This is a genomic window from Rhizobium sp. 05N430 (genome assembly GCF_056396985.1).
On sequence record NZ_JBFTMO010000010.1, the window covers coordinates 54677 to 110205 of the forward strand.

A 55529-nucleotide genomic window follows, 5' to 3' on the forward strand; every position below is an offset into this window, starting at 1 on the left:
CCAGTCCGATGCGGCGACCATCGCCTCCGCGGACATCGGCCAATATCTGAGGAGGGCCGGTCCAGCTTCACCCAAGGTTCGCTCGTGCGAGCTGGTGGACGAACATTTCGACTACCTCCCAACGGTCATCCGTGAGACGCTTGCGAAGGCGACCGGCCGGTGGAAGACGGAATGAGCCAGAGCCATTCGATCGATGATCTTGATCAGCCCCAGAGCCTGCCGGGCAGCCGGTAACAGCAGCGTCAACGAGCTCGGGCCTCTGTAACGCCGGACGCGCGCTACCTCGTGGTGTGCGGCCGATTTTGCGGAACTGACCTGCCCTGAAGGTCAAACGTCATTGTTGGGCTCTCCTCGTTTCGCCTTCATGCGCCTCGCTACTAGAGATGGGGATTGCTTGCTTTGTCTTTCTCGTCGAGAATCTGCGGGCGCAAACTGGTGTGCTCTGCTCAAACCCCGACGGAGATCGTGTCGAAGTCGGCGGTCGGAAGACGCCCGGCCGCCATCTCCTAAGTGGCGTTCGCGCCTCTTCCAACGCGGCCCTGTTCCGTTTCGAACACGTAGCTCGCCCCCCGGACCGGACGCATTGGTGGTCGGGTGTTAGGAAATGATAGGTCGGCTGGTTCGTGTCGTCTGTGCGTATGCAGGATCGGCGGCGAAGGACTGGTTTAGCACCACCAGGTCAACGATGAGATAAAGTTTGTTAGGCGCGATGGAACTTAGGGACGACGCCGGACTTCCTTCCCCACAAAGGAGAACGGAAATGCCAGACCCTAAAAATTCCCCCGCGGTACGATCGATGGAAATCGAGCAGGAAGCCCAGCGCAAACGAGCTTCGAAGGGCGATCTCGAGACTGGGCTTGAAGACACCTTCCCCGCGTCGGATCCGGTTTCCGCCACGCACACCACAGTGCCCTCCGGTCGAACAGACACTGACGCTGCCGACCGCGTGAGGCAGAAGCCGGAAGGTGAGGATGACTATGCGCTGGTCGACCAGGCGCTCCGATCGACGGGCGAAGGTCGTCCTGCGTTCGACGGTGTCCGCGCCGGGAGAGATGGCGTTCGCGCTCTTGGACGGGACGTTGATCGCCTGGGCGACACCGCAAGCGAAATCGCCTCGGGAGCCAAGTCGCTCGCCAAGTCCGAAGTCCGCGGTTACGTGCAGGACATCGAGGCGCGGATCCGCGAGCGTCCCATCGCGGCGGTCGCAATCGTCGCTGCGCTCGCCTTCGTATTCGGAGCGACGCGCTGACGAAGCCGACCCACTCGATGAGACTATAGTCGGCACTGGTCGACGATCTGCCGATGTTCACCGGACAGGCTCAAACGCTCTATCGGGGGAATTTTTTTGAAAATTGCCACGTACAATGTGAACGGCGTCTTGGGCCGATTGCMTGTCCTCCTAAAATGGCTGAAGGAGGACAGGCCCGACGTTGTCTGCCTTCAGGAACTGAAGACCGCCGATGATAAATTCCCACGAGAGGAGCTTGAGAAAGCCGGGTACGGCGCGGTTTGGAACGGGCAGAAGAGCTGGAATGGCGTCGCGATCCTGACGCGAGGTCAGAAGCCCCATCTTACCAGAAAGGGGCTGCCCGGCGATCCGAGCGACGCGCACAGCCGCTATATCGAAGCCGCCGTCGACGGCATCCTCATCGGGGCGCTCTATCTGCCGAACGGGAATCCCGCCCCCGGCCCAAAGTGGGACTACAAACTCGCGTGGTTTCGACGACTTCAGGAATACGCCGCGGAGCTGCTCGAACTGGAGGTGCCAGTCGTGCTGGCCGGTGACTACAACGTCATGCCGGCGGATATCGACGTCTACAAGCCGGAGCGGTGGCTGGACGACGCGCTGTTCCGGCCGGAAGTCCGCCGGGCCTATGCGGATCTCGTAGCACAGGGGTGGACCGATGCCGTCCGGCATCTGCATCCGCACGAGCGCATCTACACCTTCTGGAAATACTGGAGGAACTCGTTCGAGCGCGACGCCGGCTTGCGGATCGACCACTTCCTGCTCAGCCCGGCCATCGCCTCGTCACTCCAATCGGCAGAAGTGCGCAGGAAGCCTCGGGGCTGGGAACACACGAGCGATCATGCGCCCGTCATGATCGAGCTTGATTTGGCAGCCCTGGTGCACGGCTGATGGCAGCGCAGAACACACCTCTACAGACACCCGACGGCCGATACATCATTGTGCGCGGCCGGCTCTGGCGAAAGACGAACCCAAGCCTTCCCGAAGAAACGCGCACTCGCTTGGTGGCGGAGCTGATGGCTGCTCGAAGGGCGGTAAAGGAAGCCGGCGACGACGATATGCGGCTGCGTGCGGTGCGCAAGGCGATCGATGCTGCGAAGATTGCGCTCGGCGAGCGGGGGCCGGTGTGGTGGGATGACGGCACGCCTGATCTCAATCGTCACATGGCAAAGACGACGTCTTATGCGGCTTGGCATCGACGAATGACAGGCGGCCGTCAATAACGGTCGAAAAAATCGGATCGACCTTGTCGGCAACGGCCCCCTTCATACGTCTAGTTATCATGTCACGTGAATAAGCGGAGCAAGGGAGAGACATGATATGAGCGAGTTAAGGTCCGCAACGGAACTGGCAGCGAAGCGCGTCAGCAGATTTCCGAACGAAACCGCCGAATACGCCGCGGCGAGAACGGCTCTCCTTGCGGAAGAGATCGAAGCCCGGCGATATCTTACCAAACTGGCAGAACAGCGCATGCGGCTTCCTCCTGGCCCTGTCGTCGAGAAAGACTATCGTTTCAAGGACGAAAATGGCCGCGAGCTGGCTTTGGCCGACCTGTTCGGAAAGCATCACACCTTGGTGACCTATTTTTGGATGTTCGGTCCGCAGCGCGAGAGGCCTTGCCCCATGTGCACGAACTTCCTAGGCGGCGCGAATGGGAACGGCGCCGACGTGAAGCAACGGGTTGCGTTCAAGATCCTTGGGCGCAGCCCGGTCGAGAGGCAGCGGGCGTTTGCGATGGAGCGCGGCTGGCACGACCTCGATTTCATAGAGACCGTCGGCGACGATTATGCCAGAGACCTCGGACTGCTCGACGACAAGGGCTATGAGTACCCGGCATTCACCGTTTACCAGAAGGACGGAAACACGGTTCGCGTTTTTTACAACGGCGAGATGCCTGCCGATGCCGCTGATCCCGGGCAGGATCCGCGAGGCGCTGTCGATATCGCACCCCTGTGGAATATACTGGACATGACGCCGGCCGGACGCGGCACGGACTGGTACCCGAAGCTCAACTATTGATCTGGCGGCTTCGACAGTCGGCGTAGGTGGCGCCGCCACGCCGGCGCGCCGGTGGACTAGCTGCCAGAGCGTCCGTCGTTGAAAGAGCAGGTCTTCTTTCGATATGCGCGCTTCCCTCAAAAGAGATCTTCAAGCTCCTCCAATCAGGCAAAGTCGGAAGCTGTCAAATTGCGATGGGGGCCGGTCAGTTGGCTGCGAGGCGCGAAAGGCCGCCGGGACCGCAGTCGGCCATTGTGGACCTCTTCCTCGCAAATGTCAGAGATGGACCGTCTCTCCGTTGGCAATCACTCGATGCGTTTGACTTTGACGACCTGGCGGCACTGTGCGACTGTCGTTGGCCAGGACCGGCGTCGACGCAAAAATGCTCGTCGAGAGATTTGAGTCCTCGCGCGGCGAAAGATATCCCCATGCGGATTGTCATTTTCGTGCCCACGGACGTGCATTCACTGGAACTTGCCGGGCTCATGGACGTGTTCGCCGAAGCAAACGCCCGTGTTGGCAAGAACTTCTATGACGTTGCCGTCACAGCAGAAGAAGCTGGCTCGATCCGTTGCGCATCAGGGCTCAGGGTTCTCCCCGATTGCACTTTCGATGCGTATCCAGATGACCCAGACACGTTGCTCGTAGCCGGGAGCGCCGGCGTTCCCCGTTCCCCGGGCAGACAGGTTATCGACTGGTTGACCAATACCGTCCCCGAGACCCGGCGCTACGGCTCCGTATGCACAGGGGCATTCCTGCTCGGCGAAGCCGGTTTACTCGCAGGCCGACGTGTCACCACTCACTGGCAGTTCGCGTCCTTGCTTGGCGAGCGCTTCCCTGAGGCGCAGGTGGAAAGCGATCGTGTTTTTGTCCGAGACGGTGCGATGATCACGTCGGCCGGGTCCAGCGCCGCAATCGATCTCGGGCTTTCTCTCGTTGAAGAGGACCTCGGCCGCGAGGTGGCGCTTTACGTTGCCCGGCGGCTTGTCGTGTTCCTGAAGCGACCAGGTGACCAATCGCAGTTCAGCGTGCATTTGGCGGCGCAGGCAAGCGACCGCAGCCGTCTACACAAAGTCCAGGAATACATTCTGAACCATGCTACAGCGGACCTTTCGGTCACCGCCTTGGCGAAAATCGCGGCGATGAGCGCACGGAACTTCACGCGCGTCTTTTCGCAGGAGGTTGGGATAACGCCATCCGACTATGTCGACCTGACGCGTATCGATGTCGCACGCTTCCTCTTAGAAGGGAGCCGGCTGTCGATCACGTTGATCGCAGAAAGATGCGGTTTTGGATCGGCAAGTGCGATGCGCCGCGCCTTCCTATCGCATGTCGGAGTGACGCCGTCTGATTACCGCGATCGCTTCCGAACGTCTGGCGAAGGAGCAAGATCGAGTTTGTCCGAAAACGGCTGATGGTTGTCCTGGAACCGCCTCGGCTGCGGGTTGCCCCAGCTGGGGTCGGAGTCAATGTTTATGTCATGGCAGACATTGAGAAGCTCCAACAGGTGGACTTTATAAAGCGCGCGCCGGGCCTTGCGTCCATTTCCTCAAGTGCGTGGTGTCCGTGAGCGGCGGCAGGCAAATGTTCGGCACTAAAAAGAGGCCCGCCGGGCTGCACCCGCTCGTGCTAGTTGCTCCGCAACTTCGCCATCCCAGCAACCTTCGCGTCCACGCTACACAATTCGGATCACAAACAATCCTCTTTTGTCGTCACCGCTTGGGGCTTCGCCGAAAGGGTATTGGAGGTGACGTCACTTTGATACACGTGACGAAGCTTCTCAACGCTCTCAAGGGTCTGCCAACCCTGATCGCGCGAGTGGCATCCCACCCAGCCGACGCGAACGGAAGTGCTTTGAGTGGTGCGCAGGGGCAAGACCCCCACTGGACGAAGCTGTCGGCGCACAGTCGATAGCTATGTTCGGACGGCCATAAGAAGCTTGGAGCGTTACAACGCATGCAGGCTGTGGCGAGGACGTTTTGCTTCGACGTCACCTGATGTTTCGTCCCGCCAATCGGCGCGATCTCCGATCGGCGTTACTGTTCTAGTCCCGGCGACCCCGTGGTTCGCGCGTTGGCGATCTACCACCGGAAAACCCTGCCGATGAATATGTCTGCGAATGAGCCGCGGTGCGACTGAAAGCCTTCATGCCGCGCCGTTCGGACCCGTCGTGGTGCCACGGCATCTCGAGTGGGAGCTCGAGCCTGGGATTTTACCAGTAAATCTCGGTAAACAGCCGCCGTGGGAGGTTTTGGCGCAACGCCGCAATTTCGATTGCGATGGTGTCGCGCTGTGGGACGTCGCGGGCTCTCTTTTTGAAGAGCCGGCTGTCAATCATATCGATCGCATAAGAAGTGGTTTTGGATTGCAACAAGCGATGCGCTCGCCTTCGTTTTGAGTGTCGGATTGACACCGTCTGACCACAGGGATCGCCTCCGGACATCTGGCGAAGGTGCAAGACCGAGTTTGTCCGAAAGCGGTCGATGGTTGTCCTGAGACGGCCCCGGCTGCACGTTGCCCCGCCTCGGGTCACAGTCCATGTTTCTGTCATGGAAGAAGTTGAGAAACTCAAACAGCCGGACTTCATGAGGCGTGCGCGGGGCACGGCCGACAATGGGCCTCTGAGCGCTGACGCCGTCAGGTCCATTCTTCCGACACTTGTCGAGGAAATGACGGACGGGATCGCCATCGCAAAGCGTTTAGGTGCCAATTCGCCGTTGCTCTACGTAAACAGGGCCTTCGAACATCTGACTGGATACTCTCGAACCGAGGTTATCGGCAAAGACTGCCGCTACCTGCAAGGCAATGAGCGTGAGCAACCCGAGATCGCTCGCATTCGCGCTGCGATCGGGGCGGCCGAGCCAGTGGACGAAACGTTGCAAAACTATCGAAAGGACGGTTCGGCCTTCTGGAATAGTCTTAGTCTTAGGCCCGCCTGGGTTGGGGACGAACTGTTCTACGTCGGAATACTGCGTGATGTATCAGCGCTTCGCCAAGCGCATATAGCGCTGGATCGTGTCGCAAACCTCGACGGGACCACGGGCTGCTTGAACCGTCAATCATTTATCCAAGCTGCTGAGGGACGCTACGCAACCAATGCCGAGACGATCCTTCTGGTTGTGAAGCTGGATGTTGTCAGCTTTCATGATCTCAACACCGGATACGGTTTCGACGTCGGGGATGCTCTGCTCTGTGAAACCGGGCGGCGGCTGCGTGACATGGGCGCTGCACTAGTGGGTCGGATGGGCGCGAACGAGTTCGCCCTCGCCTTCGAGCTCCAGGATGAACCAAGTGCAGACCCGACGGTAAAGCTGGTTTCCGCGTCGCTCGCAGCGGACTTCGTGGTGGCAGGTGCCAGTGTCTCACTGCGCTTCTCCATCGGATATGCCGTAGGCAGGCCAGTGGGCAGTGCCATTTCATTGATCCGGAACGCCGGTACTGCTCTTCGGGCAGCCAAATCTGATCCGTTGGGTGGTCCGCGGCGGTTTCGCGAGTCCGACCACGAGCAAGCCAGCCGACGCGTCAGGATGACACGCGAGTTGAAGGTCGCGGTCGCGAACGACGAATTCGTGTATCACCTCCAGCCCCAGGTAGACCTAATCACCGGTGAGTGGCTCGGCGCGGAAGCCTTGATTCGCTGGAACCATCCCCTGTTCGGCAGCCAACTCCCCGGCGGCTTCATTGAGACCGCTGAGCGATCAGGTCTGTTACTTGATCTGACCGAACGCAGCCTGACCACCGTTGCGACGTTCGCCCGGCGGATCAACGCGCACCGCGACAAGGCACTTCGCTTTTCCGTGAACGTGTCGGCCGGGGAATTTCTCCAGCATGACATGGCTGAAATGCTGAACCGCGTCCTGCATCTGACCAGTGCTGAACCGGAGTGGCTGACCCTCGAGATTACCGAAAGCATGTTCCTTAGCGATACGCCCGGCGTCATGGACGCATTCCAGCAGCTGCGACAGATTGGAGTCGGTCTCTCAGTTGACGACTTTGGCACTGGCTATTCGAACCTGCGCTCCCTTGAGACGTTCCCAGTTACCGAAATCAAGATAGACCGAACGTTTGTCAGCGAACTCGCAACCAGACCCGCCAGGCGGGTGATCGTCCGCGCTGTTATCGAGCTGGGACGCGCCCTTGGCCTGACGGTGGTCGCGGAGGGCGTGGAGACGGAAGTACAGCGTGCAACGCTTGGCGAAATGGGCTGTCGGGTCGGCCAAGGCTACCTATTCGGAATCCCAACCGACGCAGAAAGCTTCGCAATTAACCTGGCACGGATGGGGAGCGAAGCAATGGACGCACCTGCACGTGCGTTACCAGTATCTGTCCATAAATGAATTGGATTCTGGACATGAACAGGCATTACTTAACAAAGATTGCTCCAGTAGATGCCAGAAAACACAAGCGCTTCAAATGCAAAGCCGCTGTGCGGCTTGCTTACAAAAAAACGCTCAAGCAGCCGATTTCATCGTGTCGTGCCGTTATGTTGGAGGTCTCGCAGGGAGGAGCGCTAATCAGCGTCTCTGCAGAAATACCTGAACACTTTTACATCGTGATTGGCAACTTCGAGTACTCCATCGGTTGTGCCGTAAAACGAAGAGAAGAGAGTCTTCTCGCAGTCGAGTTCATAAAGGAACAACCTCGACACATTGTTGAAGCCTTCGCTCTCCTGAGATTTCCGCTGGCACCGTTATTCAGTTTGAAGGGCCTTTTGCGAAATGAGCTGGTACAACCAGTTGGTAGCGCTCTGCAGTGGGAGTCGCCGGCTGAATAATCTTGATGTTCTCGGATCGGGGTATAGTCGACACTGCGATCATTGCCCAATGAAAAGGAAAGTCTGAGAGCTTTCCGACAGCGGCGGCTACGGCGCTCGGGCGACGATCTCCATCGAAGTCCGTTGGCCGGAAAGAGGACCAGGTGACCTGCCAAGGACGCTGCAACCTCACGGCGGTGGCAATCATTGCGGCGTATGTCTTGCTCCGGTTTGCCGCGTTCGCTTTCAATCTGGACCTATCGCCCATAGCCTGCCTCCTGCTCGGCATGGCTCTGTAAGCCAGAGGACGACCGCAATGCTGATGATCCGCTCAACACGCCGATCGAAATGATTGCCATCAATATGCGTAAGGCAATCGGACAAGTAAATTGTGTTCTTGGCCGGTCACAGCCTATTCAACCCCGAAACACATTAACGACCGGAAAACGCGTCTTGATAGAGGAAGTACTGGAACCAGACGGGTGCGATGCGGGTTTATCGCCACCAACAGAATGGAAGACCCACATGAGCGATAAAGAGCAGGCGCCGATGGTGACGTTTAACAGGATCGATAAGAGTGCCTACTTCTCGTTCAACGGGCGACGGTATGAACTGCAGGGGAAGTACAACAGCCTCGATGACGCTCGACAAGTAGCGGAGAAGCAGTGCCGCGCCATGGGCTGGAACGGTTAATTCAAAATTAACCAAAGCCGAGCATGCTTTGTGCTCTTTCCCCCAGGAAGTAGCTGGTATCTATCGGCCGCGCTCCCCAATGAGTGCGGCCTTCTTTTTGTGCGCTAACCGAGTAAATGAACGTGATACGCAATATCCGAGAGAACACGACCATTCTCGAAGTCGTCTTCACCCACGAGGGCGTCGAGCGATATGTCCATAAACTTGCGGTATTGTCTGCAAGATCTGTTGGAGCCGGCATCGCAAAGGCAGTCCAACAGTTCCAAAAAGAATGTCCCGGTGTCGCGCTTACTGATGGCGTCACCATCGCGCTTCGAAATGCGGACTTATCGTGAACTTCTTAAGCTGGTAAAAGACGGCCGATCCGGAACTTCGAGCGGTTTGCGAAGTTAGTGTTTCCTTAGGCGCAAAGGAAACCTCACATGAAAATCATAACTGCAATTGCCGCTGCAACGCTGTTGACTGTGGCGCTCTCTAGCTGCGGCAACACAATCCGCGGCATGGGCAAAGACACCGCCAATACGGTGGACGCTACACAGAACGCTGGCCACCGAGTGAACCGCGCAGCCTCGAACTAAGTGAGGCACAGATAGGGGGTGGGATTTATTCTGCACTCGCTACGCCTTTTGGCTGAATTGCATTAACCGCGGATCTATTTATTCATTACTTGGTCGGGGTAGTAGAATAAGATGATCGAAACCCCTATATGCCAAAAGCCCGTCGCACCGGAATGCGACGGGCTTTTTTTGTCTAGGCCAGTTTGATGGCCGTATGTCTTTGCTTCCGCCATTTCCTCAACGAAGTGATCGCCAAGGCATCGGGAACGGGGCGAGTGAAGCGCCGGCCAGCCGATCTTTACGCACGTGGCCGTAGCTGCGTGCGGGTTCAGTCAGGTGGCCTGAAACGATCCAGCGCGAAAACGCCGACGCAACGCCGCGCATCATCGAGGACTTGATCAAAGGCGTCGGGTCGATAGGCGGGGGTGCCGTCCTTATCTGCGCAACAAGCGCCCTCGGAAGGTTCACGCGATTTTGCACCTCGCCAAGCGATGGAATTGCGTGGTGACAGGTGGAGCTTTTTGCACTCGTTGAAGAATCTCGAACCAATCGAACTCGTCGTGAACATCATAAGGTTCACGCCGGCTACAGCCGTTGCCTTCAACAGGTCGCTTGGAAGCGCTGGGCGGCCGAGCGTCGGCTGACTTGACGAGGAGCCGACGCCTGTCAACGTCTGGCAGCCGGCTAAAACGAAGACTACCGACCAAAACCTCTCGCATAATCAGGGCCGACTGATAGAGTTGGCTTTTCTCAACCAATGGGAGCCGCGACATCGCTAACGTTAGTAATCCAGACCATAACCCACGCCGCGTGACCGACATGGATGCCCTCATCGGAATGCGCCTGCGGGTCGCGCGCCTTTCTGCTGGGTTAAGTCAGACAGTCGTAGCCGACCATCTTGGGATCACATTTCAACAGGTTCAAAAATATGAACGGGGTGCAAACCGCATTGCAGCCACGACGCTCAACAACGTCGCCGCCCTCTTCGGGGTTTCGATCCTTTATTTCTTGGAAGAAGGATCGGGGGAAGTTGCGTCCGCTGAGGTGCCGCTGCGGCCAAAGTCGACAGACTTGGCCATGACCAAACGGGGCCAACGGCTACTGAGATATTTCGCGGCGTCGCCGGACAAGGTTCAAAACGCGGTCTTCAGATTGCTTCAATCCACTGGAGGCGACGAAGGAGAACGCGACGACTGATTGGCGGATGGTTTGATTTATTACCGGCGAGGCCGGCGTTGGCCTCGCCGGGCGCAGTCGTCCAGATTGACGAAATCGACCATCCCGTCTGCCTCTCGGTCTCCAGCGTGTCCAGTAGGATGCCATGAAAATCGACTGCCAGCCTTTGAATATGTCTACGTACTTATCGTCGGCTTTCTCGGAGACCGAGTACCGACGATGGGCATACCCTGATGCTAGCGCCTGATGGGCGTAGACATGCCCGAGTGCCGCACACCCATTCGATTCCGTCAGTGCAGACTCTGACGGACCGCAGCGTCTCTCATGGCGAGGTGTTCGGTAGACAGCGGGGCTTCTTCGCTTGCCCACACCAACATCGCAAGCGCGGCGATAGCCAGGTATCCCAGTTTGCTCGTTAACGCGCTACGCGCAGCTTGAGCACGGGTGCAGCCGGTCCTAGTTATCGAGTTCATTTTGTCGCGCTCGCTCCAGGTTCCTGCCAGGGAACTACCCCTTTATGCAAGTCGGTCCAATCCCCAGATATGGGCTGGACCGGCAGAGCGCCCCGGCTGTGGGCTCAGTCTTCCTAGATTCAAGAATTTCGAACAGCTGGAAAGGTCTGCATTCTGCAACACAGACCGAGATGCAGAGACGCCACTTCACCAATTTTGAGACGTTGCTTCCTAAAAATTGGACACGGATTGGTTCGAAATTCGAATTATTGACTATGCGGACAACTGAATAGCTGTCGACCACGACAATAAGAAATAGGAGTTTCAGTGGGTCTCAATGCTTGCTGTCGTCTGCGGGTCAACAAGATCGTGGCCAAAGGGGTTTGCAGCCACCAGAAGGGCTAAAATCAAGATCGCGGCTGACAAAGAGATCGCGGGAGATGTCATGCTGAACCCTAAGGGAGAGAAACGCGAACGCACTATCTATCGCGCTCACGGACGATAGCTTCCAAGTGTCAAGCATTCGTAAAAGCCAAAGGGTTGCCGACCCATCGAAATCCTTAGACGTGCTAACGATCGCAACTTTCAAACCGACCAGATCTGGCGACGTTCGGTCCGAAAACAGCCTCGGAGTGGGAGTCTCAGGCATCCGACCAACTAGATTAGCCGTGACCATGCGACGACAGCGGGACCGCTGGTCCCTTGCACGGGGTCAGTCTCAGGCAGATGTAGGCGGGCTATCCGGGCGCAAACTGCCTTTGAAGGCCGTGAAGTTTGGATGTCCGCTTCTTGTCCACTGGGATAAGCGCCGACTACCTCAAAATCGTCACTAGCATCAATCCGCATGTGGCCTGTGCCGGCTGGGAGAAGAACACAATCTCCAGCGCTCAAGTTGATTTCGTTCCCATCAGGCCCGCCGATCAGCAGCTTGGCGTGGCCTTTGCCGACGCCTAGCACCTCATGCGCGCCCGAATGATAATGCTGGTAGTCAAACACACCGTTCCGCCACAGTCCCGTCCAGCCATGCGAAGCAAACAGTCTCGCAAACTCCTCCGATCCATCCTTGGTGATGAAGACGCCACGGTAAAGCAAAACGGGAAGGGAAGGGTTGTTAGGAACCCACGCGCTCGCGTCGAAGATCAGTTTTTCGATGCCCACTTGCTGCCTCCGGCCTCCGTGGCTGACAACCTTGCAATGGCTGTCGCCGCTTTGCCCCGTGGTGACGTTCAAAAAAGGTTCCACGCTGCAACGGCGGCCGCGATCCAGAATAATCCACTGACCTCAGCTGCGATCAGATATCCGGCTGTCCGATCGTTCATGCTCTCCTCCATCACTCCCATATTGTGACAATGCAACATGTCGCGTGAAGGTTCCCCCGTCTAGGTCCTTAGCGAGGCCGCTCGCTGTCGATGCACCAGGCTACCGCCTCAAGTCACTAGCGTTTTAGTAGAATTTTGAAACTGAAACGCACCCATATCGCAAGGGGGACAAGTGCAAACCGTAATCCCTGCGTCACCGCCGTGGATCCAATCACTTGAGTGCACCGGCCTAGCTCGACTTGGCCGGCATGACCGAGACGGCCATCGGTCGTCACGCTTCAGCAATTCAAAAGAAAGCCCCGCTTGTGGCGGGGCGAGTCGCGAGAGTGACATAGCCGGCAGAGGAACAAGCCAGCGCCCCATAAACGCGGGTTGACCTGTATTGGTTCCTTGCAGGACCGTTCGACGAACATTCGGCAAAAAGAGTTGCTTCGAAAGTTTTGATAGGATCGCGCAAAAATTTGGCTCAGACCGCAGCCCAAACATCGTCAATGTGATAACGATTACGAGGACGCCCAAACCTCCAAAGGCGTTCCGTATGCACACACTGCTGACCGAGATTTCCATGTGGTCGCTGGAGTGTCATTGCGGCTTTGCAAGGAGAGCCGGGGACATCCTTTGTCTTTCCAACCGGGCCAGCGGATCACTACGCCCGCCCCCCTATCGCCTTTTGCAAAGGAGTTGCCCATGCCTCCGCGTTCATGGGTGGAACGCGTCTCCACCGTTGTGCGATGGGGAGACCATGCCGAGGGAGGTCATTTTCCCGAGATGAAGCGCCCCGTAGAACTGGCAGAGGACACCGAACCCCATTTCGCGGACTGGGTCGAAGTGCGTAAAGACCTGCCTCGGGAGGTAGATTAAACACTATCTCGGTGTCCGGAATTGCGCCGATGCCCCGAGCGACAGCCGGAAAGTTCCCCGGGACAACACCGCGAGTTTGGTCCAGATCAGGTCAAATTCCCCTAAATCTCGAAGGGGGCTAGGTCTTTCCCGCTCAACGCAACTGGAAAATATAAACCCAGAAATCATAGTTGCGTTGACTCTAATACATGGTCAGAGCCTCCATGCGCCGTCTCTAATGGAGGAGCGCAAGATGTCAGTAACGTTGAACACGTCTATATCCTGGAAGAATGCAGCGCCCGACGATGCAACTATGCTGGATAGTCTACAACCCAACATCATAAAAGCTCACGTTCGGGAGTTCTTGACCCTACTCTTTCTCCAATTCGACGATCAAGCGGGTTCGAAGAGCTTTCTCAAGACTTTATCGAATTCGATGATGAAATCGGCCAAGCAACACCTGGACGARATCGAGGCGTTCAAGTCAACGCCGCCTGTGGCTGGAACACCCTATGTCGGCGTTGGTCTCACAAAGAAGGGCTACGACAAACTCGGAATAACCCAGACACCGGGCGACAGTCTCTTTGGTAGCGGGATGCAGATGTCCGAGCTAAACGATCCCGATGCCAGTACCTGGGACCCGTACTTTGGCGATGACATTCACGCCGTTGTCCTTATCGGAGATATGCTCAACGAGACAAAGGTTGCTGCGCACGACCAAGTCGTCAACCTGATCAACAGCTCCTACGGCGTCAAAATTGTCGGCTCGCAGGATGGGTTGGGCCTGCACAACAACAACGGCCAAGGGATCGAGCATTTCGGCTATGTCGATGGACGCAGCCAGCCGCTCTTCCTCACAGAAGATATCGAGGGCGAGGAGAACGGGACCGATGGGACCGCAAACTGGAACCCCGACTTCCCGCTTGGCCAGGTCATCGTCGCTGATCCGGCGGCCCCCGATCCAACCGTGCATTTTGGAAGCTATTTCGTTTATCGCAAACTCGAGCAAAATGTTCGGCTCTTCAAGGAGGAAGAGGAGAAGCTGGCCGATCGGCTCTTCGGTGCAGAAAACGAAATAGCGGGAGCCATGGTTGTCGGCCGCTTTGAGGACGGCACCCCCGTCACTATGCAGTTCGAAGACGGAGTTGAATCTCCGGTGCCCAACAACTTCAACTATTTCAGCGACAAGAACGGCGCGAAGTGTCCGTTCTCCGGACATATCAGGAAAACCAATCCACGTGGGTCGGGCGGGTTCGAAGATCAGGATGGTGAACGCAAGCACCTAATGGCGCGACGAGGACAGACCTATGGCGTCAGGACTGACAATCCGAATGACGGCCGGATTGACAACAAGCCGGACAAAAACGTCGGCCTTCTGTTTATGGCCTTTAACAGCGATATCGGCAACCAGTTCGAGTTCACGCAAAAGAACTGGGCGAATAACCCAGGTTTCCCACGGGTGCCGGCCGGCTTTCCTTCGCCCGGTGTCGACCCCGTTATCGGCCAGATGCCGAGTGACGGCCAACGCCCAGACATGGAGGGAACGACTGAGTGGGGAAATCCCGCTGCCCTGATGACGACACCCGCTGTGCAGCGAGCCGTCACCATGAAGGGTGGAGAATACTTCTTTATGCCGTCACTGGCCTTCCTTAGGGCCCTCTGAGGTAAGGAGGTCAGCAATCATCGCCGACCTCCTTTTTTCACCACGGCTGCTGCGGTCTATCAAGGCACTCAACACAGCTCAATGCTGACAATAGGGCGATTTAAGCTAGGTGACCCAGGCCGCGGCATAAGCGTCGCCAACATTCTACTGGTCAAACTCGACAATGACCCCAGGTTTGACCATGCTGCTCAGCTCTTCGACGTCCCAATTCGTAAGCCGGACACATCCGTGAGAGCCGGCCTTGTCGATCAGTGACGGTTCTGGCGTACCGTGGATGCCGTAGGTCGGTTCCGAAAGATCGATCCAGACGGTGCCCACCGGGTTGTTAGGACCGCTCGGAAGTGTGAGTTTCGTCTTGTTCTTGCCTTGCTGAAAGTTGATTTTGGGATTGTAGACATATGGCGGATTGCGAGCCACGCCGTTGACCTTGTGCTTGCCTGAAGGGGAGGGATTATCCTCGCTGCCAATTGTCGCGGGATATATGGCCAGGACTTTGTCGTTCGCATCGTAGGCAACAAGCTCGCCTGCCTTGCGATGCGCCTCAATCCGCTTAACGTTTCCTGTTCGGGGAGCGCCGATTACGGCCACGGACAACGTTTCGCCAGGGACAAATTGCGCTGTCGGGTTCAGCGCATACATAAGGTCGACGTCCATATGGAAACGCTCAGCCAATTTTTCGGCGATGCTGGTGTACCCTAGATGGGTCATTTTTGCCTGTTCGGCGTAGTCTTTCGGAATCTCTGCAACGATGTCGTCGCCGTCATCAGGGGAAATGATGTAGGGCCCGACGACGCCCTTATCATCGGAAAGACGCGCTACAACGTCAGCGTCCAACTTCCCGTCGACCGGAAGTCCCTGCAGCATTTCGAATCCCGAGATGGCTTTCCGAACATTTGCGCCATCCAGTCCGTCAATGACCCCCGGAGATGCGCCAGCACGATCTAGCAACACCTGAAGGTGAATGGTCACGGGATCGGGCTGGTCGTTCGGCGCGCTTTCCTTGCTAATCTCAGACGAGAAGGATGAGAGATCAGCGTTATTAATCACCTCGCGCGATAAATCTTGAGCGTGAACTGCTCCCACCGACGCGAGGGAGATGACGGAGTTGAGAAGGAATGTTTTCATCATTGCGCCTAATGCTGCCAACCCCTCTGATGTTCCATCGTCGCTCACGATCACTGTCGTACGAACGCATGCATTCCATGCAGGTTGCTGCATCTGTTAGATTTTGAGGAGTAATGAAGTCTTGAAGCGATAAGACGTCATCTCGATCGATCCTCGCATGTTGCCCATCGTGCAATCGAGCTTTTGTGCTCACTGCGACTTCTGACCTGTAATAATCTCAGCAAGGCTTACAAATTTCCCGGTCGGATAGCGTCGAAGATAAGCTTCAATCATTTCCGGATTGCCGCTGTCGCGAACGCTTTCCCAAAACGACACCTCCACTGCGGGATCCTCGCTGGTCGTCGGGCCACGATCAAGGCGTGTCCGGGCGAGGTCGGCAAAGGTTCCGTTTGGATAGCGCTCAAGATAGATTCGAAGCTCTGCACCATCATCGTCGTCGCGGATCGACTCCCAGAACGCCACCTCGGCGGCGTCGCCCTCAACGACCATTGTCGCGTCCTTCGACGGCGAGTCGATGGATTTCGGCACTGACAGCATGGGGTCGTATTCCGGGTCAAACAACACCTTAAATACGCGAACCGGCCGGGGAATGTTCTTGACGCTATGCTCCCCCATGTCCTCGAATTTGGCCGCGACCCGATCGCGGAGGTGATCGCGAACACCCCTCGTCACACAGATTCCGCCAATCTCGGCTAAGCCCTCAAGGCGCGCCGCGATGTTGACACCATCGCCAAAAATGTCTCCATCCTTGACCATCACGTCTCCGATGTTGATGCCAATGCGGAAATTCATCTGATGATCTGGCGCCTCATCGGCGTTCGCGCGGCCGATGGCAAGCTGAATTGCTATCGCGCAGTTGAACGCCTGGACGACGCTTGGAAATTCGGCAAGGACACTGTCGCCGGCCGTTCCGAATATCTGGCCGTTCGCACTTTCAATCAGCCCATCGACCACTGTCCGATGGCTTGTGAGTATTGCAAGGGTTCGCTCTTCGTTGACATGCATCAGCCGCGAGTAACCCTCGACGTCCGCGGCCAAAATCGCGGCGAGTTTTCGTTGCAGGGGTGGTGCTTCCAAGATCGATCCGATCCGACGGTTCGTGTTTTCAATAGAATGTGTAATCTCGCAAGGTTGTTCCGCGACATGGTCTAACGGCGATCTTTGCCCTAAAACGAATGCCCTTTAGCTGACAAGACCGGTTCCCCACGCTTGCACCAAACTCTGGCGCCTCTAGTTTCGAGATGAACAAGAACGCTGGAGAGATGCCGTGACGAAGATCGCAGTGATTGGAATGGGTGCGATGGGCAGTGCTGTGGCCAGGACACTGCTCTGCTCGGGCGCAGAGATCGTCACTCACCTTGAAGGTCGCTCGGCTCAAACACGAGAACGGGCGACGGCTTCGGGGATCAAGGACACTGATCTAAAAGCACTGCTGGCGTCGGACATCATTCTGTCCATCGTTCCGCCATCACAGGCATTGGCTGTAGCCGAACAGATAGGCAGGCTAGCGCGTGCAGAGAAGTCTGTCGGCGTCTTTATTGACTGCAACGCCGTGTCGCCAGAGACGGTGGCCAAGGTTGCTGATGCTTTCGATCAAAGCGGCACGATCGTGCTGGATGGCTGTATCATCGGTGGACCGCCGGAGCCGGGCAAGTACGGCCCACGCCTCTATGTCAGCGGGGGAGCCGGGCAGGTTGTCCCGGTCCTCGTGGAATACGGTCTCGATGCTCGTTTGATAGATAGCGGCTTGGGTGCAGCCTCTGGCCTGAAGATGAGCTATGCGGGCATCAACAAAGGCTTGATTGGATTGGCGACCACGATGCTCTTGGCTGCGGCAAAGAGCGGAGCTGACAGGGCGCTCATGTCCGAACTGGCTGAAAGCCAGCCCCAGCTTTTGGCGAAGCTTTCGACAAGCATTCCTGATATGTATCCGAAGGCTTATCGCTGGGTGGCCGAGATGGAAGAGATCGCCGCCTTCCTCGGCGCGAATGCGCCTGGTGCAAGAGTATTTGATGGGATGGCGGCCGTTTTTCAGAAGATGGCGGTCGACAATTCGGGTGAGCAGGGACTGGCGGCATCTTTATCCGAAATGCTGGCGATGGGATCACCCGAGGGCAGTATCAATCGCTACGATGCACTCAGCAATGGGAACTTTGATGCCGGCAGCAACGGCCTCGGGGCCGTTCCGAGCGCTCGCCAACGGCAGGATGAGGCGGAACTGGAAGACGAATTAGAGGAGGGGCTCGAAGGCAGTTTCCCGGCCAGTGACCCTGTCTCGGCGACCGTCAGCAGCATCCCGAGCCGAGCCAGGGCTTCTGAGAACTGATAGATGCGGCCGATCCAAAGCAGTTGTCGTAGATCGCATCATCGATCTCGAGGCCGGTAGCAATGGCCCCGCAGACTGTTTGCGAGGTCGGCTGGCAGGACACCGCTCGCGATGGAGACGGACGATAGGCCCTCGATTGCGGCCCATCCATCGCCCGTTCAAAGAAGATTTCTCCCCCGATCAGGACTTGATCAATTCCTGTACCCGCTTCGTGTGTGTGCATATGTCGAAAGACTTGGTGGTGACCTGCATGCCGGGTTCGAGATGACCATGCCCGAGAACCCCGGTTTCGGCATAGCCAGTCCATGAACATGACTTTGAGTTCGGGACGAAGCTCACACGCCGCGTCGGCGACCCGCCGGCCGTTCATTCCGTTCGGTAGCCCGACGTCTGTGATCAGGAGTTCAATCCTCACGTCCGGACGCAGCATCTTTAATCCTTCCGGACCGTCACCGGCATCCAACGTGCAATAGCCGGCGTCCTCGAGTACATCGACGACCAGCATTCGGACCAATGCCTCGTCGCCAATCACTAGTACGGTCTCTCCACTCTCGGACTGGAAGTCGCTAGGTTCCGCCTTTGCGGTGGCCGGACTGGCTTCCGCAGCCGCGTGACGAGGCAGGAAGATCGTAACGGTGGTCCCTTCCCCGACTGCGGAGTACTGGCTGACGATGGTTGGGAATACGCGATGGCCTGATGGTTATTCGGCGGCCCTGCTTCTATGTCGCTCGATCACCTCTCGCCATCGCATCACGTAACCATTGACGATGGCTCTATTCACTCCGGAAGCCAGCAATCGTTTTTCGAGATCGTTCGGGTTGAATTGGCCGAGGGCGGTTCGCTCTGGGTAGTGTTTGAGAGTGTACCGAAACAAATCCTCCCAGCTGCGGCGAACTCCTATGGACTCGTCAGCCAAGTCTTCACGGCACAGATTAATGACCTCGATCAGCGTCACGATGTTCTCCAGTCCGCGGGTTCTTTCACCAGTCTTGCTGGTGCCCGGTGACGCTGCAATCTCAGTCCATAGAGATGTTTGCTTCCTTCGCGGCGGCGATAAATGCAAGCCGCGCGTCTTCGTGTGGCACCCTGCGATCCATCGCTGCGAGGCAGATTTCCTGGGCGGCCCAGAAAGCCTTTCCGGAAGTGACTGGCCATCGCGAAATCAGAAGGTCAAATGCGGTCCGCGTGTTCGAAACAGGTATAAAACCCGATCGTGGTCTGATTTGCACTACAACTGTCTTGGACCAGCCCGCCAAAGTCATGAGAGTCCAATGTCTCCGATGTCGATATCAGTCCGTAACACGTTCGGCGAACATACGTTCCGGATCCGGAGGGAACATTAGGGACGGCCAGCCCTTAGACAGAGATTGAATGGAGATCGTTATGTCGGACAAGAGCACGAAGACCGTTACCGCAACTTTTCAGACACGCGAGGGTGCCGACCTCGCTATCGAACATATGGTCCAGCACGCGGGGCTAAACCGCGCCGATATTTTTGTGGAAGCCGGCGGCCACTCGAACAGCTCGGGAATAATACCAAACGGTGGCGATGCTCCCTCGGTAGACCACGGCACTAGAATGGATGCTGCGCTCGACGGCGAAATCATCGTCTCGGTAATGGTCAAAGCCGACCAGATTCCGACCCTCCATCGCATCTTTGGCGACGCCGGCGCAATCCACGTTTCCAGTCGCTAGGGCTTCGCTCAAAGAAGGAGCGATCAGCGCGCTGCCGTTCTCATGGGAGAGTACGACGGCAGCGGCGGCAAATCTTCTGCCATGGTTGATCCACGCAACAAGGTGACTTGATGACTTTTTAATCAGGCTATGCGCTTTCTGCATGGCTGGGATCGCGCCTTAGCGCTGCAAAATTAGCCGGACCTCCATTACATAATAGCCATCGAGACAAACGAAGCGCCAAGGACTGGCAGCTGTGTTTCGAAAGCCCACGAAAGGGGATAGTCATGAACGTAGCACGCACTCTGAAGAACTGGCGCAAGTATCGTCAGACGGTCTCCGAACTGGGCCGCATGTCCAATCGCGAACTCCACGATCTCGGTATTGATCGCAGCGACATCCGCAACATCGCACGTGCTGCCTCTCTCTAACCGATAGCGGACAGCCAATTCTGGAGCGCCTGCCGATATTCGGCGGGCGCTTTTTCATTATTCACTGATGTTTCAAATCGGCTTCTCGTCGTACCGGAATTTCTGGCGATATGCCCTGCGCGACCCAACCTTTTCTTGCAACGCAAAGACATATCTTTATTTTTATTGACAACTTGAACCCGAACAGCTTGAGGACAGTTATGTTCGCAACCGTACAATCGGTCGAGTTTGCCTACGACGTATTCTCACAGAGAAGAAATGGCAGTGAACATTCAACCTATCGCCGTGGTTGTCGTAGAGGACGAGCCACTCCTGCGGATGTCGATCGTCGGTGAGCTTGAGGACGAGGGCTTCCTTATTTTCGAGGCGTCTAACGCGGACGAAGCTATTGCCATCATTCAGGCGAATCCTACGATCCACGCTTTGTTCACCGACATCGATATGCCAGGCAGCATGGATGGGATTAAGCTCGCCGCCTTCGTTCGCGACAGATGGCCGCCGATCAAGATCATTTTGACGTCTGGGCATCATGACCTGGCGGGCAGTGCGTTTGACATAGATGGAAAATTTCTTCCCAAGCCATACAAGGCCACTGAGGTGGCAAATCATATTCGGCAAATGACGGCGATCTGCTGAGGGGGAGGTGGACCGTCGACCGCCTCGGATCAATCGGTCGCCGATGCGGTGTTCGTCCGCTAATGGACGATGTCAAAGTTAATTGGCAGTGCTGACCGATGGGCCTATGTTGGATCGTCGGTCGGAATGCAATGGCAGCGACCGCTTGGGAGTTGGTACCAGCTCTCGCCCCTCTAACAGGGCGGGCGATCTATGTCGGAGCTATTCCGCGCGATTTCGTTCAATGATGACGTGACCCCGGTATTCGAGGCCATGGCTGAGTACTGTGCAACGCACCGCGTCACTCCGGACAGCATGGAGGGATGCTCCTTGGCATCGCGCCTATTCGACCTTTTGCAGGCCGGATATACGACCAAAACCGAGTTGTTGGCGGCTTTGGGCGAGGCACGGCCATGTTAGTGGTTCGCACGATCCCCAACGCACCTCATCAATCTCTTCCCCCTATCACGGGGCAACCCATGAAACAGCAGCTGTTGATCTCATTCTTCGGGGAGGGAGTTTCGTCGGCAGGGTACCGAGCTCCGGACGACGGATTTTGAGGCTTTCATTTTGCACCGTCCTGGGCGTCCGGTTTAGCAGATACCAACCCTAGCTCCCAGAAGCTGTCAGGTTTCAGAAACGTCGTCCCACAGTGAGGTTTCGACCTCCCGTTTAGGGAAAAGTCCTCGCATCCTCGAAATCCATCGTATTGGCTAGCCCGCCAATGCTCGCCCAGAAGAGACGTCCACTCTGTACGGCGTCGGGCTAACGTGACACTTTGCGATCGACGCAACGAGGCGACGGGGGATTTCATGTTTGGGCTCCGAGGTATTTCTCTGGCAATTGTCAGTGCCTCACTCAGTATTTTTGCTTCACCCGCGCTGGCGCAGGTCAGCGACGACATCGTCGAGGCGACTACGGGGACCTGGCTCATCGCTTCCGCCGATGGTTCGCTCGGTTGCAGAGTGCAACTGTCAAAGGACAAGACGATCGGTGGATACGCGCTAACTGAAGAAAGTCCGTGCGGGCCGCCATATCATGACATGCTTGCTGCATGGGACTTTGCCGAACCTGGCATTGTCTTCCGCGATGCCACTCGGAAATCCGTACTCGGTTTCGAAGAACAGGAGGGCGGACCGTGGCGCACGCCGCTGGAGGTCGAGCCGGCGGTCTACTTGGTGCCCGAACCAGGCACAATGGAAAGAGTACCCACCAACAAGGCTGTTTCCGGAACGTGGGCTCTGTTGGATCGAAAAGGGAAGACACTATGCCATGTCACCCTACTTGATACTCCAGCGGCGGGCTACGACGATGCAAACGCCCTTGAACTCTCCAAAGACTGCAATGCCACTGTCCGAAAGACCAAAATTACCTTTTGGCAGATTTCCGAGATTTATCTGTCCTTCTCCGCAGGAGAGGAATCGTCTTACGGCTGGATGCCAGCTGCCGACGGCTTCGTGACCGATGATGGAAAGTACCGGCTTCAACGGGAGAAGAGGTAACACAACGACCGGACGGCGCGGTGACGATTGCCTCGCCCAGGATGGCTAATCCACCCGCTTTGAACTCGCAAAAAGCGTTCTTAGAGGGTTTTAAGAAGCCGAAGAAGAGCAAGAATCTCTAAGGGCGTCCGCCGTTTGAAGGCGATGTACATCGGTTCCTCGTCGCCGTGGAACCTTCGTTTAAAGGCGGCTTGACCTTGGAGATTGAAAATATGGGTATTCACAGCACGGGAGTCGAAAGCACGCTTGAACAGGCTTCTCCAAAATCCACTTTCCAAAAATCCGCTTCGCCCGATGGCCGCAAGAGGCGAGAGGCCTAATGTCACAACAGCGCGTCCTTCCTCCCGAAAGCGGTCCGCCGCGAACTTAGTCAGCCCGATTTCGGCGTGGGATGTCGTCCCCGTGAACTTCCGCTTGAAGGCGGCGGTATATCCAGTCACGGCGCCATTACTGAAGAGCGGATCGAAATCGAGGATTGCGACAGGACGGTTGTCCGGATCAAGGATGAGGAAGCGGCGCATGTCTGGTGACAGGGCACTTAGAAAAGGCCTGTTGAGGAAGCACATTTCCCGCCGGTTGACGATTCGACCCGATCTCCAGTCTTCTGAAACGGCTTCGATCTGCTCTTGCGTGGTCTTCGTCCCATCGCATTCGACTATCGAGAAGCCTTTTTTGATAAGCCAGCGCTCAGAATAACGTACCGTCTCGTTTCGCTTGCCAGCGAAGTCATGGGTATCAAGTGTGAGACGGGTGTCCACGCCCATGCGATTGACGCGATAACCGAGCCCAGCCAGCACGGAAGCCGTCTGCGCTCCGATCTGAACAAAACAGGGGCGACCTGCGGCTTTCACAAAACCTTCAATGTATCTACGTCTTTCGATCGGGGCGGCCACCGGATCACCAAGGACAAAGGCGTGGCCCATCTTGGTGGCGTAGGCCAAGTATCCGCTATCATCGCCGTAATGGCGCAGGTTTCCCTGAACCGCTGTCGAATAAGCTAAGGAGAAATCTCCATGTTTTCGACAGAGATCGAGCTTTTCTTCGTTGGGATATGGCGTGTTCGGAAGGTTAGCCACGCGGCGATCGAACACTGAATCGATGAAACTGCGAACACCCGGCATCTCGAATCCCCCGCTGGAAGCCAGCATCCTAGCAGTGCCAGAGGCAACATGAGTTACCTAACGCGAATACTGTTTTAGGGGATTCTAAATGCGCTTTTGGCCGAACACTGTTGCTATTCGGCACGGGCGTGCGATGTTGTGTGATGGAATCTGATGACACAATCGAGAAGGCCGTGATCGTCGGGGGAGGACTCGCGGGACTGACCGCCGCGTACGAGCTCAAACGCGCAGGTATAGCTGCGCGTATCTTCGATAAAGATGATGAGATTGGTCAAACTTGGCTCGATCGCCATCCCCAGCTGTCTCTGAATACACACAGGAGCGTGTCCCACCTGCCGCGCTTGGAGTACCCCCGTGGAACGCCGGCCTTTCCACGAAGGACAGACGTAGCGGTTCATCTCCAGGAGTTCGCGCGACGGCACGATCTGTCGGTTGAGCACGGTGTGACGGTTTCAGACATTAGGCGAACTGACGACTGTTTCACAATGCAAATCAACGCCGCGTCGGTCCGGGCTCGGAACGTCGTCATCGCGACGGGCAGGGATCGCTACCCCGTCATGCCCATTTTGCAAGGGGGTGACGGCTACCGCGGCTTGCTGATCCACTCATCCCAATTCGGTGATGCCAAGCAGTACGAGGGAAAGCGGGTTCTGGTCATAGGCGGAGGCAATTCCGGTTTCGACGTCCTCAACCACCTTTCTAGGGTTCGTCCGACCCAGACGTGGGTCTCAGTTCGTAGCGGCTCGACTATCCTACCGAAACGTTTGCATGGAATTGCAGTCCATCGATTGTCACCGTTGGTCGCCGCGCTGCCCTCGAAGGTCGCGGACGTTTCGATCGCCTTGACGCAGTTTTTGGCGTTCGGAAGCCTGGCGGACACAGGACTTCCAGCGGCCCACAAGGGTGCAGCGACGCGTCTCTCGAATGAACAAATCGCCATTCCTGTCGATGACGGGGCAATCCGCTCGATCAGGGACGGGCGGACGAAAGTCGTGTCGGAGGTCTTGGGATTTTCGGGAGACATGGTTTCCCTTGCGGACGGCACATCCATCGATCCAGAGATCATAATTGCCGCCACGGGATACGGCGCGGGCCTCGGAAGCCTAATTCCCGCCTTGGACGGAACGGAAGGGGTGAGTATTCGGCAGAGCAACGCCCACGAGGGCCTATGGTTTGTTGGTATGACACCGGGCCTAATCAGCTATTTTCACAATGTGCGGCGTGAGTCCCGTCAGATAGCCATTGCTATTCGCGCACGAAGATATCGTCAGTTCACCTAGACTTCGTCCGACGTGTTGTTGCCTTCAAAACGGGATCGCCCGAGCGAATGCCGTGGCCTGGCAGCGCCTGCTGCTCCTTTAGCCTCTTGTGGTTGTCCGGTGGCGGACGAAACTCGCGTATTAAGCCTCGGTTAAGGTTCGTTAGCAAACATGAATATATATTTGCAAATGGAGGTTTGAATGTCGCAGGCTCATCTGATCGATCATCTTGAAGCAGCCAAGAAACTTGCCGAACTCAGCGATCAACCGTTCGTCGCCTACTTGATAAAGATGGCAAAGGACGCCGCGATTAAGGCGGAGTCCGAGCGAAGACGGGTCGCGTAGATGGCTCTATTGCAAGGCGCTTGTCTGCCAGGCAGCTCTGCCTCAGAACCTAGCGCAGCTTGGCCTCACGACGGCTACTGGCGATTGAGTGGCAGGACCAGCCGTTTCGAAATTGCCCCACTGTCAACAAGCTGACCTAGTCGCGGCGTTGGAAGGAACTATCCATGGTGGTCCCAGTTAGGGAGTCCCAAGTGCCGGTCAGTTTTTAGTGACCGCTTGGTGGCGCAGGAGTGGATCGTTGTCTGTGAGGTGTTCGCTTAACATGCTCACTCATCTCGATGTCCCTACGTCGAACGCCCCAACGACGATCAAAGGGAACGCGAAAATGGCAGGATCAAAACACCTTAGTGACCTCCTCTACGAAACGATAAAGGACATTTATTTCGCGGAGAAGCAAATCCTCAATGCTCTTCCGAAGATGGCCGATGCTGCACAGTCGGTGGAGCTGAAGGAAGCTCTCGAGACCCATCGTGCACAAACCGAAGTGCACGTCCAGCGATTGGAAGAAACCTTTGAACTCCTCGGCAAGCCGGCCGATCAAAAGACCTGTAAAGCCATTCTCGGTATCATCGATGAAGGCAAAGAGGTCATCGAAGAACTTCAGGGGACCGACGCTCTCGACCCAGGACTGCTTGCCGGCGCGCAGGCAGTGGAACACTACGAGATCAGCCGCTACGGTACGATGGTGACCTGGGCTAAAACGCTCGGTCTGGATGAGGTTGCACACCTCCTTGCTCTCACTCTCAATGAGGAAGAGGAGACCGACGAGTTGCTGTCGGAAATCGCTGAAACGACCGTCAATGCGGCTGCGGCCTGACGGTTACGGCCGCGTGAAAACCGCAGCCGTCCATCTACGATGAGCGATGAGACATATTGCTCCACCTCGACGCGACGTTTCGTGCTTTGACCCCTGGAGGTAGAGCGCTTTTGGACCACATCCGCCATTCGACCCAAAATCTGCTGCTACAAAGCATGCCGGACACCACATACGAGAGGTTGGCATCGCATTTCGAACGCATCGACTTGCCAGCCAATCACCGATTGGAAGAGGTCCACCAGCCGATAGACTTCGTCTACTTTATCGAGAGCGGGCTCGCTTCCGTTGTCGCCCAAACACGCGATGGTCTGCAAATCGAGGTTGGCCTCATTGGTCGTGAGGGTTTCACAGGCGCGTCGCTTCTCTACGATGACGACCAAACTCCATTCGAGTGCTATATGCAGGTGCCTGGCGAAGGGGTTAGAATAGCGACGCCGATTTTTGCAGCCGCCGTTTTCCAGTCTCATCAACTGAGACGGTCGCTCTTGCGCTATGCGCGGTCCGCCACCATTCAGCTTGCCTACACAACGCTTTGCAATGGCAAGACCCATATCGACCAGAGGTTGGCGCGTTGGCTGCTCATGGTCCACGACCGCATGCTGTCAAGCGCATTACCTCTGACGCATGAGTTCCTGTCTGTCATGCTGGGGGTGAGGCGTCCGAGCGTGACCGACGCGCTTCACGTCCTCGAAAAGCACGGTCTCATCGGCACAAGCCGCTCTATGATCACAATTAAAAATCGCGAGGCTCTCATTCTCTTTGCAGGGAGCACATATGGTCCAGCCGAACGAGAATATCTGAGACTGACTGGGCAGACCCTGGGGCAACGAAGCTGGTAAGGTTCCTTTGACGCTTGCTTGTCACGAAGCTGCAGTCGCCTCCCCCACACTGGCATCTCCCAAAAGGTCGGCCAAGTGGTGGCGAGCCCGAGAAACCCGGCTTTTTATCGTCCCGATTTCGCAACCGCCGGAGTGTGCAGCTTCAATATAAGACACACCGGCGGAGACAAGCATCAGTGCCTCACGCTCGTTGCTGGAAAGACGAAGCAGCGCTGTATTCACGTCAATTGCACGCATTTTCCAGTCCTGACTGGCTGCCACCGGCACATCTTGCAATGCCACGTCGGAAATCAGACCGCAGCTTTCGCGTTTAGCAGCCTTGTATCGGGTGGCGTAAAGGTTGCGCATAATGGTGAACATCCAGGATTTCATGCTCGTTCCGGCAGAGTACTGATCCAGATGTTCAATGGCACGCTTTAGCACTTCTTGAACGAGGTCGTCGGCGTCGTTTTCGTTGGATGTAAAGCGGTAAGCAAATTTCCGTAGAGCCGGCATCAGTTCGACGATTTCGCGGCTATGCGCTGCGCTTGCTGGTAAGTGTAGCATTGACGATCTCCCAAAGAGCCACAACGCAGTGCCAACGTGGACGTTCCCAGAGAATTGCGTACGATAGCGGACGCATATATTTGGTCTCCCGCAATTTTTACATAAATAAATTTGTCAATTACGCTTTAATTATAATAGCTTAGGTAGGGACATAGTAGGCTCCTCGCGGCCCTGCGGCGCTTTCTCGAAGCGACCAACATGTCCGGAAGCGGACAATTCATGCCAAATAACTGGTAATTCGGTGTATCCTGAACATCGGCCGCTGCTACAGGCCGGCCGATTGGGAGAGAACACGCGCGCTCGGCAACAGAAAGCGACACCATGTTAATCGATGACCTCACAGATGCAGAACAACTTCAGCTTTTTCAAGATGTTTTCACCGAGTGGGCCGAGGCTACGGGTAACTCGCTCGAAACACAGCTGGCTAAACAGGCGGCTTCAATTGCCCTCAATCTGATCGCCTTCGGAGCCGCCACTCGCGAGGCGCTCAGCGCCGACCTGCATCGGTCGGTGGAAGTCATCTCCTCTGCATCAAACGACAACATCCAGTTATAGTCTTGAGAGGATTGTTGATGACCTTTAGCGACCTAATAGGAAAACACGTCCTTGTCGTCGACGACGACTATCACCGGGCCAGCGAAACAGTGCTTTCCCTTGAAGATCAAGGAAGCGAAATCGTAGGTCCTTATCCGAATGTGCCGGAAGCAATTGAGGTTATCAATCACGCGGTCGTCGATGCCGCCGTTGTCAGTGTTCGGGTCCAACTCGCAGGCGTGGTCTCCCTAGCTGATCGACTGCTCGCCCATCGGATCCCCTTCGTCTTCATAACAGAAAACGACGAACCGCAGCTGCTACAGCGTTTTGGCAAGGTGCCGGTTTTGAAAGAGCCTCTCAAGCAGGAGCAGATGGTGATCGCATTGGCCATCGCGGTGGCCCAGTCAGCGACCCGCCATTGACGCTCGTTCATAATGAACTTGGAAATGCAGAACATTCGCCGTACTACCTCACGGCGTCACCCCCAGCATCCACCGATGGGCGTATGTTGGATCGTCGGTCGGAATGCAGTGGCAGCGACCGCTTGGGAGTTGATACGAGCTCTCGCCCCTCTAACAGGGAGGGCGATCTATGTTGGAGCTATTCCGCGATTTCGTTCAAGGATGACGTGACCCCGGCATTCGGGGCCATGGCAGAGTACTGCGCAACACACCGCGTCACTCCGGACAGCCTGGATGGATGCTCCCTGGCGTCGCGCCTCTTCGACCTTTTGCAGGCCGGATATACGAGCAAAACCGAGTTGCTCACTGTATTGGGCAAAGCGCGCAAATCTTAGTGTCTCCTACGGTTCCGACGCACCCAACGAATTTCCACCGATTATGGGACGAAGAATGAAACAGTCGGCTGTTGATCTTATTCTTCGAGGAGAGCGATTCGTCGTTCGGGTGACCGAGCAGGATTTTACAGGCATTCACTTTGCACTTTCCTGGGTGTCAGGACAAAGCGTGCGCCTCGGCCTGCGGCTGCCCGGCCAGCCCGCTTTAACCTTAGAATCGTAGTCGTAGCGTGCCGTATTCCGCCAGTAATAATTTTCTCAAGTGCAAGGCTGACTCGTTCCCCCTGGCCGAATGGTGAATGCAAATCGCCCGCACCACCGGTGGGGAACCTTGATTAAGGTTGGGACATTTCGACTGTTCATCAACACGGAAAAGACGCCATGGCTGACAATCTTTCCAAGTACCGCGCCAAGCGAGATTTCAAGAAGACCGCTGAGCCCAGAGGGGAGACTACCATTAAGTCGTCAAACCGCCTGCGTTTCGTCATTCAAAAGCATGATGCGACCCGTCTCCACTATGACCTACGCCTCGAACTCGACGGCGTTTTCAAATCTTGGGCTATCACCAAAGGACCGTCGCTCAATCCCCAGGACAAACGATTGGCCGTCGAGGTCGAGGATCATCCCCTCGACTACGGTGATTTTGAAGGCACCATTCCAAAGGGACAATATGGTGGCGGCACTGTCATGCTATGGGACCGTGGATACTGGGAACCAGAAGGAAACAAGAGCCCAGAACAAGCCTTGGCGAAAGGCGATTTCAAGTTCACCCTCGATGGCGACCGCCTTCACGGTAGCTTTGTTCTCGTTCGAATGCGTGGCAAGGAAGGTGAAAAACGTACCAACTGGCTGCTGATCAAGCACCATGACGATTATTCGGTCGAGGAAGATGGCGCAGCAGTGCTCGACGATAATGATACGTCGGTAGCGTCGGGGAGGACGATGGAAGCGATTGCTTTGGGAAAGGGCCGAAAGCCGAAAACGTTCATGACAACAGGAAGTGCCGTTGGGGCAGACGCCGTCTGGGATAGCAGCGAAGGACTTGCCAATGAAGGTCGGAAAGCCGGAACGAACACCAAGGCTAAAGCAGATCGCAAAGCTGCTGTCTCTGACATGCCTGAGTTTGTGGAGCCGCAGCTGTGTGAAACATTGGAGCGGCCGCCAACGTCCTCCGGCTGGATTCACGAGATCAAGTTCGACGGATACCGCATACAGATGCGCATTCAGGACGGCGAGGTGGCTCTGAAGACTCGGAAGGGATTGGACTGGACATCCAAGTATCCTGCTATCGCTCATTCGGGATCAAATCTACCCGACGCGATCATTGACGGCGAGATTTGCGCCCTTGATGAGCATGGCGCTCCGGATTTTGCGGCGCTGCAGGCCGCCCTTTCGGAAGGCAAGACCGATGACCTTGTCTACTTCGCTTTCGATCTGATGTTTGAAGGTGCCGAAGACCTCCGCGAGCTTCCGTTGTCAGGGCGCAAGGAGAGGTTGGCGACATTGTTGTCCGACGCTGGTGATGATCCGCGCCTGAGGTTCGTCGAACACTTCGAGACCGGCGGAGACGCTGTTTTGCGGTCAGCATGCAAGCTTTCTCTTGAAGGGATCGTCTCGAAGAAGGCCGACGCCGCCTATGAATCAGGGAGGACGAAAACCTGGGCTAAGTCCAAATGCCGGGCAGGGCACGAGGTCGTCATCGGCGCATACGCAACCACGAACGGTAAGTTCCGGTCGCTGCTCGTCGGTGTCAATCGCGGTAGTCATTTCGTCTACGTGGGTCGGGTGGGAACGGGCTACAAGGCCAGCGTCGTCGCCGAGCTGCTGTCGCGCCTCAAGAAAATGGAAGCATCAAGGTCCCCGTTCACCGGGATTGGCGCACCGAAGAAGACCCCGGATATTGTGTGGCTTAAGCCAGAACTGGTGGCGGAAATCGAGTTTGCCGGCTGGACCGCTGATGGACAGGTCAGGCAAGCAGCGTTCAAAGGGCTGCGTGAGGACAAGCCAGCACGCGAGGTGGAGGCTGAGAAGCCAGCAAAACCGGCGGCGACCGATGTCCCGGACCCGACAACCGACAAGCCGACGACACCGAAGCCATCAAAATATCGGAAGGGTGCGAAAGTCGACGTCATGGGCGTTTTGATCTCTAGCCCAGACAAAGCCCTGTGGCCTGACGCTCTCGATGACGACCCGGTTACGAAGGTCGATCTGGCGAAGTATTACGAAGCCGTTGGCCCATGGCTCATCGAACACATCAAGGGACGGCCATGCTCGATCATCCGGACGCCGGATGGGATTGGCGGAGAGCAATTCTTCCAGCGCCATGCCATGCAGGGGACCTCCAACCTCATCGAACAAGTGAAGGTCAAGGGCGACAAGGCACCCTACCTGCAGATCGACCGCGTTGAAGGGTTGGCGGCAATCGCGCAGATTGGTGGCACCGAGCTTCATCCATGGAATTGTGAGCCAGACCAGCCGGAAGTACCGGGTCGCCTGGTGTTCGACCTCGATCCCGGTCCTGACGTCGATTTCTCGACCGTCGTTGAAGGGGCACGGGAAATTCGGGACCGGTTGGAGGAACTGGGCCTCGTCAGTTTTTGCAAGACGACTGGAGGAAAGGGCCTCCATGTGGTGACGCCGCTATTGGTGCCGAAGGGCAAGAAGCTGTCATGGGATGAAGGTAAGGCGTTTGCACATGATGTCTGCCAGGAGATGGCAAGGGATAGTCCGGACCTTTACCTCATTAAGATGTCCAAGGCTCAGAGGAATGGCCGCATCTTCCTGGACTACCTGCGCAATGATCGAACTTCGACCGCAGTCGCACCGCTTTCGCCGCGCGCTCGTCCTGGTGCGACCGTGTCGATGCCGCTGAACTGGACACAGGTGAAGGCAGGTCTCGACCCAAAGCGATATACCATCCGTACCGTGCCGGGGCATTTATCGAACAGCAGCGCGTGGGAGGGTTACTGTGATAGTCAGCGCTCCCTCGAACAGGCGATGAAGCGACTAAGTAGAGGAAAGACGAGAGCCGTATAGCATATCGAACGTCAGGTCATTCGAGTGTCCATCGCTGGAAGGAGGACCGTTGGCAGCAACGCAGGCAACCACTATGCCGACAGTCTCGCACGCGGACGGTAACAAAAAAGGCCCACCGGGTAGCACCTCTGGTGGGCCTTCTTCACGCCAACAGAAGCTTACGCTTTGTCGACAACCTTCTTGACTGCATCCTTAGCTTCGCCTTTGGCCTGCTGCGCGTCGCCCTTGGCTTCCTGCGCAATACCGTTGGCTTGCATCTCGCGGTCGCCAGTGGCTTTGCCGACACCCTGACGGGCTTTGCCTGCGAGTTCGTTCGCCTTACCGGAAACCTTGTCAGCTGTGCTGCCCATCGAATTTCTCCTTTTCAGAACCTGAATTGTATCAGTGGGATGTCAACGGCAGTCTCAAGAGATTGTTCCATCAGGCACTCCTTTGATGCTCCGGCTGATGGATCTGACCACACTGCATGCACAGCCGATTTGATCTTCAACAAAACTCGTCAGGAAGGGGGCTGAAGTGTGACGTTAAGCTTCGACGATTCCGGCACCGTCGCCGCGACCGGCTACGGTGTAGAGGTTTCGCTCAGAAACGGCACTCTGCAGAGTACGATCAGGTCGTCAACGTCGAGGGCATCGGCCGACCACCCGTGAGCTCTTCGTCTCTGGTGAGGAGTAGCCTCGATGACTCAATGTGACAGTGGGCGATTCATAGGTCGGGGTGACGGGGACGACAGTCTCTGCCGGAAGTATCGCTAGTCAAAGTTCGGGGCGTGCTAACCGGCGACGCGGCATGGTGCGCCACGCGCTTTGCAGGGATCGGGCCCACACTTTCGACTGTCGGCGAAATAAAACCGGTAGCCTACGTCGAGAAGGGCAGGGTGCGCCGAAGTTCGCTCAAAAATCTGCAGAGACCCATGTCGCATGTCGCCCTGCGGCGAGCCACCGCTGCGAGCCGTCCACGCCCGGCCTTGGGCAACTCTGCTCGGAACGCTGTTGACGTCAAGCGCGACGGTTTCGAACTGCTTGAAAGCGCGTCCATCTCGCATAGTGTTCAAGAAACGAGTTGCAACAGCCTCGCGAACAAATAAATCATTGGAACTTCTAGGTTTTCAACGTGTTTCCGTTCCACCCAACAGGAGGTAACACCAATGAAGAAAATCACCCTTCTCACCGCGAGCCTTGTGCTTGTAGCATCTGCGGCTTTCGCACAGAGCCAGACGCCAACCACCTCGCAGACGACGCCTGCGGTCAACACCGAGCAGAACCCTGGCGCCCCAGTCGCTGGCAAAAACAGCTTCACCGAAGATCAGGCAAAATCGCGGATCGAGGAAGCCGGTTACAAGGATGTATCCGGCCTGAAGCTGGACGACCAGGGCGTCTGGCGCGCGACCGCTTCCAAGGATGGCAAGTCAGCAATGGTCTCTTTGGACTTCCAGGGCAACGTCACGCTCGCCAAATAAAACATAACGGAGAAATTCCCATGAAAACCACGATCACAGGACTTTACGACCATTACGACGACGCCAAGGCAGCCGTGAAGGCGCTCGAAGATGCCGGCGTCCCCTCGGACGATATCAGCATTGTCACCAATAAGGCCAATGGCGACCCCGATATCCAGGGGCAGGGCAACCGAGCGGGCGAAGGTGCAGGCACCGGCGCCGGTATCGGCGCAGTCGCGGGGGGCGCAGGTGGCCTCCTGACAGGCCTCGGCATGCTTGCGATTCCCGGCGTCGGCCCCGTCGTTGCTGCTGGCTGGCTTGCTGCGGCTGCAGCCGGTGCGGTTGCTGGTGCGGTTGCGGGCGGCGCAGTTGGCGGTATTGTCGGCGCAATGATTGATTCCGGCGTGCCGGAGGAGGACGCGAACTTCTACGCAGAGAGTGTTCGTCGTGGCGGCTCCGTCGTGACAGCCCGTGTCGAAGATGACCAACGTGCACCTGCCGAGGCGATCCTCAACTCGTCGCGCGTCGATGTCGCCGCTCGCCGTGCGAGCTACACCGAGCAGGGTTGGACACGCTTCGACGAAGCTGCGGATCCCTACACGCCGGCGCAGATCGCCGCTGAACGCGACCGGTATCGTGACAATCGTCTGTAACCACATCAACACAAAAAGGGGAAGCCTCGCAGCCTATGCGGGGCTTTTCTTACAGGAACGCCGTAGCGCCCTCGTTTCCTCAGCTGCTCCCGTGTCGACTGGTCAATCAGAACGAGTTCCCGATCGCCGCATGCCTTCGCTCGTGAAGTGGACGCACGAACCTGTCCGCCACCGAGCGACCTGACCAGACCCCACCATTGTTGTCCTATAGCGTCGAGGACCACCGAACGACTCCAACCACTGGCGTCAGGTTCGCCGATCGAATGGCTTGGGACGCGACAGAGGTCACGGCAGCTCCTCTCAATTGAGGCGCAGAACTTCCGACCAAGCGGCCGCGTCTATCAAGCTTCCATCGTGGGATGGTTTTGCCGTTGGTCGAGTGGCGTCACTCCGACGGCTCGGGATCGATCGTTGAGCAACTTCTGGGGAAGTTTCCGCGCTGGCTAACCGCCGGAAGCAATCAGTCCAAGCAGTTCAAATCCCGATGCCGGCTTTGCGAGAAACGAAATGCCAAGTTCGTCATCGTGATGGGCAAGCGTGATCAATCCGGACGTGACGATGATTCTGATTTGAGGCCAGCGAGTGCGAACCGTCGCAGCCAGACCTAGGCCGTCCACACTTCCGGGCATATCGACGTCCGTGAAGAGAATATCGATCTTGTTATTTCTGAGGTGAATAAGGGCTTCGTCGGCGTTCGCTGCTTCAAACGTACTATGTCCTGCCTCATCAAGGAAATCGACAAAGTTGTACCGGAGCTGGGGCTCGTCCTCAACGATAAGGACGCTGTGGCTCATTGCGAAACGGTCCGGCGTGTTTGGGCGTGCGCGTGAGATTACCTCTGCACCATCCTTCGAGGCGCGTGTCAGCTCAAGCAGATCACGTTCGAGCACGGCCTGTGCCCAGTGTTTATCGTCCTGCCCAAAGGGACGTCCAGCTTGCTCCCAAAGAGCATAGGCACGTGCGGCGGTCCAATCGTTTCTATTTTGATCCATAGCTAGGTCTCGCAAGCGTGAAGTGGGCATGTGTGCCGGAAATCCAAAAGCGGTCAGCGAGGACTGCTGCTGCCCCCGTTTGCACAGGCGGAGAAAAATGCGGAAGCCTTGATTTGGTTCCGCGAATTTCCGAGTACTTGACGCGATTCCGGGGGTCTGTGAGAGAACGTGTTCACAGTCGGATCAGGAGACATCGGAACCATGTGGATCAGCCCACGTTCCTTACTCCCCAACTTCCTCCGCCCATTCTGGCGCGATTATCGAAAGACTTTATGACACGGATAGCTATTATCGGATCGGGTCCAACTGGCATTTATGCGTTGAAGGGCCTCATCGCGTCGGAGAGGCCGCTTTCCATTACGATCTTCGAGGAGACGCCAGATGCCGGGAAGGGGACGCCGTACCATCCGGCCGTAAACGACCGCGCGATGCTGGCCAACATCGCTAGTATCGAGATCCCGCCGATCTGCGAGAGCCTTGTCGATTGGCTTAGCTCCAGAACTGACGATGAGCTGCGCGTACTGGGCATAGAACGACGAGCGATTGGTGACCGTGAGTTCTATCCCCGCGTCGTGCTTGGGGACTATTTTGCAGACCAGTTTTGGATGCTTGTGAAGCGCGGGATTGCGGCGCGTCACGCCATCGACGTGAAAGCCGGTCACAAAATTCTCGATATCAAGCTCGGGAGAGACGATATCTCCCTGTCATTCGCACGTCGCGGCGGCGAGGCTGGCGAAGCCCAATTCGGTCACGTCATAATGGCCACAGGTCATGACTGGCCGGAAAACACCGAGGTCGCACCAGGCTACTTCTCGTCTCCATGGCCCGCCGACGCGATCCGGCGGATTGGGCCAGTCGAGGTGGGTGTCCTCGGGACCTCGCTGAGCGGAATCGACGCCGTCGTTTCCGTGGCCACAGCCCATGGCATGTTCCTTCGTGACGAGGATGATACGCTCCACTATCAACCAGAGCCCGACAGCGAGGGTTTTCACCTCACCATGATGTCACGCAAGGGATTGCTTCCGGAAGCGGATTTCTACTGTCCAATTCCCTACAGGCCTCTTGTCGTGTGCACGAAGAGCGCTGTCGAAAGACTGATTTCCGACGTTCCCGATCGTCTCCTAGACGAGGTCTTCGAACTCTTCAAACAGGAGATTGTCCTGACCGATCCGGACTATGCCGCAAGGATAGGACTGGGACTGTCGACGGTCGAGGATATCGCCGACAGGTATTTCCGGGTCCGTGAAGAGGCAGACCCGTTCGTGTGGGCGGCGAGAAATCTCTCTGAGGCAAAAGCTAACAAGGCAACTCGCTCGACAGTAGAATGGCGCTATGCGATCCTGCGCATGCATGAGGTCGTCGCCCTCGCTGTGCCCCACTTTAATGACAGCGACCTAAAGCGTTTCCACGAGCACTTCAAAACGGTGTTCGTTGACGACTATGCTACCGTCCCCCACCAATCCGTCGAACGCCTACTGGCCCTGCACAATGTCGGCAAACTTCATGTGCGCGCCTTAGGCGACGATTACGATATCCAACGCACCGACGACGAACCTGGTACCATCGTCAGCACGGACACCCAGAGTATGAGCTTTTCGGCGTTCATTGACGCCACCGGCCAGCATGCACTGTCGGCATCGGACCTTCCGTTCCCGAGCCTGCGGCGCGCCGACGTCTTGAAGGACGCACAGACCACAATTCGGGAATTGGACAAGGCCAACGCTTCTTTCCGTAGGACCGGGGGCATCGACATCGATGAAGACTTTCGGCCGCGCGTCGGACCAGACCTGACCAATCATCTCTACTGCGTCTCCGTACCGTTTCTCCTTCACAAGCTTCCCTTCGTCCAGGGAATCACCAGCTCGCATGAACTCGGGAAGCGAGTGGCGCGCGCCATCCTAGCCTCAATCAGCAGGGACGAGCGGTTGTTTCAGTTCGACGGCTCCAGGGAAGCCACGTAGACCACTACAGTGACCGAAACTACTCCCTCGCGGATAACGCCGCCATAGATTTCGAACCGACGGCCGCGCCCTCTGACTATGGCACGCAACAAGTCGGGGTCTTCATTCCTGATTGCAAGCATATTGATGGCGCAGCGTTCGGTCATCTCGATGACCGTTCCGCTGTAAGAGCCGGCTTCCGGGTGACCGAACGTTCCCGCGCCACCATCCTTTTATCTAGCCCCTCTCACGGCTTCCGTCGGTGTGTAGTCACTGGTCCTGTTCCGATCGCGCCATGTTCACGGCATTACCGAAATCGGCCCCCACCTGGTTGTAGTCGTCAGTGTGTTTCGTCATTCGATCCTCTTGGGGTGGCCAGCTCGTGTTTCCGGCGAATGCCGCCCTTCACGGAGAGTTTCGTTCCATCGGGAAATCTTCGACGCGCTTCCAGGAACATTGGACGGACTTCGCGATTATCAGTCGCCAACAGGAGAACGTCGATGGATAGAGATCAAGACCAACGTGAGCGCGCCTACAAGATCTGGGAGGAAGAAGGCCGCCCAGACGGCCAGCATGACGACCACTGGCGTCGGGCGGAAGAGCAGCATGAGAAGACCGAAGAGGAGGCAGCCGCGGTCACTGAAGCCAACCAACACGCCTCCGATGAATTCAACCGCAAAAATAGAAAAAAGGCGGCGCCGATCGACAGGCCGCCATCCAGTGGCGCTCCGGATTGATTTCGTCAACATACCCAAGCCGGCTTGGACCAGTGCCAGAAATCAAGTTGGCCCACCTTTGTGTGGGCCACTAGCACAGTGTGGACCTCGTCCCGGCTGCAATTTGCTGATTGCAGTCTCGACGCCGCGGCCGTCAAAGAAAGCGGATCAATGCCGTTAACTAACGGCCAGCACCTTTTCCAGATCTTCTTCGGATATAGGCCAAGCCTCGATGAGACCATTCGATTTCAAAATAAGCGTCATCGTCCGATGATAGGCTTCCCACATCACGTCAATCGGCTCTTCATCAATCCGCAGGTCAAAGGTCCCCGCCGGGTGTGGCTTGGCCATCCCAGCTAGTTGGAAGGGCCGAGTGATGGAAATGCTTTTAACAGTTGTCTTCATGGCATTGATCCGTTTCCTTGGGATCGGGCTCGTGTCGAGCCCGCTCGTGAGGTAGGCGGCATCTCGGGACGTTGCTAGCGCGAAACGAGTGCTCTTGAAGGCACAGCTATCGCAATTGGGGGCCCAGTAATGTCTTTCATTGTTTGCTGCTGTTGGCTTTAAGGGACGATGACCTCCGGCGATGTGGCGCTCGTCCTCGACTATGCCTTTTCCTAACACTTCAACTGAAGATCGATTGGACATTCACTGCCACCGCGTGGATCCGGAAAACTTTGTAAATGCGATACTACGCGCCGAGGTGTTGCCACCTTCAAACAACAGTTTTGATCAATTGAACAAAACCACGGGACTATAATGGACGCAGTCCCCTTGGCTGGCTATGCCATTCTCTCTCAGCCAATATCCTTTTGATCCGCGCGCTGAACTTGACGGATCGATGCTTCAATCGATGGGATCGTTCTGAGGGGCGAAATGATGAAATCGCCTGGGCCGGCTTTGCTTGGAACGCACCGCACCCCCCTCGTTCTCCCAGGCGGCCAGGGCAGCAGGATCAGAGTTCAAGCGCTGCCGTCGAGACGCCGGATAATTCTCAGCAGCTATGGTCGCGCCTTCAATTCGGCGGATGATCTCGATTTCTGCCAAATGCGGTTCACCGGGGTCGGCTCGGATATCGGACGTCGCGTAATTCGCTCGTTTCAAAATGAGCCTCAGCAGTCTCTGACCTTCAGATATGTGGCTCATTCTCAAGTCCTCTATTTCTGAAGGACGCACGACCTGCCAATGCGAATACCGTAGTCCAGTCGCGCGCGTACTCGTTTCGAAAAAGCAGCTATGTAGCCTTGTTAGTGAACGCGACGCCCTTGAGGCGTTACGCCGTGAACGGCATATCTATGCGGGCCCGAAAACGGCAGGATTTTGGATCCCGTATCGGTCATGTCGAAATTTCGGTGCAGCGCGTTAGCAAGCTGAGCCGGATCTTTCACACCTTCACGGAAGAGCTTAATTAAAAGCTTGGCTGCAGCGTTCATATGGCCGTCTGAGTGTACCGAGATATTTCCTGTATAGCCGCAGCTTACAAGGATGCCCTGAAGCATCGTCAGGTCTTCTGTTTCCAGATGGGAAGTGCTGATTTCGGAAGACATAAGTCCTCCTTTCGGTCGGGGCGAAGCTTGACAGCCTCAATCGGCAGCGCCCGTTCAATGGCTGCCAAGGCAGTCAACCTGCTCTCAACGACAAACAATAGCAAACGAATTCTTGGCGGTGACAGTCACCGCCAAGCCCCAGACTGCTGATCGGGGGGGCCGATACCGTGCAGTAGCTCTATTAGGTCAGTATCCTGAGGCCTGTCCGGCTGATCTAAGCGACACGGGCATATCGCAATGCCCGCCCCGACGGCGCGTAGGGGATAGGGTTCGCCCATACACGAGCGGGTGGGCGAACCCTCTGGCGCCAGCTTGGCGGAAGCGATCCGTTAAAGGGCAACTCTCCTCTCCCGTTATCGAGAGCTATCGTCTCGGGCCATGGTGGCGTGAGATGAGCAAGTTTCGCCGCTTTACGCTGATTGCAGAGCGAGAGTATCTCATACTGGATTTCGGCTTGATTGACAGGAACCGACCACCCTGGATGATAGGTCGATAGCCGGTGCCGCCTCGTTAGACAGTGCGCTCTCCCGGTGGCAAATGACATGACGCTCGCCAGTTACCGCCAGAACCGCTTCGCGTCGAGAAGATCGTCGAGCGATGCTTGCGCCTTTTCGATCAGCGCCTCCTTGTCTGCATGAGACACCACGGACGCTCTTGCGGGATGCTCGGCGAGGCCATGCTTCTCAAGCACTTCATGCCCGGTAGCCAGATCGTTCAAGGCGCCGAGGTCATCCTGGAGCGCTTCCATCGCGGCAAGAAATTTCCTGTGCCGGCGCGCTGCGCGCTTGTTCTCGAACAGCGAAACGAAGAATTCGGTGGTATAGCGAAGCTTCTTTGCGTCCTTGCGAACCTCATGGCGATGCTCGTCATCGACCTTCATCAGATTGTGCCCGGCCTTCTTTATCCGCTTGCGCTGTTTGTCCAACACACGCACCGCAAACTCCTGAGCACTCGGTATATCCGCCATTGCGCTCCCCATTCCCGGGAGGTATTCGCCACATTCGAGCCATTCGAAGAGGTCGAGCATCAGCGCTCTCGCTCTCGATGAACCCAAGGCTTCAATCGCGTCACGATAAGCGGCCTCTTTGGCCGCTTTCAGCCTGGAGACGATATCGGCATTGGTGGCTTTTACAAGGAGCACATCGACGTTCCGAGCCTCGCCCAGGACCGCGGCAATCCATCGAAGCTCCTCTTTCAGCCGCTCCGGTTCGCTGCCGGGGATGAACATCTTGAACAGCGAGAAGGCAGACCTCAGCCGGCGAAGAGCGACGCGCGCCTGATGCAGAGTCTCTGGGTTCCGCTTCTGGAGAAGTATGTCCTCGTTTAGCCGAAATTGCCGGACGCAGGATAAGGCAATCGCCTGGAACGCGCTGGCCGCATTCATGTCCGGTTCGAGATCGACGCGCTCGGCCTTGAAAGCCTGTTTTTGCGCCTCAATCAGCGCGAAGCCCCGTTCAGCTTTGGAGCGCATGCCGAACCGAAAGCCTGCGACGCCGTCGATCTTTCTCGCGCAAACGAAAAGGTCGCTGATCTTTCCATCCTTCAGTTCGATTTCGGCTTCGCGTATGGGGAAACGACGGTCGCCCGATATGATTTCACCCCGGTCGATGACAACTTCGATGCGCGAGCCGTTTTCCTCAAGGTCCCATTGGCGTCGTTCGATCAAAACGTCAAAGACCGGCTCCAGCTTCAGGTTGGTGCCAAACTTGCCGACAAGTGGGCTAGTGTGGTCGAGGACGGGTTCATCCCCCCCGATCGGCGCTTCCCATTCCGATCGCGCAAAAAGCGACCGGGCCGGGCCGGTGGCTTTCACGGTCTGCACGTGCGCTTCACCAACCTCTCGTATGCGCAGCGTGTACCCTTCCTGCCAAAGCGCTCGATCCCTCGTATCGAAGTAGGTCGATCGTTGCTTCAAAATCTTCGCAGGTTCGCCAAGCAGATGGGAACCGAGAAGGCCCTCTGTCGCTTCATCTGAAAGGTCGAGCTTAATTTCGGTCTCGGATGACACGATCGACTCCAGTTCGTAGTGGTCGCTCTCAAACGCCGACCTAGCTGTCATAGTTCAGTGGTACAGCGCTTTGATGAAAGTTAGAAAAAAATCGAAAAGCAATATGCTCTCGGATGACCCCTCGTTCTCTTTGACCACGACGTCAGCTCGTTACATCCAGCAGGCCGGGGCGATCTGCTATCGTCGCAATGAAAAGGGAGAATTCAGCATCCTTGTCGTTGGCAGTCGCAGGAACGGTCGCTGGGGCGTTCCAAAAGGGCACCTCGATCCCGGTGAGACCAGTTATCTCGCCGCGGGACGGGAATCTTTCGAAGAGGCCGGTGTGGTTGGCGCGGTCGACAGAGAAGTTTTCGGTACGTTCAGCTATACAAAGGATAGCTCACCGCTTCGCTACCAGGTTGCCGTCCATCTCCTTGAGGTTTCCAGACTGTCGGCAGACTTCCCCGAGAAAGCGGTGCGGAAACAGAAGTGGTTTACACTGAAGGCCGCCGTTCGTGACGCCGTCCAGCCGTGCCTTCAGGCCTTGCTCGAAAAGCTGGAAGCCATGGGCCGTTGACGTTCAGCTTTGCTAAATCGCTGTCGAGGGCAATCCGCTCGCAAAAGAAAGTCGCAGAGATCTTGGAAGCCGTTCTGCAGCCGCCGGCGCGCAAGCGGAGACGAACCGCCTCGCCGCGGCTCGTGACAACGGTGGGGTTCGGCACCAATCCCGGGCGGCTCGTCATGAAATCCTTTTTACCTGTCAACCTGCCGAAAAAGCCGGCGCTGGTGGTTGTTTTGCACGGATGCGGGCAGACACCCGAAAGTCTGGATGCCGCTTCCGGCTTCTCGCGGCTGGCAAGGGACAGGGGCTTTGTTATTCTCTATCCAGAGCAGACGAGAAGCAATAATTCGCAGTTATGCTTCAACTGGTTTCGCCCCAGCGCCATCGCCCGCGACCGCGGCGAGTTGCTCTCCATCAAGCAGATGATCGAATATGCCAGTAGCCGGCATAAGATCAACGCGAACCGCGTTTTCATAGTCGGGCTTTCAGCCGGTGGGGCCATGACCGCAGTCCTGTTGGCAACCTATCCAGATCTTTTTGCGGGTGCGGCGATCGTCGGCGGAATGCCGGTTGGGGCCGTTCGCGACGCGATGTCGGCTCTTCGTGCGATGAAATCTGGCGCTGCCGCGCCCACTGAGGGATGGGGTCGCAGGATCACGACCATCTCGCCTAAACCGCGGTTGTGGCCCCCAATTACCATCTGGCACGGAACGGCTGATCGCGTCGTCAACCCGGCGAACGCAGATACCAGCATCGACCAATGGCTGGGAGCCATGAACATCGATCGCCGATCAGGTGACGTCCAAACAAAGACCTGGGGCCACCTGCATTCGTGGAAGGCTGCCAATGGGTCCGCAGTATCTTTCTATTCGATCGCAGGCATGGCCCATGGTCTTCCCATCAAATCGCGCGGCGGCGCCCAGCGCATCAAAGACCCCTTCGTGCTCGCGACCAACGTTTCAGCGCCTCTTGAATTGATGCGGTTGTGGGAGCTGCCTAGACGCTGAGTTGGTCACGGCAGTTGCCCGTGGGCGTCCATGACGCTGCCAGCTATTCGCAGTTCTGCTCGCGCAACATCGCGATTGTCCGTTAGATCTGAAGGAACGCCAGCAAGTCAGCATTCAAGACATCGGCATTGACAGCGAGCATGCCGTGCGAAAAGGCCGTATAGGTCTTGGTGATGCCATTTCTTAGAAGCTTGATTGACTTGCACGCAGCATCGGCGAGTGGGACTATCTGATCATCTTCACCGTGCAGTACCAGGGTGGAGACCGATATCGACTGACATCTTCGGTCTGGTCCGTTTCAGAAAAGCCTTGATGCCGTCCTAGTGTGCTTTTGCGGCGCCCATCGAGCCCTGCCACCACCTGTTCTGGATCACCGCTTCCTGCACAGCTGCGCGTTCACGGTTGAAACCATAAAACGGGGCCACCGGGAAATCACGGACGAATTTCGACCGGTTGGCAGCGAGTGCTGATCGCGGACCGTCGAACAATGTCTTCAAGCGTGCATTTATCGCGACGCGGCCACAAGCATTGCTCATAACGAATTAATCGAGTAAGTGCGTTCCATACCAACAATTCCTTGGGTATGTTCTGTGGATATGTATGATATGTTCACGTTAATTCTCAGCGCAAATTAATAATTGGACATAGTCGTATTTCTGGTTTGTTCACCTTTGAGAAAGATTTGCCACTGGCTTGCATAAATGTCCGGTAACGTGCATTTGAGGCGTTAGGCAACAATTGCTTAGAGGCTCTAGTCCTTATCGAGATCGCCGGCCCCCTTGCGATTCGGATTGGACGGCCGATGGTAAGGCGCATCAGCCACCCTGAGCAATCTACTAGGACAAAGTCCGTCGGCAACTTACACTCTTTCGCGAGCGGCCAGCGATGTTCCGGTTTGCGCGCAGTCGGAAGCACGATCAAGAAACACAGTATGCCCGGCGCGTAGGTGGAGCGTGGCCGTCTTCACAGCTGAACCCGGTCTGCACCATCGTAGCAAGTCTGTCTCGAAGGCGAGTAAGCGTTGATAGATAACAAAAAACTAGTGATGGCAAGAATTAGAGCTGAGATGGCGAAGGGCACGTCAACATCAGATGTTGTAGAGATTGTCGCTGAAATATTCGCCAGGCAAACGGCAGCAGACGAAGCGGAAGCGATACGGAACGCCCCAAGGTCTAAAAAGACCTGAATTGCAATAAAGCTAGGCTGTCGGCTTCAGACTGCCGATATTTGCCATGTATTCTCGTTCCGGCACCCCATAGGCGTCGCCCGCCACTGCGAGGAGCCCCGCCCGGTCCCGTATTGTTACATAGGTTCTCGCCGCTGCGATGAGGTGCTTTCCCTCAAGAATATGGAGCATTTCTGTAACGCTTTGGCGGCGCACCGCCAGCATGATGCTGATAAGTTTGTGGGTGAGATGGATCTGGTCCCCGTTGGAACGATCGTGACACATCAGGAGCCAGCGCGCTAAACGTGCTTCGAGCTGATGAGCGGCGTTTGTGTACGCTGTATAGGCAATTTGGACCGACGCTGCCTGAAGGTATCTTGTCAGAAAATTCCGAAGCGAGACGCTCTCGGCCATCGCCGCCTGGAGATGAACATTTGCGATTCGGAAGCCCCAACCGTCAACGTGCATAAAGACATGATAGGGCAAGGACGAAGTCCCCGCGATTCCGGAGGTGGGCGCCAAGCCTTCTCGTCCGAACAGCGCGATTTCAGATTTGCGCCCATCAGGAGGACCCACAACGATCGAGCCGATACCCGTTTCTGGAAAATAGGTGTAGTCGCTGATGGTACCAGGCTCGGCTAGACTTGCATTACGCGGGAGATCAACCTTCTCCAAGAACGGGCGAACTCTATCGAGATCGCTCCTCGGCAACTTGGCTAAGAGATTGTTTCGGAAAAGTAATTTTGCAATCTCCGGCATTGCTCGTCCTCGTGAGGCAAGAGCAATCGGGTCTCAAAGTCGGTGCGTCAGATTGATTGCAACCGATGATCAGAGCCTAGTCTCCGACAATTCGTTTATGTCGGATTATCTTGACCGACAATTGGCCGCCAGCCCTGTGCACTTTATCGGACGTTGGAAACTTCGCGTGTAGGCCTGACGTTCAGCAAAAACGCTCTATAGTCTGTCCGGTATCGTCCATTTCTATCGGGCCCCGGCGCTACGACCCGCTGCCAGAAAGCCTTTAAACAAGAGGTTGAGGGCCAACATAAGAAAGAACCGCGAGAGCTACGGTCGTTCGGGGCCGAAGTGAATCGAGAAACCACGGTCTGTCAGTTGCCGGATTGATCTGAGGAGTGCAACGGGCTCTCGCCTCCCTCCCACCTTCAATTCAAGCTCGCAAGCAAGATCGATTGGGTCGGTCATACCTCGCTTGGACAAGTCTGATCAGCAATCTTGCAGCGAGATTGGAGGCGCATTGACCCATACATTTGTGCTGTGGCCAGAATCCCCCAGAAGTTCTGCGATCAAGGTCAACTGTTCGGTGGTGACGTAGCGCACGTTTCCGGAATACATGACGGCATACACTCACCGTGTCGTCAGCACATCTCGCTCTGCGCTCAACTTTCGATAGAGGGCATTAAGCTCCGCATGTCTGGATTCCTTGATATCGGGGGACGCCATCTCGGCATCCAGTTTTTTCAGCTCTAGTGCGATTTCCATCGATCTCGCTTCATTGCCGTCTGACGATCTGAACCTGATCATGTTGTTCTCCGTGAAAGGCTGCCGTTGAAATCTGCCAATGCCGGCGGTTGCGTTATCAGGCAGTTCAAGCCATATCCTGGAGACTGAGTGTCAGGTTATTGCTTCGGCGTCGCTCATAGAGTTTGGCTGCCGCTTCCAGCACTGATGCCCGGTCGCTGTCGAATGCGCTGAGGCACCGCGCCGCCGTCCTCTGCTTCAACGCTGACGCCTCAACCAGGAATTTGACTTCAAACATGCCGTCGTATCCGGTGAAGCGTACGCCGTTCTTTATTTCGTCGAAACTTCGGCTTCGGTTGGGAAACACTAGCGACATCTTGGTCCGACCTTTAATTTTCGCAGTTTTATGGCGCAAACCAATGACGCCAATCAAGCGACCAACTGACTTCCGAAGTTTGCTGGCGAGCGGCGTTATTACGTGGCAGTCGTGTCGCGGTGCGGTAAGCCTGGGATTGCGAACGGATGTAGCGCTTTACTCGATACGCGGGTTTTCATTTCGTAACGACCAAAGTGATTTTCGAGCTCGGTTTGAAGATCCACCGGATGTTCCATCCCTGCCTGAAACGATTTGATCAGTAGTTTCCCTGCGGGTGTCACGCGCGTGCCTGTCAGCTCGTGGCTTGAGTAGCCCGCATCTTTCAGCACATTTTGAAGAAAGTTGATATCGGCGACTGTTAGAAGGGGAGGCGAAAGTGCGGAAGACATTGTGTCCTCCTTTCGGTCGGGGCTAGGGCGTGATGACCCTAAAGCAGCAGCGCCCTGAACATGGCTTACTGAAGGAAGAACCCTGCGCTTCTAGAGCGAAGAAAGCAAACGAATACGAGCCTTCATCGAAACCGGAGGAATAATCGCTGTCTGTAAAGCGAAGTTGATGGCCGTTGGCCTTATCATCCAGCGCCAACGAAAGGCTCTGGACAGAACCGGTGGCGGAAACACAGAAGCCCATCCGGCGTTTCGCGAGCGATGACGAGAGTGATATCGAACGATCGTGTATTGTGACTTTTCCTGGCGCTCAATCCGGAAGGGACGCATCCCTCCAGGAGCGAGAGGCAGCTGGCAGATTTCGCTTCAACCAAGTGCAAAGGAAAATCGCAACATGTCGCACATTGACCCGCGCTGTCTTGCCGTCCGTTTGATGCAAGGACCACGACGGGAAGACTATCTTACATTGCATGGAAAATCCTGATGATGAAAGACCCTCGAAGGTTCGGAAATATGAGCAGACGCTACAGCACAATATCGGCAATGCTGCGTTTCTAGTTTCCTGGCCAGTGTCCAATGAGAAGCGAGTTTTAGGAGCACAGAGATCTATATGAAAGCGCTCAGTCGGTCGGTCTCAATGGGCCGATGCGAGCTTCCTCGCGCTCGGACGCAAGCTTCCGAGTTGTTAGCGGCGCAGAGCTAAAAACGCATCTCGATCGTCACTCAGCCAGGACGTCTTTCGGGAATCCTGCCGCAAGCCCATCGATAAATTTGCGCACCGCTGGCGGCAGGCCGCGCCTTGTCGTGAAAACCAGATGGACAAGCCCTTTCATGCCGCGCCAAGCGGGAAGAACACGCACCAGCTTGCCTTCGCCCAGTGCCTGTCTGCAGCTATGATCTGGAAGTAGTGCCACGCCGAGGCCGGCAAGGGCTGCCGTGCGGACGGCAGTGAAGTCGGCGCAGCCAATCCTCGGTTCGTGTCGCAACGTATGCATCCGGCCCTCGTCGGTCTCCAGGAACCAGTTTACTTCGCCCTGATCGTCGGTGGTCGATAGCGTTGGTTGAGCAGCAAGGTCCTCGACCGAGCCAATGCGGCTTGCGATCTGCGGGCTGGCCACGAGGATTCGGGTCGAGTTTCCAAGTGAGCGCATCGTCAACGAGGCATCGCCTTCCAGTGAGGTGCGCACGCGCAAGGCCACGTCGATCCGCTCCTCGATGAGATCCACCGGGCGGTCGATAGCCACCAGCTGCAAGCGAACTTTTGGGTATTGAACAAGGAAGCGCGTGACGAGCGGAGAGATCGCCTCGACGAGCCCGGTCGGACAACTCATGCGGATCGTCCCATGCGGCTCCGATTGCGCTTCGGCAACGAGCGCCTCAGCACGTTCGGCTTCCGTCATCATGGCCCTGCAACGCTCGTAGAAGGACTTGCCAACATCGGTTACGCGGAAACGCCGGCTTGAGCGTTCGATAAGACGGACACCAAGGCGAGCCTCCAGTCCTGCCACCCGCCGACTGAGTTTCGACTTGGGTTCGCGCAGTGCGCGGCCCGCCGCCGCGAACCCGCCGTGGGCGACCACTTCCGCAAAATAGACAAGGTCATTCAGATCGTACCGCATCATCGTTCTCCGTTTGGAACGATGGGTAACAGATTTGACGGCTATTTGCATAATCGTTCCGCTGTCATGTTTTTTCAACGGCACTAGACCGTCCACAAGGAGCAACACAATGAGAACTTTTGAAAACAAGGTTGTAATCGTCACGGGCGGCACAAGCGGCATCGGACTTGCGACAGCACAGGCATTTTCGCAGGCAGGCGCATCGGTTTTCATCACCGGCCGGCGCAAAGATGCGCTTGATGCAGCCGTCAAGACGATAGGCGGCCGCGTCACCGGCGTGCAGGCCGACATGAGCAAGCTCGTCGATATCGACCGCCTCTACGACGCCGTCCAGCAGAAGCATGGCCATATCGACGTCGTCTTCGCCAATGCCGGAGGCGGCGAGATGGCGCCGCTCGGCGCAATCAGCGAGGAGCACTATCAGAAAACTTTCGATACCAACGTGAAGGGCACGCTATTCACTGTTCAAAAGGCACTGCCGCTTCTGCGCGACGGGGCCTCGATCATCATCACCTCATCGACGACCAGCATTTCCGGCACGCCGGCCTTCAGCGTCTATTCTGCGACAAAGGCGGCGGTGCGCAATTTCGCGCGCAATTGGATCCTCGATTTGAAAGATCGCCATATCCGCGTCAACGCGATCTCCCCGGGCGTGACCGATACGGCTGGCCTCAACGAGTTGTTCGGCAACGGCCAAAGCGCCGAGAACACCAAGAACTACCTTGCCGGCCTCATTCCGGCAGGCCGCGTTGGTCAGCCCGAAGAGATCGCTAAGGCCGTGCTGTTCCTGGCTTCGGACGACGCTTCCTTCATCAACGGTGTCGAGCTGTTCGTCGATGGCGGCCAGGCACAGATCTAGGCTCATCGCCGCAAGGGAGAACCATCATGGCTGATATCGCCACGCTTCTTGAGCGCAACCTTCAGGGCATTTTCGGGGAGGGGGACGATACCCTCCGGCGAGAGGTCGCCGAAGAAATCTTTCATGACGATGCCGTGTTCGTCGAACCACACGGGATCTATCGCGGACGAGACGAAATCGTCCGGATAGCTGGGATCATCCGAGCCTTGCATCCGACATTCCGATACTCGACGCTCGGGCGTGCTGACGTGCTGCATGATAAGGCGGGACGCTTGCGCTGGGTGTCGGGTGTGCCGGGTGAACCGCCGGCCTATGCGGGCACCGACTTCATCGTCGTAAGAGATGGCCGGATCGCCGCCGTTTACCTGTTCTTTGATGGTGCGCCTGATCCGACCAGTCCGGCTTTGAACGATGATCAATGACCGGCGGATCTCCAAGACAAGTTCTCGCCTAGTAAACGGGCCTGATACGCCTGCCGTCCGTCACTTCTTGATAATTAAAAACAGGTCTCGGCGTAGTCGATTTGCGACGGTCGGAGATCGGGCAGAAGAGCTCGACCGTCGTATGGCCCACGATCTGTCGCCAACACGTTGGCTCCTTGACGCGTCGCCTCCGGCGACGCGATCAACCCTTGGTCTTGCTTGTTTTCGTTGAAGCCGGAAAACCTCCCGTCTGCTTCAAGAACACAATGGTTTCAGCGCAGACCTCGCGCCTGCGAGCCTCTCGAAGCGCCAACAGCCGCCTCTTGTCACCAGGCGTCACATCTGTGCCGCCGGCCCGGTATGCGAGCTCATCGGTTTCAACAAGATCGATCAGGAGGTTGCGCATGATGCCATTCATTTCGTGAAGATTGCGCATTTCCAACATCGCCGTTGAAGTCCGCATTCTTCGCGAAATCGCGTCGTCGATAGACTTTTCCGTCAGTTTCGTTTTGACGACGAGGTAGCGAGCGGCCAGCACGCCGAGTACTGTAAAAATAAAGATAAAGACGGTGACAAGCATGACGACGGGCTCCTAGTGCCGAATAAATCGTGCTCGGCAACGGGTTGGTCAATGCCCTCCCGCAGAAAGTCGCGAACGGAGTGCCATATGACATTCAGTGTGTCTCCGGCTGGAGGTAAACACGGTCGCGGTGGTCCGGCCGCTTGTGGGCGTCTCACCTTTGAGCTTTGTGCCGCAACGATCGCGGCGCACGATGGGCAGACTGGAGACGATTCGATTATGAATCTCTGCCGCTAAGCGCCTTGAGTAACGAGGTGATGATTGCAGCAATTTTTCGAGACTTCACAGGGCCTGCTGGCAATCGGAGCGATCCTTGGGGCAGGTTGCGTCACACTTGGGGCGCTGATTCCCACTTTTACGTCCGTCCTTTCCCGCAGGCGGTCAGCCTCTGATGAACGAAGCGCGGCCATGCAGGCGGTTCTGGCTTTGGACGACTTCGTGGGGTCGAGCTATTCAGCCGTTCACGACACCCCGGAATTCAATCCGATGAACGAGGACAAGTTCGTCTCCACACTCCCGATCCGGTCCTGGCGTTGCCATCGCCGGATCGCTTGGAGCTCCTTGATGAGGAAATTGCCGATGAAATCATGTGGCTTGGCAATCGCGTCCTTAACTTGGGACGTGCCCTTGATGCGCTCGATCTCTCGGCTCGAAATTTTGATGGCTTCTTCGAGCGTCGGCGGGAAGGCTACACAGTCCTTGCGGCGCAAGCGATGGACCTGATCGACCGTCTGGTCAGCGAGTACGCGCTACGTATGCCCGACAAGCCTGATTATTATCGGCAGGGGGAGGGCTTTGTCCGCGTCCTGCAAAGCTCGGGGGAAAGCCGGCAAAGCACACGGACGGCGCGTCAGGTCAACAAGACGACCGGTTCCAACGTGACCCAGCTGTTTCCGAAGGCAACCGACGACGCTGACTGACGGCCCCCAAAATAGACCCGGCGACCTTTTGGCACCTCGCGGCTGAGGCAACGACATCGTATCTATCCCTGCTATCGCCGCCCCCAGGAGCCGACTTTGCTGAAAATCTATCGCGACATTGACGGAGCCGTCAGGGCAGGTGCAGCCGATGACTCATTGCCTGGTCACGTCATCTGGATGGACCTCCTCGATCCCGACGAAGAGGAGATCGCATTCGTCGAGCGGCGTGCAAGGGTAAGAGTTCCAACACGCGATGCCCTGAGCGAAATTGAGGTATCGAGCAGGCTTTCCAAAGAGGGGGACCGGCTTTACCTGAGCGCACCCGTCGTTGGTCATGCTACAACCGAGCACGCCGAGCTCTCGCCGGCAGGCTTTATCGTCGGCCCTGACTTTCTGGTGACCATCCGCTTCGACGACTTGCCGGCTTTCGATGCTGTTGCGGAACGGATAAAACACGATGAAACGCTTGCCAGCGGCATGGGTGTTTTCGTGGCGCTACTGGAGGCCATCGTCGACCGTGGTGCTGATGTTCTTGAGCATCTGGCCGCCGCAGTAGACCAGGTGTCCCGGACGGTCTTCAAAGGAAACCTCAAAGGTTCGGCCTCTCCCCGCAGTGCCAACTTTACGCTGCGACGCGCGCTTTCTAAAGTCGGCGCGCTCGGCGATCGATCCTCGAAGGCCCGCGATGTCCTCCTCGGCATTGGCAGGATGGCCTCATTTACCTTGGATGTGTGTCACGAGATGTTGTCGGACGAATTCCGCGACCAGCTCCACGCGGTGACCAAGGACGTCTCCTCGTTGAGCGACTACGAAACGCATCTTTCGGACAAGACCCAATTTCTCCTGGACGCAGTTCTCGGCTTCATCACCATCGAGCAGAACGACATCTTCAAAGTGCTAACGATCGCCTCGGTGGTCGGCGTGCCCCCGACCCTGTTGGCCGGCATATGGGGCATGAATTTCAAGTTCATGCCGGAGTTGGGCTGGGAGTGGGGTTACCCGTTTGCCTGGACGGCCATCATCCTGAGCGCCATCGCGCCTCTGGTCTGGTTCTGGCGGCGGGGATGGTTTTGAGAATCCCCAGTTTGCGGAATCGGAGGCTGTGAATTGTCGACCCGGATGCTCGGCTCTGCCGGGGGCCTCGGGTGAGACTTTAGAAAGCGGGTGCCAGCGAGACGAGCTCGTGTCCTGCTTCCAACAACAGACCTCGTGACCGCTCAACGTCGTACTGCTTCAGCAATAGGTAGTCGCCATTGAAGGTGGATACCAGGAATATACCGACACCATTTTCCGAAAGTGGACGTATGACCGACAGGACGATGCCCGTCTCCCCGAACGCGAACGGGCCAATGAACTTGAAAGCCGTCCACCCGCCGTCTTTGGAAACGCCGTCAGGCACACGGTCAGCCAGGCATACGATCGATAGTTCGTCGTCCCCGCGGCTTACAGATCCAAAGCCTGGTCCGGACCACCATCCGGGCAACTCTGCGGTGGCGTCCAATTGAACTATCGCGTATTCGCCATCGAGTTCAGCAATCTTGATTGTAGGCATGCAGGTTTCCCGGGGAGATCTATTTTCACATTGGAGAATGGAATAATCTGCAGGTCCGCCAGCTGTTCTGAAACTGACAACCGCATTGCAGCACTTACTGTCGGTCTCGATCGTCAACGATTATCCCTCCCGATAGTGAACGATTTTCAGTGTCTCGCGTTCTCTGATCCGACAAGTTTATTTTGCCTCGGGGACGTCATGAAGACCATTGCATTGTTGGGTTCTGGAATCACCTGCGCAGTCGGCTCCTGCATTGCGGCAGCTTCGATTGCGTCCATCATTATGGCAGCGCCCGAACGCCATACATTCGCAAGCGAAACCGCATCGGACCTGTGGACTACAGCGCCAGTCAGGATTGATCGGTCGGCTCAGTCGTTCGAAAGGGTTCCGGCTCAGTTTTCGACATACGCCCTCGCGCAACCATCTGCGAATACGGGTCTTGCCAAAGGCCCGGCCACAGTCGCCGCACCAGTCGTGAACACGGCAATGTCGAGCCAGCATTTGAGCTGGTGCGTTGACCGCTATCGCTCCTTCGATGAGAAGACCAATACTTACCGCTCGTTCAGCGGCCAGACTCGTACCTGCTACTCGCCTTATGAAAGCGGTCCTTCGACCACCGTTACGGCTGCTGAAAGTGTCCAGCCTACGTCCGTGACGGCCGCGGCCGCCTCATGGTGCTCTGCCCGTTACCAGTCATACCGTGTCGAGGACAACACCTACCAGCCCTATGACGGCCCGCGAAGGGCTTGCGAGGGTCCGCGTGCGCCTAGCGAGGTGGCATCCAGATAGCCCGAGCACACCGGATACCTTGCGAAACGTTAGCGGCTGACCTCGAATGAAACGGCTTGGTCCGATCGGCGTTTCTGCGAGGCACGTACGCGTTCTTATTCACATCTCGTGAGATAACGCCGTCCGAGCAAAGGCACTATTTGCCTGGCAACATTGTCTGAAGAACCCCGTCGCGGCGAACCAACCCGTGAAACAGTGCGGCCGCGAGATGCATCACGACGAGTGCGAAAAACGCGAAGGCCAGATAGAAATGTGCGCTCCAGAGTACAGCGTGCAGGCTCGCGCTCTGCGGCAGGATCGGGGGAAGACGGACACCGCCATAGAGCACAATCGGATAGGCCGCTGCCGACATCATCGCCCAACCAATGAGCGGCATGGCGATCATCAGCAGGTATAATGCAAGATGCGACAGATGGGCAGCGAGTTTCATCGGCAGCGGTAGATCTGGTGGCAGAGCCGGGGCACCCGATATGAAACGGACCACAAGACGAACCACGGCGAGAACGAGGATGAGGATTCCCAGAGTCTTGTGTGTCACCAGCAACGCAACGTACCGCTGACCGATCGTCGAGACCATCCCGACGCCGATGAATAGCATGGCCAGAATTCCGACAGCCATCAGCCAGTGCAACAGACGCTGGGCGGAAGAGAAACGTGTTGTGATGCCGGTCATGGTTTCGCGCTCGCTGCTGTTCGGGGATAATGGCTCGCTTCACTGGTTCGAAGATCATAGGATCTGGCATAGGCAGCCGATCGTGCTGCAGGAAATGGATCATCGGAAACTTCGATGCCGTCCGGCAGAACTGTCGGGTCGAAATTGATATCCCGGCACGGGCCGTCCGCCTCTTGCTCGATTTTTTCCACCACAAGCGTTCCAGCTTCCACCGTCCTTCGTTCAGGCGGCCAGGCCTTTGTCGGATCGGATGTTGGATCTGAAGGGTCGGCGACTGTCAGAACAAGGGTCCAGCGCTGGGGCGACTTGGATACACGGTCGATGATGTCCTCTTCAAGATGATTGGGGCCCAACTTTGCGAAATCCTCAACTGCGATCGTCACAGGCTGAGTTTCGGGCCGCAGTGACCAACGCACCGCGTTCTTGGCCCCGTCACCATTCGTAAAGATGAATGCATTCAGGCTATTGAAGGTCACCTCGGCATAGCTGGCTGTCCAAGGGGCCTTGCTTGCCCACTCGCCGAATGCGGCAAATTCGGGACGTGCTGCCACAAAGCCCTTCATGGCATCAGGGTTCTTGCTCTTTGAAGCCTCGAGCAGGTCATAAAATCCCTGCGGCGTCGAAACCGCGAAGACGGGCGGGTCAATCAGCGCCATGCGCCAGACGTTACCGTCCGGAGCTGAAATTTGCACACCGATGCCGCGCACGCGCACGGTAGGATCTGCTGCGTTGGGATCAGGCGTTGCGAGGTTGAAACGTCCGAGAACCGGATATCGTCCCGCGATGAACAACGGTGCCTTCGAAAGCGCGACAGCGTTGCCATTGGCTTCGAAGTTGCCCGTGAAGCACACCCCCTTCGCATGATTTCTCCGATGCCCCAGCGCGGGTCCGCCAGGAGGCGCCAGAGCGGCGACAAGCTCCATGGGTGTTAGGCGTCCGGGTGTGAGCCATCCGGCAGTGTATGCAAAGGCGCCGACGCTGAAGCCCACGACTGCACTGATCAGTACGAGGGATCCGAGGGCGGAATGCTGCGAGCCCGGCATGAAAAACTCTCCGTCGTTTCAGTTTTTCTGTGATGCTGGAAATCGATTGTGATGCGACGACAAGTGGTGCTGGGGATGCTTCACCTGCTTTCAGGTTTTGAAGAATGGCATTGTTGTCCATCGCGGTCAAATCGGAGGTCGCGGTGGAGGCGGCCTCAATGCCCCGAATGCGGAACCTGAAAAAGATGACGGATTCTTGCTGTAATCGAGGTCGGGTGCTGATCTGCTGATTGCCTCAAGTCGTTTGAAAGGTGAATCTCGCTTTCGACGCGTCGCGTCAATAGCAGTCCGAGCTCTTCTGCAAGTCCAGGACGGTCTCGCATGACGCCAGCCAGGACCTCTTTAGAGATTTCGTAGACGACGACAAAGGTGAGCGCGCGCATTCTGGCCGGTTCGACCGCACCCATGAGGACCCCACGTTCGCCAAACAGGTCGCCAGGCGCCAATCTCGTGATCTCGCTCATGACCCCTTCAATCTCACGCTCGACGACGACCACCCCGCTTCGCACGATCATCAGGGACGTCAAAGCAGCGTCCTGGGCAGCGATGACGACATCCTGTTTGAAGGTCAGCCGCTTCATCTCCTGCGCAAGGTTCTCCCTTTCGTCCTCTGTCAGAGTGGAGAACAACCCTATCGAGCTCAGGAGCCTCCAGGGAGTTCCCGGGTGTTTGGATGTCGCATCCTGAACCTGAATTATGCCGGCCGATGCGTTGGCCGGTGGACCGAGCTGTATTCCAGCCGCTTTGGCATGCCTGTAGGCAAGGTCGTAGATCTCATTTCGTGCCGCTGCGATCTTCGAAATCCCCGACACGCGGAAGGAGAGCTCAACATCAACGCCTGATGCATCCATGCCGACAATCGAAACGGATGGAGGCGGAGATTTGAGAATGGAATTGGCGCTGAGCAAGACCGCCTGCATTGCCTGTTCAATCGTTGCCGGGCTGCGGGTTGGAAGCATTCGAACCGTCACGGTAGCGCCATGGACCTCGTCGGGAGCGGTGAGGTTCGTCAGACGAGCCTTCGCAAGCGCGCTGTTCGGCACGATGATCAGATCGTTGGTGCCGCTCAGCAGGTGAGTGGAGCGCCAGTTCGTCTCCACCACCCGGCCCTGAACATTGTCGTCAAGCACAATCCAATCGCCGACATTATAGGGCCGGCCG

At 56.8% G+C, this 55529-nt stretch carries 59 protein-coding genes and 3 pseudogenes (1 of these 62 cut by a window edge); 37 read left to right on the forward strand and 25 right to left on the reverse strand.

All coding sequences use genetic code 11. The features are described 5' to 3' along the window. Window positions 1-760 precede the first annotated feature (760 nt). The 11 genes from AC1DJO_RS19895 (at window position 761) to AC1DJO_RS19945 (ending at window position 10444) form a co-directional block, all read left to right on the forward strand. Window positions 761-1249 (forward strand): hypothetical protein, encoded by a 489-nt coding sequence (locus AC1DJO_RS19895; RefSeq protein WP_112517525.1) that lies wholly within the window; start codon window positions 761-763, stop codon window positions 1247-1249. A 96-nt stretch (window positions 1250-1345) separates the two neighbouring features. Beyond that, on the forward strand, window positions 1346-2137 hold the full coding sequence (xth, locus tag AC1DJO_RS19900; protein ID WP_477972600.1) for an exodeoxyribonuclease III: 792 nt from the start codon (window positions 1346-1348) through the stop codon (window positions 2135-2137). Beyond that, window positions 2137-2469, forward strand: coding sequence for a hypothetical protein (locus tag AC1DJO_RS19905; protein WP_112517526.1), 333 nt, complete (start codon window positions 2137-2139; stop codon window positions 2467-2469). The genes xth and AC1DJO_RS19905 overlap by 1 nt, the downstream gene beginning before the upstream one ends. 97 nt (window positions 2470-2566) lie before the next feature. Next, entirely contained in the window at window positions 2567-3265 is a 699-nt protein-coding gene (locus tag AC1DJO_RS19910) for a DUF899 family protein (protein WP_112444222.1), read from the forward strand. Between the two features lie 407 nt (window positions 3266-3672). Beyond that, entirely contained in the window at window positions 3673-4659 is a 987-nt protein-coding gene (locus AC1DJO_RS19915; RefSeq protein WP_112517527.1) for a DJ-1/PfpI family protein, read from the forward strand. Between the two features lie 704 nt (window positions 4660-5363). Next, window positions 5364-5642, forward strand: coding sequence for a hypothetical protein (locus AC1DJO_RS19920; protein ID WP_477972603.1), 279 nt, complete (start codon window positions 5364-5366; stop codon window positions 5640-5642). Between the two features lie 151 nt (window positions 5643-5793). After that, a complete protein-coding gene (locus AC1DJO_RS19925; protein ID WP_477972605.1) occupies window positions 5794-7581 on the forward strand; it encodes a putative bifunctional diguanylate cyclase/phosphodiesterase in 1788 nt (595 codons plus the stop codon). Between the two features lie 14 nt (window positions 7582-7595). Beyond that, window positions 7596-8018: a PilZ domain-containing protein gene (locus AC1DJO_RS19930; protein WP_148194359.1), complete on the forward strand. Its 423-nt coding sequence runs from the start codon at window positions 7596-7598 to the stop codon at window positions 8016-8018. A gap of 504 nt (window positions 8019-8522) precedes the next feature. Continuing rightward, on the forward strand, window positions 8523-8690 hold the full coding sequence (locus tag AC1DJO_RS19935; RefSeq protein ID WP_162698910.1) for a hypothetical protein: 168 nt from the start codon (window positions 8523-8525) through the stop codon (window positions 8688-8690). 422 nt (window positions 8691-9112) lie between these two features. Next, window positions 9113-9268, forward strand: a complete 156-nt coding sequence (locus AC1DJO_RS19940; RefSeq protein WP_112390507.1) for an entericidin domain-containing protein — start codon at window positions 9113-9115, stop codon at window positions 9266-9268. Between the two features lie 798 nt (window positions 9269-10066). Next, complete coding sequence (locus AC1DJO_RS19945; RefSeq protein WP_112390508.1) at window positions 10067-10444, forward strand: helix-turn-helix domain-containing protein; 378 nt, start codon at window positions 10067-10069, stop codon at window positions 10442-10444. A gap of 1088 nt (window positions 10445-11532) precedes the next feature. Here the strand turns inward: AC1DJO_RS19945 and AC1DJO_RS19950 are convergent. Further along, the gene (locus AC1DJO_RS19950; RefSeq protein ID WP_477972707.1) at window positions 11533-12033 is read right to left on the reverse strand and encodes a cupin; all 501 of its coding nucleotides are present in this window, start codon (window positions 12031-12033) and stop codon (window positions 11533-11535) included. Window positions 12034-13287: 1254 nt separating this feature from the next. Between AC1DJO_RS19950 and AC1DJO_RS19955 the strand changes: the two genes are divergently transcribed. Beyond that, window positions 13288-14697: a Dyp-type peroxidase gene (locus AC1DJO_RS19955; RefSeq protein WP_112390510.1), complete on the forward strand. Its 1410-nt coding sequence runs from the start codon at window positions 13288-13290 to the stop codon at window positions 14695-14697. Window positions 14698-14841: 144 nt separating this feature from the next. Here AC1DJO_RS19955 and AC1DJO_RS19960 read toward each other — a convergent pair whose 3' ends face one another. Continuing rightward, window positions 14842-15825, reverse strand: a complete 984-nt coding sequence (locus tag AC1DJO_RS19960; protein WP_477972709.1) for a L,D-transpeptidase family protein — start codon at window positions 15823-15825, stop codon at window positions 14842-14844. 186 nt (window positions 15826-16011) lie between these two features. Then, window positions 16012-16899 carry an adenylate/guanylate cyclase domain-containing protein gene (locus AC1DJO_RS19965; protein ID WP_477972607.1) on the reverse strand — a complete coding sequence of 296 codons (888 nt, stop codon included), beginning with the start codon at window positions 16897-16899 and terminating at the stop codon, window positions 16012-16014. Between the two features lie 205 nt (window positions 16900-17104). Here AC1DJO_RS19965 and AC1DJO_RS19970 point away from each other — a divergent pair. Beyond that, window positions 17105-17848: pseudogene (locus AC1DJO_RS19970) on the forward strand (NAD(P)-dependent oxidoreductase); the annotation flags it as partial. Window positions 17849-17932: 84 nt separating this feature from the next. After that, window positions 17933-18148, forward strand: a pseudogene (locus AC1DJO_RS19975) (hypothetical protein); the annotation flags it as partial. On the opposite strand, the gene AC1DJO_RS19980 reads toward AC1DJO_RS19975, so the two are convergent. The 3 genes from AC1DJO_RS19980 to AC1DJO_RS19990 form a co-directional block, all read right to left on the reverse strand. Next, entirely contained in the window at window positions 18108-18680 is a 573-nt protein-coding gene (locus tag AC1DJO_RS19980) for a response regulator (protein WP_477972609.1), read from the reverse strand. The pseudogene AC1DJO_RS19975 and the gene AC1DJO_RS19980 sit on opposite strands and share 41 nt — an antisense overlap. A 168-nt stretch (window positions 18681-18848) precedes the next feature. After that, window positions 18849-19103, reverse strand: a complete 255-nt coding sequence (locus AC1DJO_RS19985) for a hypothetical protein (protein WP_112390514.1) — start codon at window positions 19101-19103, stop codon at window positions 18849-18851. 61 nt (window positions 19104-19164) lie between these two features. After that, window positions 19165-19410, reverse strand: a complete 246-nt coding sequence (locus AC1DJO_RS19990) for a DUF982 domain-containing protein (RefSeq protein ID WP_112517540.1) — start codon at window positions 19408-19410, stop codon at window positions 19165-19167. 121 nt (window positions 19411-19531) lie between these two features. Between AC1DJO_RS19990 and AC1DJO_RS19995 the strand changes: the two genes are divergently transcribed. The 4 genes from AC1DJO_RS19995 (at window position 19532) to AC1DJO_RS20010 (ending at window position 22370) form a co-directional block, all read left to right on the forward strand. Next, window positions 19532-19843, forward strand: coding sequence for a hypothetical protein (locus tag AC1DJO_RS19995; RefSeq protein ID WP_112517643.1), 312 nt, complete (start codon window positions 19532-19534; stop codon window positions 19841-19843). Window positions 19844-20109: 266 nt separating this feature from the next. Beyond that, window positions 20110-20253, forward strand: a complete 144-nt coding sequence (locus tag AC1DJO_RS20000; protein WP_112390516.1) for a DUF1127 domain-containing protein — start codon at window positions 20110-20112, stop codon at window positions 20251-20253. A 258-nt stretch (window positions 20254-20511) separates the two neighbouring features. Beyond that, a complete protein-coding gene (locus AC1DJO_RS20005; RefSeq protein WP_112517541.1) occupies window positions 20512-20889 on the forward strand; it encodes a response regulator in 378 nt (125 codons plus the stop codon). A gap of 791 nt (window positions 20890-21680) precedes the next feature. Next, window positions 21681-22370, forward strand: a complete 690-nt coding sequence (locus tag AC1DJO_RS20010; RefSeq protein ID WP_112517542.1) for an AprI/Inh family metalloprotease inhibitor — start codon at window positions 21681-21683, stop codon at window positions 22368-22370. An 80-nt stretch (window positions 22371-22450) separates the two neighbouring features. On the opposite strand, the gene AC1DJO_RS20015 is transcribed toward AC1DJO_RS20010, so the two are convergent. Beyond that, entirely contained in the window at window positions 22451-23491 is a 1041-nt protein-coding gene (locus AC1DJO_RS20015; protein WP_477972613.1) for a phosphatidylglycerol lysyltransferase domain-containing protein, read from the reverse strand. A 143-nt stretch (window positions 23492-23634) separates the two neighbouring features. Here AC1DJO_RS20015 and AC1DJO_RS20020 point away from each other — a divergent pair, with 143 nt between their 5' ends. The 4 genes from AC1DJO_RS20020 to AC1DJO_RS20035 all read left to right on the forward strand — a co-directional run bounded on the left by AC1DJO_RS20020 (window position 23635) and on the right by AC1DJO_RS20035 (window position 26751). Continuing rightward, window positions 23635-24771 carry a flavin-containing monooxygenase gene (locus AC1DJO_RS20020; RefSeq protein ID WP_477972614.1) on the forward strand — a complete coding sequence of 379 codons (1137 nt, stop codon included), beginning with the start codon at window positions 23635-23637 and terminating at the stop codon, window positions 24769-24771. 180 nt (window positions 24772-24951) lie between these two features. Continuing rightward, a complete protein-coding gene (locus tag AC1DJO_RS20025) occupies window positions 24952-25095 on the forward strand; it encodes a hypothetical protein (protein ID WP_162702755.1) in 144 nt (47 codons plus the stop codon). 325 nt (window positions 25096-25420) lie between these two features. Continuing rightward, complete coding sequence (locus AC1DJO_RS20030) at window positions 25421-25912, forward strand: YciE/YciF ferroxidase family protein (protein WP_477972711.1); 492 nt, start codon at window positions 25421-25423, stop codon at window positions 25910-25912. A 110-nt stretch (window positions 25913-26022) separates the two neighbouring features. Further along, window positions 26023-26751 carry a Crp/Fnr family transcriptional regulator gene (locus AC1DJO_RS20035; RefSeq protein ID WP_477972616.1) on the forward strand — a complete coding sequence of 243 codons (729 nt, stop codon included), beginning with the start codon at window positions 26023-26025 and terminating at the stop codon, window positions 26749-26751. Window positions 26752-26772: 21 nt separating this feature from the next. On the opposite strand, the gene AC1DJO_RS20040 is transcribed toward AC1DJO_RS20035, so the two are convergent. Beyond that, entirely contained in the window at window positions 26773-27297 is a 525-nt protein-coding gene (locus AC1DJO_RS20040; protein WP_112386594.1) for a sigma-70 family RNA polymerase sigma factor, read from the reverse strand. A 321-nt stretch (window positions 27298-27618) separates the two neighbouring features. On the opposite strand from AC1DJO_RS20040, the gene AC1DJO_RS20045 reads away from it, so the two are divergent. From AC1DJO_RS20045 to ligD, 4 genes are all read left to right on the forward strand, one after another. Continuing rightward, window positions 27619-27852 carry a hypothetical protein gene (locus tag AC1DJO_RS20045; protein WP_477972618.1) on the forward strand — a complete coding sequence of 78 codons (234 nt, stop codon included), beginning with the start codon at window positions 27619-27621 and terminating at the stop codon, window positions 27850-27852. Window positions 27853-27869: 17 nt separating this feature from the next. Further along, window positions 27870-28253, forward strand: a complete 384-nt coding sequence (locus AC1DJO_RS20050) for a response regulator (RefSeq protein ID WP_112517547.1) — start codon at window positions 27870-27872, stop codon at window positions 28251-28253. A gap of 429 nt (window positions 28254-28682) precedes the next feature. Continuing rightward, window positions 28683-28850 (forward strand): hypothetical protein, encoded by a 168-nt coding sequence (locus AC1DJO_RS20055; RefSeq protein ID WP_477972621.1) that lies wholly within the window; start codon window positions 28683-28685, stop codon window positions 28848-28850. A gap of 158 nt (window positions 28851-29008) precedes the next feature. Beyond that, a complete protein-coding gene (gene ligD, locus AC1DJO_RS20060; RefSeq protein ID WP_477972623.1) occupies window positions 29009-31663 on the forward strand; it encodes a DNA ligase D in 2655 nt (884 codons plus the stop codon). A 158-nt stretch (window positions 31664-31821) separates the two neighbouring features. On the opposite strand, the gene AC1DJO_RS20065 is transcribed toward ligD, so the two are convergent. Next, window positions 31822-32013, reverse strand: a complete 192-nt coding sequence (locus tag AC1DJO_RS20065) for a CsbD family protein (RefSeq protein ID WP_112386590.1) — start codon at window positions 32011-32013, stop codon at window positions 31822-31824. Between the two features lie 797 nt (window positions 32014-32810). Here AC1DJO_RS20065 and AC1DJO_RS20070 point away from each other — a divergent pair. Together AC1DJO_RS20070 and AC1DJO_RS20075 are read left to right on the forward strand one after the other, a co-directional pair. Next, window positions 32811-33122, forward strand: a complete 312-nt coding sequence (locus tag AC1DJO_RS20070) for a PepSY domain-containing protein (RefSeq protein WP_477972625.1) — start codon at window positions 32811-32813, stop codon at window positions 33120-33122. Between the two features lie 20 nt (window positions 33123-33142). Beyond that, window positions 33143-33754, forward strand: coding sequence for a general stress protein (locus AC1DJO_RS20075; RefSeq protein ID WP_112386588.1), 612 nt, complete (start codon window positions 33143-33145; stop codon window positions 33752-33754). 443 nt (window positions 33755-34197) lie between these two features. Here AC1DJO_RS20075 and AC1DJO_RS20080 read toward each other — a convergent pair whose 3' ends face one another. Further along, window positions 34198-34746: a response regulator gene (locus AC1DJO_RS20080; protein ID WP_112386587.1), complete on the reverse strand. Its 549-nt coding sequence runs from the start codon at window positions 34744-34746 to the stop codon at window positions 34198-34200. Window positions 34747-35018: 272 nt separating this feature from the next. Between AC1DJO_RS20080 and AC1DJO_RS20085 the strand changes: the two genes are divergently transcribed. Then, window positions 35019-36707, forward strand: coding sequence for an FAD/NAD(P)-binding protein (locus AC1DJO_RS20085; RefSeq protein WP_477972627.1), 1689 nt, complete (start codon window positions 35019-35021; stop codon window positions 36705-36707). 479 nt (window positions 36708-37186) lie between these two features. Beyond that, window positions 37187-37423 carry a DUF2934 domain-containing protein gene (locus AC1DJO_RS20090; protein ID WP_310295827.1) on the forward strand — a complete coding sequence of 79 codons (237 nt, stop codon included), beginning with the start codon at window positions 37187-37189 and terminating at the stop codon, window positions 37421-37423. A 156-nt stretch (window positions 37424-37579) separates the two neighbouring features. Here AC1DJO_RS20090 and AC1DJO_RS20095 read toward each other — a convergent pair whose 3' ends face one another. The 4 genes from AC1DJO_RS20095 to AC1DJO_RS20110 all read right to left on the reverse strand — a co-directional run bounded on the left by AC1DJO_RS20095 (window position 37580) and on the right by AC1DJO_RS20110 (window position 40957). Beyond that, window positions 37580-38050 carry a hypothetical protein gene (locus AC1DJO_RS20095; protein WP_310295829.1) on the reverse strand — a complete coding sequence of 157 codons (471 nt, stop codon included), beginning with the start codon at window positions 38048-38050 and terminating at the stop codon, window positions 37580-37582. Between the two features lie 198 nt (window positions 38051-38248). After that, on the reverse strand, window positions 38249-38548 hold the full coding sequence (locus tag AC1DJO_RS20100) for a hypothetical protein (protein ID WP_310295831.1): 300 nt from the start codon (window positions 38546-38548) through the stop codon (window positions 38249-38251). 101 nt (window positions 38549-38649) lie between these two features. Next, window positions 38650-38949, reverse strand: coding sequence for a hypothetical protein (locus AC1DJO_RS20105; protein ID WP_310295833.1), 300 nt, complete (start codon window positions 38947-38949; stop codon window positions 38650-38652). A gap of 556 nt (window positions 38950-39505) precedes the next feature. Next, the gene (locus AC1DJO_RS20110; protein ID WP_477972630.1) at window positions 39506-40957 is read right to left on the reverse strand and encodes a CYTH and CHAD domain-containing protein; all 1452 of its coding nucleotides are present in this window, start codon (window positions 40955-40957) and stop codon (window positions 39506-39508) included. Between the two features lie 103 nt (window positions 40958-41060). Between AC1DJO_RS20110 and AC1DJO_RS20115 the strand changes: the two genes are divergently transcribed. Further along, window positions 41061-41513, forward strand: a complete 453-nt coding sequence (locus AC1DJO_RS20115) for an NUDIX hydrolase (RefSeq protein WP_477972632.1) — start codon at window positions 41061-41063, stop codon at window positions 41511-41513. Further along, a complete protein-coding gene (locus tag AC1DJO_RS20120) occupies window positions 41510-42505 on the forward strand; it encodes an extracellular catalytic domain type 1 short-chain-length polyhydroxyalkanoate depolymerase (protein WP_477972634.1) in 996 nt (331 codons plus the stop codon). The genes AC1DJO_RS20115 and AC1DJO_RS20120 overlap by 4 nt, the downstream gene beginning before the upstream one ends. An 82-nt stretch (window positions 42506-42587) precedes the next feature. Here the strand turns inward: AC1DJO_RS20120 and AC1DJO_RS20125 are convergent. From AC1DJO_RS20125 to AC1DJO_RS20150, 6 genes and pseudogenes are all read right to left on the reverse strand, one after another. Further along, a pseudogene (locus AC1DJO_RS20125) lies at window positions 42588-42993 on the reverse strand (alpha/beta fold hydrolase); the annotation flags it as partial. A 710-nt stretch (window positions 42994-43703) separates the two neighbouring features. Continuing rightward, window positions 43704-44429 (reverse strand): Crp/Fnr family transcriptional regulator, encoded by a 726-nt coding sequence (locus AC1DJO_RS20130; protein ID WP_477972636.1) that lies wholly within the window; start codon window positions 44427-44429, stop codon window positions 43704-43706. 606 nt (window positions 44430-45035) lie between these two features. Then, window positions 45036-45212: a hypothetical protein gene (locus AC1DJO_RS20135; protein ID WP_477972638.1), complete on the reverse strand. Its 177-nt coding sequence runs from the start codon at window positions 45210-45212 to the stop codon at window positions 45036-45038. A gap of 64 nt (window positions 45213-45276) precedes the next feature. Further along, the gene (locus AC1DJO_RS20140; RefSeq protein WP_310296027.1) at window positions 45277-45525 is read right to left on the reverse strand and encodes a DUF1488 family protein; all 249 of its coding nucleotides are present in this window, start codon (window positions 45523-45525) and stop codon (window positions 45277-45279) included. A gap of 98 nt (window positions 45526-45623) precedes the next feature. Then, the gene (locus AC1DJO_RS20145; RefSeq protein WP_310295845.1) at window positions 45624-45914 is read right to left on the reverse strand and encodes a hypothetical protein; all 291 of its coding nucleotides are present in this window, start codon (window positions 45912-45914) and stop codon (window positions 45624-45626) included. 716 nt (window positions 45915-46630) lie between these two features. Further along, the gene (locus tag AC1DJO_RS20150; protein WP_310296029.1) at window positions 46631-47533 is read right to left on the reverse strand and encodes a LysR family transcriptional regulator; all 903 of its coding nucleotides are present in this window, start codon (window positions 47531-47533) and stop codon (window positions 46631-46633) included. A gap of 106 nt (window positions 47534-47639) precedes the next feature. Between AC1DJO_RS20150 and AC1DJO_RS20155 the strand changes: the two genes are divergently transcribed. Next, on the forward strand, window positions 47640-48389 hold the full coding sequence (locus AC1DJO_RS20155) for a glucose 1-dehydrogenase (RefSeq protein WP_112538802.1): 750 nt from the start codon (window positions 47640-47642) through the stop codon (window positions 48387-48389). A gap of 26 nt (window positions 48390-48415) precedes the next feature. After that, on the forward strand, window positions 48416-48811 hold the full coding sequence (locus AC1DJO_RS20160) for a nuclear transport factor 2 family protein (protein WP_310295849.1): 396 nt from the start codon (window positions 48416-48418) through the stop codon (window positions 48809-48811). Between the two features lie 202 nt (window positions 48812-49013). Here AC1DJO_RS20160 and AC1DJO_RS20165 read toward each other — a convergent pair whose 3' ends face one another. Beyond that, window positions 49014-49391 (reverse strand): hypothetical protein, encoded by a 378-nt coding sequence (locus AC1DJO_RS20165; protein WP_112538801.1) that lies wholly within the window; start codon window positions 49389-49391, stop codon window positions 49014-49016. A 551-nt stretch (window positions 49392-49942) separates the two neighbouring features. On the opposite strand from AC1DJO_RS20165, the gene AC1DJO_RS20170 reads away from it, so the two are divergent. After that, window positions 49943-50311: a hypothetical protein gene (locus AC1DJO_RS20170; protein ID WP_310295851.1), complete on the forward strand. Its 369-nt coding sequence runs from the start codon at window positions 49943-49945 to the stop codon at window positions 50309-50311. A gap of 96 nt (window positions 50312-50407) precedes the next feature. After that, window positions 50408-51385 carry a magnesium transporter CorA family protein gene (locus AC1DJO_RS20175; RefSeq protein WP_310295853.1) on the forward strand — a complete coding sequence of 326 codons (978 nt, stop codon included), beginning with the start codon at window positions 50408-50410 and terminating at the stop codon, window positions 51383-51385. Between the two features lie 79 nt (window positions 51386-51464). Here the strand turns inward: AC1DJO_RS20175 and AC1DJO_RS20180 are convergent, their stop codons facing one another. After that, window positions 51465-51980 (reverse strand): ACT domain-containing protein, encoded by a 516-nt coding sequence (locus AC1DJO_RS20180; RefSeq protein WP_310295855.1) that lies wholly within the window; start codon window positions 51978-51980, stop codon window positions 51465-51467. A gap of 369 nt (window positions 51981-52349) precedes the next feature. On the opposite strand from AC1DJO_RS20180, the gene AC1DJO_RS20185 reads away from it, so the two are divergent. After that, window positions 52350-52652 carry a BA14K family protein gene (locus tag AC1DJO_RS20185; protein WP_477972714.1) on the forward strand — a complete coding sequence of 101 codons (303 nt, stop codon included), beginning with the start codon at window positions 52350-52352 and terminating at the stop codon, window positions 52650-52652. Window positions 52653-52788: 136 nt separating this feature from the next. On the opposite strand, the gene AC1DJO_RS20190 is transcribed toward AC1DJO_RS20185, so the two are convergent. The 3 genes from AC1DJO_RS20190 to AC1DJO_RS20200 all read right to left on the reverse strand — a co-directional run. Next, window positions 52789-53325 (reverse strand): cytochrome b, encoded by a 537-nt coding sequence (locus AC1DJO_RS20190; protein WP_442208255.1) that lies wholly within the window; start codon window positions 53323-53325, stop codon window positions 52789-52791. Beyond that, window positions 53322-54368, reverse strand: a complete 1047-nt coding sequence (locus AC1DJO_RS20195; protein ID WP_477972643.1) for a catalase family peroxidase — start codon at window positions 54366-54368, stop codon at window positions 53322-53324. The genes AC1DJO_RS20190 and AC1DJO_RS20195 overlap by 4 nt, the downstream gene beginning before the upstream one ends. A 155-nt stretch (window positions 54369-54523) precedes the next feature. Beyond that, on the reverse strand, window positions 54524-55529 hold the 3' portion of the coding sequence (locus AC1DJO_RS20200; protein WP_310295858.1) for a mechanosensitive ion channel domain-containing protein. 515 nt of this gene lie beyond the right edge of the window; 1006 of the gene's 1521 nt are visible here — the last part of the coding sequence; the start codon falls outside the window, past its right edge; the stop codon is at window positions 54524-54526.

Bases quoted from the DNA above. Each gene is read 5' to 3' on its own strand.
- AC1DJO_RS19920 (WP_477972603.1), top strand. From the start codon at position 5,364: ATGAGCCGCGGTGCGACTGAAAGCCTTCATGCCGCGCCGTTCGGACCC.
- AC1DJO_RS20025 (WP_162702755.1), top strand. From the start codon at position 24,952: ATGTCGCAGGCTCATCTGATCGATCATCTTGAAGCAGCCAAGAAACTT.
- AC1DJO_RS20075 (WP_112386588.1), top strand. From the start codon at position 33,143: ATGAAAACCACGATCACAGGACTTTACGACCATTACGACGACGCCAAG.
- AC1DJO_RS20195 (WP_477972643.1), bottom strand. From the start codon at position 54,368: ATGCCGGGCTCGCAGCATTCCGCCCTCGGATCCCTCGTACTGATCAGT.
- AC1DJO_RS20155 (WP_112538802.1), top strand. From the start codon at position 47,640: ATGAGAACTTTTGAAAACAAGGTTGTAATCGTCACGGGCGGCACAAGC.
- ligD (WP_477972623.1), top strand. From the start codon at position 29,009: ATGGCTGACAATCTTTCCAAGTACCGCGCCAAGCGAGATTTCAAGAAG.
- AC1DJO_RS20160 (WP_310295849.1), top strand. From the start codon at position 48,416: ATGGCTGATATCGCCACGCTTCTTGAGCGCAACCTTCAGGGCATTTTC.
- AC1DJO_RS19910 (WP_112444222.1), top strand. From the start codon at position 2,567: ATGAGCGAGTTAAGGTCCGCAACGGAACTGGCAGCGAAGCGCGTCAGC.
- AC1DJO_RS20050 (WP_112517547.1), top strand. From the start codon at position 27,870: ATGACCTTTAGCGACCTAATAGGAAAACACGTCCTTGTCGTCGACGAC.
- AC1DJO_RS19960 (WP_477972709.1), bottom strand. From the start codon at position 15,825: ATGATGAAAACATTCCTTCTCAACTCCGTCATCTCCCTCGCGTCGGTG.
- AC1DJO_RS20100 (WP_310295831.1), bottom strand. From the start codon at position 38,548: ATGAGCCACATATCTGAAGGTCAGAGACTGCTGAGGCTCATTTTGAAA.
- AC1DJO_RS19915 (WP_112517527.1), top strand. From the start codon at position 3,673: ATGCGGATTGTCATTTTCGTGCCCACGGACGTGCATTCACTGGAACTT.
- AC1DJO_RS20145 (WP_310295845.1), bottom strand. From the start codon at position 45,914: ATGTCTTCCGCACTTTCGCCTCCCCTTCTAACAGTCGCCGATATCAAC.
- AC1DJO_RS20080 (WP_112386587.1), bottom strand. From the start codon at position 34,746: ATGGATCAAAATAGAAACGATTGGACCGCCGCACGTGCCTATGCTCTT.
- AC1DJO_RS19945 (WP_112390508.1), top strand. From the start codon at position 10,067: ATGGATGCCCTCATCGGAATGCGCCTGCGGGTCGCGCGCCTTTCTGCT.
- AC1DJO_RS20085 (WP_477972627.1), top strand. From the start codon at position 35,019: ATGACACGGATAGCTATTATCGGATCGGGTCCAACTGGCATTTATGCG.
- AC1DJO_RS20095 (WP_310295829.1), bottom strand. From the start codon at position 38,050: ATGTCCAATCGATCTTCAGTTGAAGTGTTAGGAAAAGGCATAGTCGAG.
- AC1DJO_RS20090 (WP_310295827.1), top strand. From the start codon at position 37,187: ATGGATAGAGATCAAGACCAACGTGAGCGCGCCTACAAGATCTGGGAG.
- AC1DJO_RS20055 (WP_477972621.1), top strand. From the start codon at position 28,683: ATGAAACAGTCGGCTGTTGATCTTATTCTTCGAGGAGAGCGATTCGTC.
- AC1DJO_RS20000 (WP_112390516.1), top strand. From the start codon at position 20,110: ATGAACGTAGCACGCACTCTGAAGAACTGGCGCAAGTATCGTCAGACG.
- AC1DJO_RS20135 (WP_477972638.1), bottom strand. From the start codon at position 45,212: ATGATCAGGTTCAGATCGTCAGACGGCAATGAAGCGAGATCGATGGAA.
- AC1DJO_RS19935 (WP_162698910.1), top strand. From the start codon at position 8,523: ATGAGCGATAAAGAGCAGGCGCCGATGGTGACGTTTAACAGGATCGAT.
- AC1DJO_RS20115 (WP_477972632.1), top strand. From the start codon at position 41,061: ATGCTCTCGGATGACCCCTCGTTCTCTTTGACCACGACGTCAGCTCGT.
- AC1DJO_RS20185 (WP_477972714.1), top strand. From the start codon at position 52,350: ATGTCGAGCCAGCATTTGAGCTGGTGCGTTGACCGCTATCGCTCCTTC.
- AC1DJO_RS19895 (WP_112517525.1), top strand. From the start codon at position 761: ATGCCAGACCCTAAAAATTCCCCCGCGGTACGATCGATGGAAATCGAG.
- AC1DJO_RS20150 (WP_310296029.1), bottom strand. From the start codon at position 47,533: ATGATGCGGTACGATCTGAATGACCTTGTCTATTTTGCGGAAGTGGTC.
- AC1DJO_RS20070 (WP_477972625.1), top strand. From the start codon at position 32,811: ATGAAGAAAATCACCCTTCTCACCGCGAGCCTTGTGCTTGTAGCATCT.
- AC1DJO_RS19905 (WP_112517526.1), top strand. From the start codon at position 2,137: ATGGCAGCGCAGAACACACCTCTACAGACACCCGACGGCCGATACATC.
- AC1DJO_RS20030 (WP_477972711.1), top strand. From the start codon at position 25,421: ATGGCAGGATCAAAACACCTTAGTGACCTCCTCTACGAAACGATAAAG.
- AC1DJO_RS20005 (WP_112517541.1), top strand. From the start codon at position 20,512: ATGGCAGTGAACATTCAACCTATCGCCGTGGTTGTCGTAGAGGACGAG.
- AC1DJO_RS20040 (WP_112386594.1), bottom strand. From the start codon at position 27,297: ATGCTACACTTACCAGCAAGCGCAGCGCATAGCCGCGAAATCGTCGAA.
- AC1DJO_RS20045 (WP_477972618.1), top strand. From the start codon at position 27,619: ATGTTAATCGATGACCTCACAGATGCAGAACAACTTCAGCTTTTTCAA.
- AC1DJO_RS19990 (WP_112517540.1), bottom strand. From the start codon at position 19,410: ATGACTTTGGCGGGCTGGTCCAAGACAGTTGTAGTGCAAATCAGACCA.
- AC1DJO_RS20190 (WP_442208255.1), bottom strand. From the start codon at position 53,325: ATGACCGGCATCACAACACGTTTCTCTTCCGCCCAGCGTCTGTTGCAC.
- AC1DJO_RS20020 (WP_477972614.1), top strand. From the start codon at position 23,635: ATGGAATCTGATGACACAATCGAGAAGGCCGTGATCGTCGGGGGAGGA.
- AC1DJO_RS20130 (WP_477972636.1), bottom strand. From the start codon at position 44,429: ATGCCGGAGATTGCAAAATTACTTTTCCGAAACAATCTCTTAGCCAAG.
- AC1DJO_RS19925 (WP_477972605.1), top strand. From the start codon at position 5,794: ATGGAAGAAGTTGAGAAACTCAAACAGCCGGACTTCATGAGGCGTGCG.
- AC1DJO_RS20165 (WP_112538801.1), bottom strand. From the start codon at position 49,391: ATGCTTGTCACCGTCTTTATCTTTATTTTTACAGTACTCGGCGTGCTG.
- AC1DJO_RS19930 (WP_148194359.1), top strand. From the start codon at position 7,596: ATGAACAGGCATTACTTAACAAAGATTGCTCCAGTAGATGCCAGAAAA.
- AC1DJO_RS20105 (WP_310295833.1), bottom strand. From the start codon at position 38,949: ATGTCTTCCGAAATCAGCACTTCCCATCTGGAAACAGAAGACCTGACG.
- AC1DJO_RS20015 (WP_477972613.1), bottom strand. From the start codon at position 23,491: ATGCCGGGTGTTCGCAGTTTCATCGATTCAGTGTTCGATCGCCGCGTG.
- AC1DJO_RS20065 (WP_112386590.1), bottom strand. From the start codon at position 32,013: ATGGGCAGCACAGCTGACAAGGTTTCCGGTAAGGCGAACGAACTCGCA.
- AC1DJO_RS20010 (WP_112517542.1), top strand. From the start codon at position 21,681: ATGTTTGGGCTCCGAGGTATTTCTCTGGCAATTGTCAGTGCCTCACTC.
- AC1DJO_RS20140 (WP_310296027.1), bottom strand. From the start codon at position 45,525: ATGTCGCTAGTGTTTCCCAACCGAAGCCGAAGTTTCGACGAAATAAAG.
- AC1DJO_RS19995 (WP_112517643.1), top strand. From the start codon at position 19,532: ATGTCGGACAAGAGCACGAAGACCGTTACCGCAACTTTTCAGACACGC.
- AC1DJO_RS19940 (WP_112390507.1), top strand. From the start codon at position 9,113: ATGAAAATCATAACTGCAATTGCCGCTGCAACGCTGTTGACTGTGGCG.